At 66.7% G+C, this 54,307-nt stretch carries 60 protein-coding genes (1 of these 60 only partly in view); 29 read left to right on the top strand and 31 right to left on the bottom strand.

All coding sequences use genetic code 11. The features are described 5' to 3' along the window. Positions 1 to 96: 96 nt before the first annotated feature. Positions 97 to 3,270, top strand: a complete 3,174-nt coding sequence (locus tag RIB52_RS05330) for a TonB-dependent receptor (protein WP_350173667.1) — start codon at positions 97 to 99, stop codon at positions 3,268 to 3,270. Between the two features lie 92 nt (positions 3,271 to 3,362). Here RIB52_RS05330 and RIB52_RS05325 read toward each other — a convergent pair whose 3' ends face one another. Both RIB52_RS05325 and RIB52_RS05320 read right to left on the bottom strand, forming a co-directional pair. Continuing rightward, positions 3,363 to 4,553, bottom strand: coding sequence for a BaiN/RdsA family NAD(P)/FAD-dependent oxidoreductase (locus tag RIB52_RS05325; protein ID WP_350173665.1), 1,191 nt, complete (start codon positions 4,551 to 4,553; stop codon positions 3,363 to 3,365). Positions 4,554 to 4,700: 147 nt separating this feature from the next. Further along, on the bottom strand, positions 4,701 to 6,122 hold the full coding sequence (locus tag RIB52_RS05320) for a peroxidase family protein (RefSeq protein ID WP_350173663.1): 1,422 nt from the start codon (positions 6,120 to 6,122) through the stop codon (positions 4,701 to 4,703). A 260-nt stretch (positions 6,123 to 6,382) separates the two neighbouring features. Here RIB52_RS05320 and uvrC point away from each other — a divergent pair, with 260 nt between their 5' ends. From uvrC to RIB52_RS05305, 3 genes are all read left to right on the top strand, one after another. Further along, positions 6,383 to 8,347: an excinuclease ABC subunit UvrC gene (gene uvrC, locus RIB52_RS05315; protein ID WP_350173661.1), complete on the top strand. Its 1,965-nt coding sequence runs from the start codon at positions 6,383 to 6,385 to the stop codon at positions 8,345 to 8,347. Positions 8,348 to 8,565: 218 nt separating this feature from the next. Continuing rightward, entirely contained in the window at positions 8,566 to 9,021 is a 456-nt protein-coding gene (locus tag RIB52_RS05310; RefSeq protein ID WP_350173659.1) for a MarR family winged helix-turn-helix transcriptional regulator, read from the top strand. A gap of 183 nt (positions 9,022 to 9,204) precedes the next feature. Beyond that, entirely contained in the window at positions 9,205 to 9,441 is a 237-nt protein-coding gene (locus tag RIB52_RS05305) for a S24/S26 family peptidase (RefSeq protein WP_350173657.1), read from the top strand. Between the two features lie 4 nt (positions 9,442 to 9,445). Here the strand turns inward: RIB52_RS05305 and RIB52_RS05300 are convergent, their stop codons facing one another. Then, positions 9,446 to 10,954 carry a carotenoid oxygenase family protein gene (locus RIB52_RS05300; RefSeq protein WP_350173655.1) on the bottom strand — a complete coding sequence of 503 codons (1,509 nt, stop codon included), beginning with the start codon at positions 10,952 to 10,954 and terminating at the stop codon, positions 9,446 to 9,448. Positions 10,955 to 11,128: 174 nt separating this feature from the next. On the opposite strand from RIB52_RS05300, the gene RIB52_RS05295 reads away from it, so the two are divergent. Next, complete coding sequence (locus RIB52_RS05295) at positions 11,129 to 11,944, top strand: universal stress protein (RefSeq protein ID WP_350173653.1); 816 nt, start codon at positions 11,129 to 11,131, stop codon at positions 11,942 to 11,944. 66 nt (positions 11,945 to 12,010) lie between these two features. On the opposite strand, the gene RIB52_RS05290 is transcribed toward RIB52_RS05295, so the two are convergent. The 8 genes from RIB52_RS05290 to hisG all read right to left on the bottom strand — a co-directional run bounded on the left by RIB52_RS05290 (position 12,011) and on the right by hisG (position 21,103). Continuing rightward, positions 12,011 to 12,949, bottom strand: coding sequence for an acyl-CoA thioesterase (locus RIB52_RS05290; protein ID WP_350173651.1), 939 nt, complete (start codon positions 12,947 to 12,949; stop codon positions 12,011 to 12,013). 46 nt (positions 12,950 to 12,995) lie between these two features. Next, positions 12,996 to 13,871, bottom strand: a complete 876-nt coding sequence (locus tag RIB52_RS05285) for a transcriptional regulator (RefSeq protein ID WP_350173649.1) — start codon at positions 13,869 to 13,871, stop codon at positions 12,996 to 12,998. Beyond that, positions 13,871 to 15,049 (bottom strand): GNAT family N-acetyltransferase, encoded by a 1,179-nt coding sequence (locus RIB52_RS05280; protein ID WP_350173647.1) that lies wholly within the window; start codon positions 15,047 to 15,049, stop codon positions 13,871 to 13,873. The genes RIB52_RS05285 and RIB52_RS05280 overlap by 1 nt, the downstream gene beginning before the upstream one ends. A 192-nt stretch (positions 15,050 to 15,241) precedes the next feature. After that, positions 15,242 to 17,395, bottom strand: a complete 2,154-nt coding sequence (locus tag RIB52_RS05275; protein ID WP_350173645.1) for a sodium-translocating pyrophosphatase — start codon at positions 17,393 to 17,395, stop codon at positions 15,242 to 15,244. 250 nt (positions 17,396 to 17,645) lie between these two features. Then, entirely contained in the window at positions 17,646 to 18,506 is an 861-nt protein-coding gene (thiL, locus tag RIB52_RS05270; RefSeq protein ID WP_350173643.1) for a thiamine-phosphate kinase, read from the bottom strand. A 157-nt stretch (positions 18,507 to 18,663) separates the two neighbouring features. Next, positions 18,664 to 19,134, bottom strand: a complete 471-nt coding sequence (gene nusB / locus RIB52_RS05265) for a transcription antitermination factor NusB (RefSeq protein WP_350173641.1) — start codon at positions 19,132 to 19,134, stop codon at positions 18,664 to 18,666. Then, complete coding sequence (gene hisD / locus RIB52_RS05260) at positions 19,131 to 20,423, bottom strand: histidinol dehydrogenase (RefSeq protein ID WP_350173639.1); 1,293 nt, start codon at positions 20,421 to 20,423, stop codon at positions 19,131 to 19,133. The genes nusB and hisD overlap by 4 nt, the downstream gene beginning before the upstream one ends. After that, on the bottom strand, positions 20,423 to 21,103 hold the full coding sequence (hisG, locus tag RIB52_RS05255; protein WP_350173637.1) for an ATP phosphoribosyltransferase: 681 nt from the start codon (positions 21,101 to 21,103) through the stop codon (positions 20,423 to 20,425). The genes hisD and hisG overlap by 1 nt, the downstream gene beginning before the upstream one ends. 84 nt (positions 21,104 to 21,187) lie before the next feature. Between hisG and RIB52_RS05250 the strand changes: the two genes are divergently transcribed. Further along, positions 21,188 to 22,273: a DUF2332 domain-containing protein gene (locus RIB52_RS05250; protein WP_350173635.1), complete on the top strand. Its 1,086-nt coding sequence runs from the start codon at positions 21,188 to 21,190 to the stop codon at positions 22,271 to 22,273. Here RIB52_RS05250 and RIB52_RS05245 read toward each other — a convergent pair. The 5 genes from RIB52_RS05245 to RIB52_RS05225 are packed head-to-tail and all read right to left on the bottom strand — an operon-like array spanning position 22,270 to position 25,613. Next, positions 22,270 to 23,160: an alpha/beta fold hydrolase gene (locus RIB52_RS05245; RefSeq protein ID WP_350173633.1), complete on the bottom strand. Its 891-nt coding sequence runs from the start codon at positions 23,158 to 23,160 to the stop codon at positions 22,270 to 22,272. The genes RIB52_RS05250 and RIB52_RS05245 overlap by 4 nt on opposite strands. A gap of 4 nt (positions 23,161 to 23,164) precedes the next feature. Continuing rightward, on the bottom strand, positions 23,165 to 23,977 hold the full coding sequence (locus RIB52_RS05240; protein WP_350173631.1) for an SDR family NAD(P)-dependent oxidoreductase: 813 nt from the start codon (positions 23,975 to 23,977) through the stop codon (positions 23,165 to 23,167). A gap of 24 nt (positions 23,978 to 24,001) precedes the next feature. Continuing rightward, the gene (locus RIB52_RS05235; RefSeq protein ID WP_350173629.1) at positions 24,002 to 24,886 is read right to left on the bottom strand and encodes a pirin family protein; all 885 of its coding nucleotides are present in this window, start codon (positions 24,884 to 24,886) and stop codon (positions 24,002 to 24,004) included. Beyond that, positions 24,883 to 25,344, bottom strand: coding sequence for an NUDIX hydrolase (locus RIB52_RS05230; protein ID WP_350173627.1), 462 nt, complete (start codon positions 25,342 to 25,344; stop codon positions 24,883 to 24,885). The genes RIB52_RS05235 and RIB52_RS05230 overlap by 4 nt, the downstream gene beginning before the upstream one ends. Beyond that, a complete protein-coding gene (locus RIB52_RS05225; protein WP_350173625.1) occupies positions 25,341 to 25,613 on the bottom strand; it encodes a BolA family protein in 273 nt (90 codons plus the stop codon). Before RIB52_RS05225 ends, RIB52_RS05230 begins: the two co-directional genes overlap by 4 nt. Positions 25,614 to 25,679: 66 nt before the next feature. Here RIB52_RS05225 and RIB52_RS05220 point away from each other — a divergent pair, with 66 nt between their 5' ends. Beyond that, positions 25,680 to 26,297 (top strand): DnaJ domain-containing protein, encoded by a 618-nt coding sequence (locus tag RIB52_RS05220; RefSeq protein ID WP_350173623.1) that lies wholly within the window; start codon positions 25,680 to 25,682, stop codon positions 26,295 to 26,297. Here RIB52_RS05220 and RIB52_RS05215 read toward each other — a convergent pair. Genes RIB52_RS05215 through RIB52_RS05205 form a run of 3 tightly spaced genes read right to left on the bottom strand, consistent with a single transcriptional unit; the run spans position 26,294 to position 28,210 of the window. Further along, positions 26,294 to 26,944: a glutathione S-transferase family protein gene (locus RIB52_RS05215; protein ID WP_350173621.1), complete on the bottom strand. Its 651-nt coding sequence runs from the start codon at positions 26,942 to 26,944 to the stop codon at positions 26,294 to 26,296. The genes RIB52_RS05220 and RIB52_RS05215 overlap by 4 nt on opposite strands. Before the next feature lie 3 nt (positions 26,945 to 26,947). Further along, a complete protein-coding gene (locus tag RIB52_RS05210; RefSeq protein WP_350173619.1) occupies positions 26,948 to 27,328 on the bottom strand; it encodes a DUF1428 domain-containing protein in 381 nt (126 codons plus the stop codon). A gap of 48 nt (positions 27,329 to 27,376) precedes the next feature. After that, a complete protein-coding gene (locus RIB52_RS05205) occupies positions 27,377 to 28,210 on the bottom strand; it encodes an oxygenase MpaB family protein (protein WP_350173617.1) in 834 nt (277 codons plus the stop codon). 126 nt (positions 28,211 to 28,336) lie between these two features. On the opposite strand from RIB52_RS05205, the gene cobS reads away from it, so the two are divergent. Both cobS and RIB52_RS05195 read left to right on the top strand, forming a co-directional pair. Continuing rightward, on the top strand, positions 28,337 to 29,341 hold the full coding sequence (gene cobS / locus RIB52_RS05200) for a cobaltochelatase subunit CobS (RefSeq protein ID WP_350173615.1): 1,005 nt from the start codon (positions 28,337 to 28,339) through the stop codon (positions 29,339 to 29,341). A gap of 92 nt (positions 29,342 to 29,433) precedes the next feature. After that, entirely contained in the window at positions 29,434 to 31,623 is a 2,190-nt protein-coding gene (locus RIB52_RS05195) for a transglycosylase domain-containing protein (protein WP_350173613.1), read from the top strand. Here RIB52_RS05195 and RIB52_RS05190 read toward each other — a convergent pair. From RIB52_RS05190 to pyrE, 9 genes are all read right to left on the bottom strand, one after another. Next, positions 31,620 to 32,018 (bottom strand): PaaI family thioesterase, encoded by a 399-nt coding sequence (locus RIB52_RS05190; protein ID WP_350173611.1) that lies wholly within the window; start codon positions 32,016 to 32,018, stop codon positions 31,620 to 31,622. The genes RIB52_RS05195 and RIB52_RS05190 overlap by 4 nt on opposite strands. Further along, positions 32,011 to 32,505, bottom strand: coding sequence for a PaaI family thioesterase (locus RIB52_RS05185; protein ID WP_350173609.1), 495 nt, complete (start codon positions 32,503 to 32,505; stop codon positions 32,011 to 32,013). The genes RIB52_RS05190 and RIB52_RS05185 overlap by 8 nt, the downstream gene beginning before the upstream one ends. 57 nt (positions 32,506 to 32,562) lie before the next feature. Then, positions 32,563 to 33,033: a Holliday junction resolvase RuvX gene (ruvX, locus tag RIB52_RS05180; protein ID WP_350173885.1), complete on the bottom strand. Its 471-nt coding sequence runs from the start codon at positions 33,031 to 33,033 to the stop codon at positions 32,563 to 32,565. Next, positions 33,030 to 34,280 (bottom strand): DUF3089 domain-containing protein, encoded by a 1,251-nt coding sequence (locus RIB52_RS05175; RefSeq protein WP_350173607.1) that lies wholly within the window; start codon positions 34,278 to 34,280, stop codon positions 33,030 to 33,032. Before RIB52_RS05175 ends, ruvX begins: the two co-directional genes overlap by 4 nt. Before the next feature lie 38 nt (positions 34,281 to 34,318). After that, positions 34,319 to 35,242: a signal peptidase I gene (gene lepB, locus RIB52_RS05170; RefSeq protein WP_350173883.1), complete on the bottom strand. Its 924-nt coding sequence runs from the start codon at positions 35,240 to 35,242 to the stop codon at positions 34,319 to 34,321. A 112-nt stretch (positions 35,243 to 35,354) separates the two neighbouring features. Further along, positions 35,355 to 35,771: a holo-ACP synthase gene (gene acpS, locus RIB52_RS05165; protein ID WP_350173605.1), complete on the bottom strand. Its 417-nt coding sequence runs from the start codon at positions 35,769 to 35,771 to the stop codon at positions 35,355 to 35,357. 70 nt (positions 35,772 to 35,841) lie between these two features. Next, entirely contained in the window at positions 35,842 to 36,129 is a 288-nt protein-coding gene (locus RIB52_RS05160; protein WP_350173603.1) for a pyridoxal phosphate biosynthetic protein, read from the bottom strand. A 13-nt stretch (positions 36,130 to 36,142) separates the two neighbouring features. Then, a complete protein-coding gene (locus RIB52_RS05155; RefSeq protein WP_350173601.1) occupies positions 36,143 to 36,898 on the bottom strand; it encodes a pyridoxine 5'-phosphate synthase in 756 nt (251 codons plus the stop codon). 25 nt (positions 36,899 to 36,923) lie between these two features. Further along, entirely contained in the window at positions 36,924 to 37,502 is a 579-nt protein-coding gene (gene pyrE / locus RIB52_RS05150; protein ID WP_350173881.1) for an orotate phosphoribosyltransferase, read from the bottom strand. A 283-nt stretch (positions 37,503 to 37,785) separates the two neighbouring features. Between pyrE and coxB the strand changes: the two genes are divergently transcribed. From coxB to RIB52_RS05065, 17 genes are all read left to right on the top strand, one after another. After that, on the top strand, positions 37,786 to 38,835 hold the full coding sequence (gene coxB, locus RIB52_RS05145) for a cytochrome c oxidase subunit II (RefSeq protein WP_350173599.1): 1,050 nt from the start codon (positions 37,786 to 37,788) through the stop codon (positions 38,833 to 38,835). Positions 38,836 to 38,884: 49 nt separating this feature from the next. Further along, complete coding sequence (gene ctaD / locus RIB52_RS05140) at positions 38,885 to 40,603, top strand: cytochrome c oxidase subunit I (protein ID WP_350173598.1); 1,719 nt, start codon at positions 38,885 to 38,887, stop codon at positions 40,601 to 40,603. Between the two features lie 93 nt (positions 40,604 to 40,696). Then, the gene (locus RIB52_RS05135) at positions 40,697 to 41,638 is read left to right on the top strand and encodes a heme o synthase (RefSeq protein ID WP_350173596.1); all 942 of its coding nucleotides are present in this window, start codon (positions 40,697 to 40,699) and stop codon (positions 41,636 to 41,638) included. Then, positions 41,635 to 41,760 (top strand): cytochrome c oxidase system small membrane protein, encoded by a 126-nt coding sequence (locus RIB52_RS05130; RefSeq protein WP_350173594.1) that lies wholly within the window; start codon positions 41,635 to 41,637, stop codon positions 41,758 to 41,760. Before RIB52_RS05135 ends, RIB52_RS05130 begins: the two co-directional genes overlap by 4 nt. 1 nt (position 41,761) lies before the next feature. After that, on the top strand, positions 41,762 to 42,364 hold the full coding sequence (locus tag RIB52_RS05125) for a cytochrome c oxidase assembly protein (protein WP_350173592.1): 603 nt from the start codon (positions 41,762 to 41,764) through the stop codon (positions 42,362 to 42,364). A gap of 39 nt (positions 42,365 to 42,403) precedes the next feature. Further along, entirely contained in the window at positions 42,404 to 43,234 is an 831-nt protein-coding gene (locus tag RIB52_RS05120) for a cytochrome c oxidase subunit 3 (protein WP_350173590.1), read from the top strand. Next, positions 43,234 to 43,623, top strand: coding sequence for a DUF983 domain-containing protein (locus RIB52_RS05115; protein ID WP_350173588.1), 390 nt, complete (start codon positions 43,234 to 43,236; stop codon positions 43,621 to 43,623). Before RIB52_RS05120 ends, RIB52_RS05115 begins: the two co-directional genes overlap by 1 nt. After that, on the top strand, positions 43,620 to 44,201 hold the full coding sequence (locus RIB52_RS05110) for an SURF1 family cytochrome oxidase biogenesis protein (protein ID WP_350173586.1): 582 nt from the start codon (positions 43,620 to 43,622) through the stop codon (positions 44,199 to 44,201). Before RIB52_RS05115 ends, RIB52_RS05110 begins: the two co-directional genes overlap by 4 nt. A 152-nt stretch (positions 44,202 to 44,353) precedes the next feature. Further along, entirely contained in the window at positions 44,354 to 45,775 is a 1,422-nt protein-coding gene (gene thrC, locus RIB52_RS05105) for a threonine synthase (RefSeq protein ID WP_350173584.1), read from the top strand. Further along, positions 45,775 to 46,689 (top strand): RsmD family RNA methyltransferase, encoded by a 915-nt coding sequence (locus RIB52_RS05100; RefSeq protein WP_350173582.1) that lies wholly within the window; start codon positions 45,775 to 45,777, stop codon positions 46,687 to 46,689. Before thrC ends, RIB52_RS05100 begins: the two co-directional genes overlap by 1 nt. Further along, the gene (locus tag RIB52_RS05095; RefSeq protein WP_350173580.1) at positions 46,686 to 47,105 is read left to right on the top strand and encodes a hypothetical protein; all 420 of its coding nucleotides are present in this window, start codon (positions 46,686 to 46,688) and stop codon (positions 47,103 to 47,105) included. The genes RIB52_RS05100 and RIB52_RS05095 overlap by 4 nt, the downstream gene beginning before the upstream one ends. Continuing rightward, positions 47,102 to 47,485 carry a dihydroneopterin aldolase gene (locus RIB52_RS05090; protein WP_350173579.1) on the top strand — a complete coding sequence of 128 codons (384 nt, stop codon included), beginning with the start codon at positions 47,102 to 47,104 and terminating at the stop codon, positions 47,483 to 47,485. The genes RIB52_RS05095 and RIB52_RS05090 overlap by 4 nt, the downstream gene beginning before the upstream one ends. 3 nt (positions 47,486 to 47,488) lie before the next feature. Then, the gene (locus tag RIB52_RS05085) at positions 47,489 to 47,815 is read left to right on the top strand and encodes a Rossmann fold domain-containing protein (RefSeq protein ID WP_350173577.1); all 327 of its coding nucleotides are present in this window, start codon (positions 47,489 to 47,491) and stop codon (positions 47,813 to 47,815) included. Next, a complete protein-coding gene (gene moaA, locus RIB52_RS05080) occupies positions 47,812 to 48,882 on the top strand; it encodes a GTP 3',8-cyclase MoaA (RefSeq protein ID WP_350173575.1) in 1,071 nt (356 codons plus the stop codon). The genes RIB52_RS05085 and moaA overlap by 4 nt, the downstream gene beginning before the upstream one ends. Position 48,883: 1 nt before the next feature. Then, on the top strand, positions 48,884 to 49,153 hold the full coding sequence (locus RIB52_RS05075; protein WP_350173573.1) for a MoaD/ThiS family protein: 270 nt from the start codon (positions 48,884 to 48,886) through the stop codon (positions 49,151 to 49,153). Between the two features lie 6 nt (positions 49,154 to 49,159). Further along, a complete protein-coding gene (locus RIB52_RS05070; RefSeq protein WP_350173571.1) occupies positions 49,160 to 49,678 on the top strand; it encodes a molybdenum cofactor biosynthesis protein MoaE in 519 nt (172 codons plus the stop codon). Positions 49,679 to 49,739: 61 nt separating this feature from the next. After that, positions 49,740 to 50,162, top strand: coding sequence for a hypothetical protein (locus RIB52_RS05065; protein WP_350173569.1), 423 nt, complete (start codon positions 49,740 to 49,742; stop codon positions 50,160 to 50,162). 69 nt (positions 50,163 to 50,231) lie between these two features. On the opposite strand, the gene RIB52_RS05060 is transcribed toward RIB52_RS05065, so the two are convergent. Both RIB52_RS05060 and RIB52_RS05055 read right to left on the bottom strand, forming a co-directional pair. Then, a complete protein-coding gene (locus RIB52_RS05060; RefSeq protein ID WP_350173567.1) occupies positions 50,232 to 50,921 on the bottom strand; it encodes a Crp/Fnr family transcriptional regulator in 690 nt (229 codons plus the stop codon). Then, the gene (locus RIB52_RS05055; protein ID WP_350173565.1) at positions 50,918 to 51,451 is read right to left on the bottom strand and encodes a hypothetical protein; all 534 of its coding nucleotides are present in this window, start codon (positions 51,449 to 51,451) and stop codon (positions 50,918 to 50,920) included. Before RIB52_RS05055 ends, RIB52_RS05060 begins: the two co-directional genes overlap by 4 nt. Before the next feature lie 235 nt (positions 51,452 to 51,686). Here RIB52_RS05055 and rplU point away from each other — a divergent pair, with 235 nt between their 5' ends. From rplU to RIB52_RS05040, 3 genes are all read left to right on the top strand, one after another. Then, positions 51,687 to 52,346 (top strand): 50S ribosomal protein L21, encoded by a 660-nt coding sequence (gene rplU, locus RIB52_RS14810; protein WP_502879475.1) that lies wholly within the window; start codon positions 51,687 to 51,689, stop codon positions 52,344 to 52,346. A gap of 17 nt (positions 52,347 to 52,363) precedes the next feature. Continuing rightward, positions 52,364 to 52,633: a 50S ribosomal protein L27 gene (rpmA, locus tag RIB52_RS05045; protein ID WP_291132261.1), complete on the top strand. Its 270-nt coding sequence runs from the start codon at positions 52,364 to 52,366 to the stop codon at positions 52,631 to 52,633. 231 nt (positions 52,634 to 52,864) lie between these two features. Further along, positions 52,865 to 53,410: a GNAT family N-acetyltransferase gene (locus RIB52_RS05040; RefSeq protein ID WP_350173563.1), complete on the top strand. Its 546-nt coding sequence runs from the start codon at positions 52,865 to 52,867 to the stop codon at positions 53,408 to 53,410. A 22-nt stretch (positions 53,411 to 53,432) separates the two neighbouring features. On the opposite strand, the gene RIB52_RS05035 is transcribed toward RIB52_RS05040, so the two are convergent. Continuing rightward, positions 53,433 to 54,307, bottom strand: the 3' portion of a protein-coding gene (locus tag RIB52_RS05035; RefSeq protein ID WP_350173561.1) for a metal-dependent hydrolase. 34 nt of this gene lie beyond the right edge of the window; 875 of the gene's 909 nt are visible here — the last part of the coding sequence; the start codon falls outside the window, past its right edge; its stop codon occupies positions 53,433 to 53,435.

Here is a 54,307-nt window from a genome sequence, read left to right as displayed (position 1 = left end):
CTGCATCCCCTCACGCGCACAGTCCGTAGGTCCGGGTGCAAAGCGTTACAAATGAAGCGCTTGTCCGACCCCGTTTTCCGCTCAAGAGAGAGCCGCATGACCCGCTTTGCTTCCTCGCGCCCGCTCGTGCGGGCCGCCCTCAGCTCTTCTGCCGTGTGGCTCTCGCTCGCCGCGATCCCGGTGGGCGCACAGGATGCCGAAGGGGGCAGCGAGAGTGCCGAGGCACCGGCTCCCGCCGGGCAGGGAACCGAAGAGCAGCGGTCCGGCGGCACGACCGGGGCAGGGGGCGACATTGTGGTGCGTGCCCAGCGCCTGCGCGGCCAACTCGATGTCGAACAGGCCCCGTTGCTCGAACTCGACGAAGAAGCGATCGCATCCGAAGGTGTCGCCTCGATCAGCGACCTTATCCAGCAGATCGAGGCGCGCACCGGATCGGCGCGCGGGCGCGGGGGCGGGCGGCCGGTCGTGCTTGTCAACGGGATCCGGGTCGGCTCCTTTCGCGAATTCGCGCAATACCCGCCCGAGGCGCTCGCCAGGGTCGAGGTGTTTCCCGAGGAAGTCGCCCAGCGTTTCGGCTTCCCGCCCGACCGGCGCGTGATCAACCTCATCCTCAAGGACAATTACGACAATGCCGAGGTCGAGCTGGAATTCGAGGGGCCGAGCCGGGGCGGCTATCTCCAGACCGAGCAGGAACTGGGCTACCTGCGCATCGCCGACGGGGGTCGGATCAATGCCAATTTCACCGCCCGCGACCGCTCGCTCCTGACCGAGGCGGAGCGCGGGATCAACCAGACGCCGGGTTCGACGTCGGACCTCGAGGCCGACCCCGACCAGGCCGAATTCCGAAGCCTGCTCGCCGACACGCGCTCGCTTGATGCGAATCTCAGCTATGCCAAGGCCTTCATCGACGAAGGCATTTCGATCTCGGCGAACGTGAATTACCAGCGCAACGACAGCCGCGCTCTGAATGGGCTCAACCTCGTTACGTTGACGAACCCCGGCGGCGACAGCCTGACGCGGACCTTCGGCGAAGAGACCCCGCTCACCCAGACGCGGGCCGAGGATTTCCTCAACGCCTCGGGTTCGCTCAGCAAGCGGATCAATGCCTTCCAGTACACCGGCACATTCGATGCGGGCCTGTCCGAACTCGAGCAGGTGATCGACCGACGCTTCGACACGGCCACGCTGGAAGCGCAGGCCCTGGCCGGGACGCTCGCGCTCGACGCGCCCCTGCCCGCGGCGGTGGACGGCGGTGCCGATATCGCACGCACGCGCGGGATCAACGCGACGACGCTGCACACCTTCAACGGCCCGCTTGCGGACCTACCGGGCGGCGAATTGATAGCGACCTTCGATGTCGGTTACGACTGGAACAATGTCGAGGCCTCGGACACCCGAGGCAGCCTGCCGGTCGACCTGACCCGCGGCGACATTTCGACCGGGGCCAACCTCGTCGTGCCGATCACCAGCCGCAGGCGGGGTTTCGCCGACGCGCTGGGCAGTTTCACGCTCAATCTCAATGCCGGGATCAACGACCTTTCCGATTTCGGCACGCTCGGCGATTATTCGGTCGGATTGAACTGGGATGTGACCGAAAGTCTAGAACTGTCGGCGACCTATATCTACCGCGAAGTCGCTCCGGGGCTGAGGCAGCTCGGCAATCCCGAGGTCGAGCAGCCCAACGTGCCGGTGTTCGATTTCGTTACCGGCGAGACCGTGCTCGCGACCGTCATCACCGGCGGCAATCCGGGCCTTCCGGCAGAGACCCAGACCGACTGGCGCTTCCAGGCGAACTGGCAGCTGCCGTTCTGGGACAGAACACGCTTCACGGTCGAATATATCCGCAACCGTTCGGACAACGTGACCTCGGGCTTTCCGCAGATCACCCCCGCGATCGAGGCCGCCTTCCCCGACCGGATTACGCGCGATGCGGGCGGGCGTCTGGTCGCGGTCGACCGGCGTCCGGTCAGCTTTGCCGAGACCCGGTCGGATCGGCTGCAATTCACGCTCGGCACGCGGGGGCGCTTTGGTCAGGGCGAGCAGCAAGGTGGTCCTCCGGGTGCGCGCGGCGGCGGCGAGAGCGGCGGCAGGAACGGCGGCAGGGCGTCGGGTGGGCCGCCTCCCGGTGCCTCGCGCGGGGGGAGCGAAAACGGCGGCGCGTCCTCGGCCAGCCGGCGGGAGCAATTCATGGCCTTCCGCAACCGGCTGTGCGCCGATGACGGGGTGGAATGGCTCACCGACCTCATCGAGCGGGTCGAAGCGGGCGAGGACCTGTCGGACGAGATCCCCGGTTTCGATGCGGACCGTTTCAAGGCGATGATCGCCCGCGCGCGCGGCGACGACGGGACCATCGACACCGAACGCCTCGCCATGTTCCGCGAGCGGATCTGTGCGATCGATCCGGCGATGATGGGCGGGCGCTCCGGTCCCCCGGCAGGCGCTCCGGCGACTCCGGGCGGGGGCGGCTCGCCCTCCGATAGCGAGGAATACGCTGATAGCGAGGAATACAGGGCCTTCCGCGCCCGCCTGTGCGGGGACGAGGGCATCGCAGCGCTCCGGGAACTGATCGCCAAGATCGAAGCGGGCGAGGACGTGTCCGAGCTTCTCCCCGGCGTTGATCCGGCCTTCGTCAAGATGGGCATCGACCAGTCGCGCGGGCCGGACGGTACCATCCCCGACGAAGTGCTCGAGCGGTTCCGTTCGCGCATCTGCCAGAGAGGCGGGAACGAGGGACAGCGCGGCGGCGGCGGCGGCCCGGCTTTCAACCCGCTCGCAGGCGATGGGCGGCCGGGCGGATTTTTCTACTTCGTCAACCTCACTCATACGATCGAGCTTGCCAACGAGATCCTCATCGCCCCCGGCGTGCCCGTGCTCGACCAGCTCGACGGCGATGCGACCGGCGCTTTCGGCCTGCCGCGCCATTCCTCTCGGCTCGAGGCGGGCGTGTTCGGCGAAGGGCTCGGCGTGCGCCTGTCGGGCCGCTATACCGGCAAGACGCGCCTCGACGGGTCTGGGCTGCCGGGCAGCACCGACCTGTTCTTCGACGACATCGTGACATTCGATCTGCGCATCTTCGCCAATATCGACGAGCTGACCGGCAGCGAGGAGAAATGGCTCGACAATGTCCGCGTGTCGCTGCGCGCCGATAATGTATTCGATGCGCAGCGCCGGGTGACGGACGAGGCTGGCAACGTGCCGATCAATTACCAGCCGCTGCTGATCGACCCCAACGGTTTGTTCCTCGGCATCGACATCCGGAAGTTGTTTTGATTTTTTTGCGCACCCGCATTCGAGGGTGCGATGTCCTCGGCCCGTTCGGGCCTGCGGGCGGGCGGTCGCCCTTGCGGCCCTGCGGGCCGGGGTCAGCAACCTTGATGTCGCTCGGCGATCCCCTCCCCGCAGGCGACGCCGCTTGCCCAGGCCCACTGGAAATTGTAGCCGCCGAGCCAGCCGGTCACGTCCACCGCCTCTCCGATCGCATATAGGCCGGGCACGCGCTTCGCTTCCATCGTGCGCGAGGAGAGTTCGTCCGTGGAAATGCCGCCGATGGTCACCTCGGCCTTGGCGAAGCCCTCGGTCCCGGTCGGGCGAAAGCGCCAGTCGGCGAGCCGCGCACCCGCCTCGCGCAGGGCGACATCGGGGACGTTCCCGAGTTCGCGCTCCACCCCGAGCCGCTCCGCAAGCGCATCGGAGAGCCGGTCGGGCAGGTGTTCGCGCAGCGCGGCGCGCAGGCTTGCCCGGGGCCGGTCGCGCTTCAGTTCCACCAGCCAGTCCTGCCCGGCATCCGGCACGAAGGTCACCGCGACCTCGCCGCCCGGCTGCCAGTAGGAGGAGACCTGCAGGATCGCAGGACCCGACAGACCCTTGTGCGTGAACAGCGCCGCCTCGTCGAAGCTGCCCGTGCCCGCCCGCGCGCGCACCGGAGCGGAGACGCCGGAAAGCTCGCGGAACAGCACGTCCTCGCCGCCCAGCGTCAGCGGCACGAGCGCGGGGCGCGGTTCGACCACTTTCAGCCCGAATTGCCGGGCGAGATCATAGGCGAAGCCGGTCGCGCCCATTTTCGGGATCGAAGGGCCTCCGGTCGCGATGACGAGCGTGGGGGCGGCATAGCTCACGTCCGAAGCGGAGACGGCGAAATCCTCCCCGTCCTTCAAGACCGCCGTGACATCGGCGTTGCAGATCACCTCCACGCTGTCGGGGCACTCGGCGAGCAGCATCGCGACGATCTGCTTGGCCGAGCCGTCGCAGAACAATTGCCCGAGCGTCTTTTCGTGCCACGCGATGCCGTGGCTTTCGACCAGCGCGATGAAATCGGTGGGCGTATAGCGGGCGAGCGCGCTTTTGGCGAAATGCGGGTTGGCCGAGAGGTAATTCTCCGGTGCAGCACCCAGATTGGTGAAATTGCACCGCCCGCCGCCCGAGATGAGGATCTTCTTCCCTGGCTTCTCCGCCCGTTCGAGCACGGCGACGCGAAGGCCCCTCTGGCCGGCCCGCGCAGCGCACATCAGGCCGGCCGCGCCCGCGCCGAGGATGATCGCGTCATATCGTTCCATGAAGCGCGCGATAGGGCCGGGCGCGCCGTCAAGGAAGGGGGCAAAAAGCGCGGGACGGGACGGCCCGGGGTCGCCAATGGCCGTCCCGCCCCGCAAGCTGCACCGCCCCAGCCGGGGCCGTTTGGTGAGGCGGTGCGGATTGCGCGCTCAGGGCTGGGCGGCGGTGACCAGCTTGCCCAGCGTGTCCCATTCCGCGCGCGGGGACCAGTTCCGATTCGCGCCGAGGAAAGAGCGGTCGTCCAGCTCGAGCAGGCCGATGATGACCTCGGCGACGATCGTCGCACCTACGGGTCCGAGACCCTCGCCCTCCTTGTCGCTGCCGTTCGCTTCGGCACGGCCGATGACCTCGGCTTCGGCAAGCAGGTAGAGCCACAGCGGGATGCCGTCGCGTCCGAGATCGCCGTTCACCTGTTCGACCAGGTCGAGCACCGTGTCGATCTGCGCCTGCGGGCAGCCGACGACCTCTGCGACCTTCTCCCCGCCGGGCAGCAGGAAGGTGTTGCCGCGCAGCAGGTTGCGGGTCGCAAGCGAGCGTTCGTCGGGCGCGGCGATGAAGGGGAGCGCGAGCAGGTCGCCCGCGAGCTTCGTGTCGAGCTTGAGCGCGCGTTCGACCTGCCGGTTTTCGGGCGTGAAAAGCAGTTCGTGCCAGTCCACCACCGCGTCGGGGTCCGACAAGGGGTCGAAACCCGAACCGAGAGTCGAACCGAACAGCTCGAACGTGTTCCCGCCTTTCTGGGTCTGTACTTTCATCGGGATCATCGAATGGCCGAACCGGTAGGCCGCGACCGAGAATTCGACCGGGATGAAGGGAACGTCGCCGCAATAGAATTGCCGCCCGCAGCCCAGAATTCGCTCGACCACCGGCGCCCCGCACATGGCGACCAGGAAATCGTGCACCACCGCCCATTGGTAATGCCATGTCGTCACCCGGCGCGCCTCTTCGTAAAGCGAATGCCCGGTCAGCCCTTCTTCCGAATGGATCGTTTCGGCGACATGGTTGTGAAACCGGATGATGGCGAGCTGGATCTGGCTGATGATCCGGTTCTCGTCATTGCGCGGGTCGCCGATGATCGCGCGGCCATTGGGCGCGCGCAGCAGGTCGTGCTCGGGAAGGCCAGCCTGCCCCGGATTGTCCGCCCCGGTCAGCAGCCGCACCCCGCCGAAATCGCCGCCCTGTTCGAACAGGTAGGGCTGCGCCTCCGGACCGAGCCCGTAGATGCAGTCGAGATCGAGCGTCGGCGTGCGCAGGTTGGGAATCGTGCCGGGATCGTCGACCACGCTGCCGAAAGTGCTCGATGCGTCCAGCGTGATGTCATGGTCGACGAACTGGCCGAAAAAGACCTGCCCGACCGCGACCGTGTCGGTCCGGTCGGCCTGGCTCTTGCCGTCCATCGGTCCGTTCGGCGCTCCGATCGCCTGCAGGATTTCGGGCCGCGTATATGCGGGGGCAAGCTTGCCGAAAAGCCGCCCGAAGCGATCCTCGCGTCGGGGTACGGAATACTGGCTCATCCGGCAGTAGGGCGAAAGGCCCTCCAACGGCTTCATACCATGATGTTCGGTGTTACTCATACCTCTTGTCCCCCAATAAAACCGCTATGAAAAGATAAGTTAACTAAAAGTAAGGCAACCCGATTCGATAGTTGTTGATGTATATTTGAATAATCGTGCCTATTGGGCGAATCCATTGCGTCTTTACGTGTATTTTGAGGGACGAATACATCTGACTGCGATTTCGGCGCACCCCCGGTGGCGGCAAGGCCCCCGCACCTTGTGGCAATCGCCGGGCGCGCATCTTCCATCACGCGCCGATGCGCCCTATCTCGTCAGCCATGTCCCGAACCGAGGCCGGCGCACCGCACGATCCGAGAGGGGCCGAGCGCTTCGACGAAAGCCGCGCGGCCTCTACGGTCGCGCGCGCCCAGCCCGATCTCGATGCAGGCGTCACGGCGATCCGCGAGACGGTGAAGACACTGCGTCCCGTTCCCGGCGTCTATCGCATGGTCGATGCGCGCGGCGACGTGCTCTATGTCGGCAAAGCGCGCAGCCTGAAGGCGCGGGTGGCGAATTACACCCAGTGGAAGGCGTTGTCGGGTCGGCTCCAGCGGATGGTCTCGCAGACCCGCTCCATGGAGATTGTCACCACCAATTCCGAGGCCGAGGCGCTGCTGCTCGAGGCACAGCTGATCAAGCGCTTCCGCCCGCCCTTCAACGTGCTGCTGCGCGACGACAAGAGCTTTCCCTTCATCCTGCTGCGCGCCGACCATGAATTCCCGCGCATCCACAAGCATCGCGGCGCGCGCCGGGCCAAGGGCAATTACTACGGTCCCTTTGCCAGTGCGGGGAGCGTCAACACCACCCTGAACGCGCTGCAGAAACTGTTCCTGCTGCGCTCCTGCACCGACAGCTTCTTCAACAACCGCGACCGGCCCTGCCTGCTCTACCAGATCAAGCGGTGCTCGGCCCCATGCGTCGGGCGCATCTCGGAAGACGACTATGCGGCCCTCGTGCGGCAGGCGAAGGACTTTCTCGCGGGCAAATCGGGCGCGGTGCAGGCCGATCTCGAGCGGCAGATGGCGAAAGCGGCAGAGGATCTCGATTTCGAGACCGCCGCGATCCTGCGCGACCGGCTGCGTGCGGCGACCTTCATCCAGGGGTCGCAGGCTATCAATGCCAAGGCGGTGGGCGATGCGGATGTTTTTGCATTGGCGGCCAAGGCCGGCCAGATCTGCGTGCAGGCCTTCTTCATCCGCGGCGGCCAGAACTGGGGCCACCGCGCCTTCTTCCCGCGCCATGTGAAAGAGGTCGACGAGGCCGAGGTCCTGACCGATGTCATGCTGCAATTCTACGAGGAAGTGCCGCCGCCGCCGACTGTGCTGGTCGATCGCGACCTGCCGGAGCGCGAGCTGATCGAGGCGGCGCTCTCCGAACTTGCGGAGCGCAAGGTCGTGCTCTCGGTCCCCCAGCGCGGCGACCGGCGCAAGCTGATGGCGCAGGCGAGCCGTAATGCGGTGGAGGCGCTCGACCGCCGGCTGGCCGAGACGGGAACCAAGGCCAAGGTCCATCGCGAGCTTGCCGAATTCCTCGAACTGGAAGAGCCGCCGCAACGGATCGAGATCTACGACAACAGCCATATCCAGGGCGCGAAGGCGGTGGGCGCGATGGTCGTCGCCGGTCCCGAGGGCTTCGAGAAGTCCCAATATCGCAAGTTCAACATCCGCGAGGCGCAATCGAACGACGATTTCGGGATGATGCGCGAGGTCATGCGCCGCCGATTCCGCCGTTTCGCCGATGGCGGCGAAGACAATGGCGAGGAGCGGGGCAAGGGCCACCATGCGGTGCTGCCCGACCTTGTCCTGATCGACGGCGGCAAGGGCCAGCTGTCCAGCGTGATGGGCGTGCTCGAGGAATACGGCCTTGCCGAGGACGTGCCCGTGGTCGGCATCGCCAAGGGCCCGCACCACGGACGCGAGGGCCGCGAGGTGTTCCATTTTCCCGACGGCCGGGAAAAAACCCTGCCGACCAATTCGCCGGTCCTGTTCTATGCCCAGCGCCTGCGCGACGAGGTCCACCGCTATGTCATCGGCGCGCACCGGGCGAAGCGGTCGAAAGGCATCACCGCGAGCCCGCTGGACGAAATTCCCGGCATCGGCCCGGCGCGAAAGCGCGCGTTGCTCCTGCATTTCGGGACCGCCAGCAAGGTCCGAGCGGCGGCGCTCGAAGACCTGCGCCGCGCGCCCGGCGTGAGCGACAAGGTCGCGCGCGTGGTCTACGATTTCTACCATGCGAACGGGTGACGTACCGGAGAGTCGCGGACGGATCGCTTGACGGTCAAGCCTTCCGATGATCGAGCCGTTTGGCTATCGGGATGCTTGCCCGGCCGGATACACGCATTTGCGCTGAATTGATTGGCGAGCGTTTCGGGGCGAAGTGGTTGCCCATGTCCAATGATGCAGCCATCCCTGCGCAAGATTCGCGCAATCCGGAGCCGCCCTTCGCGGAGCAACCGCCCTTCGTGGAGCAACCGAATTGTGCGGAGCAGTCCCCCCTGTCCGATGCGATGCGTTCGTTCCAGGGCGCGATCGACCGCTTCGATGTCGAGGCAGCGGGCCGGCTCGGTGTCGGCCGGAACGACTGGCGCGCATTGCGGATACTGGTCGAGAACGGGCCGCAGGCGCCGCGCGCGCTCGGCGCTGCGCTCGGCCTTACCAGCGGCAGCGTGACGACCCTGATCGACCGGCTCGAGGCGCGCGGCCTCGTGCGGCGAGACCGCGATCCGGCCGATCGCCGCGCGCTGATCGTGGCCGCGCTCATGCCAGCGCGCCGCGCCGTGACCGTGGCCTATGCGCCGCTCTTCGCAATTACGGGCCGGCTCGCACAGCGGCTCGGGCAGGAGCGCAGCCATGCCGCAGCAAAGCAATTGGTTGATCTAGCGAAATTGGTCGACTGGGCCCGAGATCATGCCCCGTGATCATTCCCATTATTGCCGAGCGGGTGTTTTCCCCAATCGGGCCCAAAGGGGTTGTTCAGTCCTTTTCGCCGATTTATGCGCCCGCCCAGCGGCGGGTTTCGGCCATGTCGCGTGAGAAAAAACAAGACGCGAGCGGGAAGATGTATGTTCGGCCTTAGACTTGCATGGGTTCCGTGCAAGCGGATGCGACGCATCCTGCCCGGAGGGACCATAGCGCTGTTTGCGCGCAGGCGCGCTTATGTCCGGGGTGACATCGTGATCGTGCGCCATCCGGAGTATGGCACGATCGTGCGGGCTATCTTCGCCGTCTCGCGGGACGGGCGCTATTCGCTCGAACCGCTCAACAGGCAGCAGGCCAGGGGCCTGGGTTTCATGGAACCCGAGTGGGTGCGCGCCCGGATGCTGTTCCGCCTGATCTAGGCCGTCAGGCTGCGCCGGGGATCCTGCGCGCTTCCGCGTCCCGGCCAAGCCGGTCGTTCTCGACCCAGGTCGAATGCACCCCGCTCGATATCTTGTGCGGCAGAGCCATGCGGCAGATCGGGCCCTTCGCGATGTCGCCGGCATCGAGGATCGCGCACTCGGACGCACCGGCGTTTTCGTCGATCAGGAAGGTCACGAGATAGGCGTTCTCTTCGCTGACCGCTTCGCCGATCGAGGCGGGTTTGCGCGGCACCACCGGGGCCTCGCTGGCATAGATGCCTTCGGGCAGGCGGTAGACTTCCTCCTCGCCCGTTTCCGTGTCGTGCCTGACGAAACCGTCGAACAGGAACCAGCCCGGCCGCGTCGTGGTCGACCAGACATAGCGGCTCTTCTTCATCGCAAAGGCCGGGTTGATCATGCCGAATTCGACGATCCTGTCCGAGAGCCGCTCCTCCTTCGTCTCACCGGTGCTAAGGTTGAAGCGCCAACGGTGCAGGCGGCTCTGGAAGCTGTGCTCGTCGACATAGGCCATCATGTGCGCATATTCGCCCGCATCCTCGATCGGGTCGGGCATCGGCTTGTCCTGGAAATAGCCTTCGAGCACGACCTCGTCGCCCTCTTCATAGGCATTGGTCCAGTGCAGGACATAGGTCGGCGCGGCTTCGAACCAGCGGATGTCGTGCGGCTGTCCGCGGCGCGGAATCAGGGCAAAGCGGGACGGCAGGTCTTCGTGCAGTCGCGCGGCGTGGATGCCGCGTTCGAGCAGCTTTTCGTCCCAGAACAGCGGCATGTCGTTGAGGATCGACCAGTTTTTCGTGATCGCCATGTCATGCGGCAGGCGCGGGCCGGGCAGCGGGATCGGCACGTAATGGACAAGCCGTCCCGACCGATCGACCACGCCGTAATGCATGAAGGGGGCGTGCTTGGAGTAATTGAAGAACATCAGCTCGCCCGTATCTTCGTCGACCTTGGGGTGGGCGGAGACGCCGTCCAGCGGCCCCCAGGGCGCCTTGCCGAGCGTTTCAAGCGTGACCGGATCGACCATCCATGCTTCGCCGCACTGGTAGAAGGTGGCATAGGCGGTTCCGGCATGGACGACGATGTCGGTCGAGCCGGTATCCTTCAGCGCGCCATGCGCGCCGAAGCCGGGGCGCCGCGAAGTTCCCGGCGGGTCCATCAGCCCGCCCCACAGGCTGCCGCCGGCGATCTGTTCGGCCTCGAAACAATGGGTGCGCACGAAGCGGTTGCGATAGCTTGCCCGCCCGCGCGAGAAACGCACGGCGTGGATCATCGCATCGCCGTCGAACGGGTGATGCCGGCCGAGCGGCTGGTGGACCGGGTTTTCGGTGTTGCGAAGATAGATCCCGTCGAGATCCGCAGGGATCGCGCCCTCGATCACCTCGAGTTCGGCCATGTCGACCTCTTCATGAAGCGGGGTCCATGGCCCGGACAGATAAGGATGATTCGATGGCTCCAGGCTCGTCCTGACCGGCGGCTGGCGGGTGATCTCCATGCGCTCTCTCTCCTCGCGCGCGAGCCTAACGCGCGGCCGGCCGGTTTCAAGCCCGCCCGGCTTGCAAGTGCACGCCTTACGTGTTGGAAGGACTGGCGCGGCGAATTTTGATCCCGATCAAGGCGGCCTGGCGCCGGTCGGGGCAAACCATCCGCACTTGGAGGGAGACAGGTCATGAAATCGATATTGCTTCACATCGAAGGCGACAGCTGCATGAAAGCGCGCATGCAGGTCGCGCTCGATATCGCGCGCACATGCGACGCGCACATCACCTGCCTGCAGGCGGTCAGCTACGAGGTTTTCGCGCCGGGCGATTTCTACGGTTCCGCGCTCGCCGCCGCGATGCCGAAGATCAAGGAAGCGGCCGACGAGCTGCGCGCCGAAATCGAAAAGGACCTCGAAAACGAAGGCGTCTCGTTCGAATGGCGTTTCATGTATGGCATGGCGGAGACGCGGCTGCTCGAACAATCGGCGCTCCACGATGTCATCCTCGTCGGCCCGAACGATGTCGGCGAGGAGGGGCGCGGTCCCTCGGCCATGGTCGGCGAACTGGTTTTGAAAGCGCCGGTGCCGGTTTTCGTCATTCCCAAGGACACGACCAGTCTCGATCTCGGGCAGGACGTGCTGGTGGCGTGGAACGGCTCGTCGGAAGCCTGCGTCGCGCTGCGCGCCGCAGTGCCGCTGCTGAAGCACGCCGGGAAGGTCTATCTCGCCAGCGTGGCCGAGGAGAACGGGCGCAACCGGTTCGACTTTCCGCCGAGCGAGGGGGCGAAATATCTCAGCCGCCACGGCGTGTCCTCGGAAGTGATCGAGATCCCGCGCGGGCAGGCGAAGATTTCCGACACCCTGTTCTCGGCGGCGCAGATGCGCGAATGCGGCTATATGGTGATGGGTGCCTATGGCCATTCGCGGATCGCGGAAATGCTGCTCGGCGGGGTGACGCGCCGCAGCCTGTCGGACCCGCAATTGCCGATCTTCATGGCGCACTGAGTAACATGGCGGCCCGGTCGGGCCGCCGATCCCACCGCTCGCGCGGTCGGCGAAGTCCGCAAGGGCTCACGCGTCCTTCTTCGCGCGTCGCTTGCGCATCATGCCTTCCTGGGCGACGCTCGCGACCAGCTGCCCTTGACGGTCGAAGATCCGCCCGCGGTTGAAGCCGCGCCCGCCGCCCGACCACGGCGCGTCGGTGGCATAGAGCAGCCATTCGTCGGCGCGCGCTTCGCGGTGGAACCAGATCGCGTGATCGAGACTCGCCCCGACCAGTTCGCCCCGCATCCACGACAGCCCGTGCGGCAGCGCGCTCGTGCCGAGCAGGGTGTAATCGCTGGCATAGGTGATGACCGCGCGGTGGAGCAGCGGGTCGTCGGGCAGCGGTGCGACAGTGCGAAACCATGTATGCGCGCGCGGCTCGCGCGGTTCGCGGCTCATCCAGTGCAGCTGGTCGAGAGTGCGCATCTCGATCGGGCGGGGGCGGAGCATGACCGCGCGCTGCGCTTCGTCGAGCTTGTCGCCCATTGCCTCGGCCAGTTCGCGGCGCGTTTCGATATCGGGCTTGAGCGCGTCCGGTCCCGCGACGCCGGGCATCGGCGCATCGTCATGTTCGAGGCCGTCCTCGGGGGTCTGGAAGCTCGCGGTGAGATTGAGGATCGGAGTGCAGGACCCGTCCTCGTTCTCCTGCGCCGCGACCACGCGGCGGTTGGCGAAGCTCCTCCCGTCGAAATCGCGCGCGATGCGGTATTCGATTGGGCTGCCCTCGCGCCCGCCGCGCAGGAAATAGGCATGAAGCGAATGGGCGACCTTGCCTTGCGGGATCGAACCCTGCGCCGCCATCAGGCCCTGCGCCAGGACCTGCCCGCCGAAAACGCGGCCCACGCCGCCTTTCTGCGGATGGCCGAGCCACACGTCGGCAGCGCGTTTCTCGACCGTTAACAGTCGGACAAGGCCGGCGACGAGCTTTTCGGGGGCAGACGTGTCGGGGCTTGGCGTATCGGTCATGGCGCGCGGCAATGCGGCGCGCCACCGCCAAGGTCAAGCGCGCGCGTCAGCCAGCCACGAACAGCCGCCGCCAGGCCCGCCAGGCCAGCGCCTTGGCGCGGCTTGTCTCGGGCCAGCGTCCGGGGGCCTGCGGCGAAAGACCCAGCCGCCGCACGATCCCGTTGAAACAGCGCGCATCGCTTTCGCCGTGGCTCCATTCCGAACGCCAGGTAATCGACAGCGAGATCGAGCTTTCAGCGCCGTTCTTCACGAAATGTGGGGCCATGACGGGCACGTGGACCGCCTCGCCCGCGTCGAGCGGGAATTCGCGCGCATGATCCATGAAGCCCGCGTCCCAGTGCAGCTCGCGCGGGCCGCCCAGGTGGTATTGTTCGTGGGCTTCGTCCGGGGCGAAACGCGGGTCGCCCGCCGGGAACTGCGTCATGACCTTCGAGCCTGCGACCTGCAGCAGGATGTTGTGCTCGGGATCGAAATGATAGGGTGTCACCGCGTGCGGGCTGGAGATGAAGATGAAGGCCTGCGGGTCCATGATATCGCCCGTTTTCGCCTCGATCGCGCCTTTCATCTCGCCCAGCAGGTCGTGCAGCAGCGCGCCGTAGGAGGGAACCTTTTCGACATTCTTGAGAACGGCCCAACTGTTCGCCTGCCCGATCCTCAATATGGTTTCGGCGATCGAAAGCCCGGTTGCTTCCGGCTTGCCCTCGATGCCGATGGGCACGTCGCCGCGATTGTATTCGACGCTCGCGGCAGGCAGGCGCGCCGCCAGTTCGGCGAGCGCCGGGATCGCGAGCAGGGGTTGTCTCGAAAGTCCATGAGCAAGCTTGTGCGGTTCTACGGGATAATGCGCAGCAAAGGTGCGGCGCGCATCCTCGTCGAAGACATGCTGCACGCTCGGCTCGAAACGGCGGATAGGTGCATTCATCAGGACCTCCTGCGGCGTTGTTTGCCGCCCCGGTTTTCCCACCGCATCAGCGCGGCGAAAAGCGCGCGCCGGACAGGTGAGCCGATGGCGATGTTGTGGCTGGCGAACCCGCGCTTCTCGCGCCAGAGCCGTTCGATCATCGAATGGCCCTCGGCCGCGCAGCTGTCGGCCCATGCGATGCCGGGCCGCTCCAGAAGAGCGAGATTCTCGAGCTGCAGCAGCAGGCCGGGCGAAAAGCGGGCGTGGCTTTCGTCGAACGCGGTCTTGAAGCTGAAGGCACCGGGGGAGCTGAGGAAATTGGCGAGCATGGCGACGGGCGTCCCGTCGAGCCGGAGCGCGAGCCGTTCGAGCCGGCCGGCCGTCGCAGCGCCCGCCAGCGCGTCGGCGAAGAAACCGTGCGTGTCCGCTTGGCTGGCAAGCGCCGAGCCCGCTTCGCCTTTCCAGCCCGCCGCTTCGAGTTCGAGGAACTCCCGGGTCCACTGTTCGAGGCGTTCGCCACCTTCGAGCCGTTCGAAAGCGAGAGCGCCCAATTCGGCCAGGCGGTTGTGCTGGCGGCGTAGTTCCTTGCGTTTCTTGGCGCGCATAGCGGCTTCGAGATAGGCGTCGGGGGAAAGGTCCGAGGCGAGCATGGCGCGGCTTTCGCGGCGTGCCACGCTGCGCGCGCGGCCCTGCCGGGCAAGCACGTTTTCGAGAGCCACGGCGAGCGCACCCTTTTCGGGCAGCACGGGCAGGTGGAGAAACAAGGCGCGCCGGGCCGAACGGTCGAAATGCTCGAATAGGGCGCGCCAGAAGGCTTCCTCCGCTCCGCGCGCGACGAGGGGCGCGCCGCAAAAGGCGTTGGCGTGCAGCCAGCCGGTCGCATGGGCCAGAGGATAGCCATAATAACGCTGCGCGCGGACGACAGGATAAAGCCCGCAAAGCGTATCGCCGCGGAAGAAGGCCTTGACCGTCACCCGGGCCGATGCGCCCCATCGGGCGAGACCGGGCACGAGGAAGAACGGCTCGAAGAAGGGGTTGGGCTCGCTCGCTTCGCGTACAAGGCGCTCCCATTGCGTGCGGAAGGCGGGCTTTTCCAGCGCGGCGAGGTCGAGCAGCGCGATCCGGTCGGCCACCGGTCCGGCCGTGGCAGGGGCGTGGGCTTCTCGCCGGTACAGCTGCGGCGCATTCGCCAGGTCCATCGCGCGTGATCCCCTTTGTTCGGAGCGGAGGGTCGGCCCCCGCGCCCATCGGCCTTATGGCATGTCGGGCGAGCTGGCGCTCGCACGCATATAGGGCCTGTACGCGCGTGGGACGTTAGCTCCCGGTAAAGGTTAAGGTCCCCCGAAAGGGCAGGACCACGCTGGGCGGCGCGGCTGCGGGGGCGTGCGCTCTCAATGCGCCCCGGCGAGCGCGGCGAGCAGCAGCAGGGCGACGATATTGGTGATCTTGATCATGGGGTTCACCGCCGGGCCGGCCGTGTCCTTGTAGGGATCGCCCACCGTGTCGCCCGTCACCGCAGCCTTGTGCGCATCGGAGCCCTTGCCGCCGTGATGGCCGTCCTCGATATATTTCTTGGCATTGTCCCACGCCCCGCCGCCTGCGGTCATGGACAGCGCCACGAACAGCCCGCCCACGATCACGCCGAGCAGTAGCGCGCCAAGGGCGGCAAAGGCGTTCTCCTGCCCCGCGAGCAGGAGAATCGCGAAATAGGTCACGATCGGAGCCAGCACCGGCAGCAGCGAGGGCACGATCATCTCCTTGATCGCCGCCTTGGTGACGAGATCGACCGTCCGGGCATAGTCCGGGCGGCTGGTCCCGGCCATGATCCCGGGATCGGCGGCGAACTGTTCGCGCACATCGGTGACGACATCGCCCGCCGCCCGGCCCACCGCTGTCATGCCCATCGCGCCGAACAGGTAGGGCAGCAGCGCGCCCAGCAGCAGGCCGATGATGACGTAGGGGTTCTCGAGGCTGAAATCGACTTCCGCATCGGGGAAGAACTCGCCCAGATCCGCGGTGTAGGCCGCGAACAGCACCAGCGCGGCAAGACCGGCGGAGCCGATCGCATAGCCTTTCGTCACCGCTTTCGTGGTGTTGCCCACCGCATCGAGCAGGTCGGTTTTCGCGCGCACGCTGTCGTCGAGCCCCGCCATCTCGGCGATGCCGCCTGCATTGTCGGTGACGGGGCCATAGGCATCGAGCGCCACGACCATCCCGGCCAGCGCGAGCATCGCGGTCGCGCCATAAGCAAGCCCGATCAGCCCGGCGAGCTGGTAGGCCGCGATGATCGCCGCGATGATCGCGAGCGTCGGCAGCGCGGTCGATTCGAGGCTGATGGCAAGGCCCTGGATCACGTTGGTGCCGTGGCCCGTTTCCGACGCCTTGGCGATCGAGCGGACCGGGCGATAGGCGGTGCCGGTGTAATATTCCGTGATCCAGATGATAGCGCCGGTCAGCAAAAGGCCGATCAGCGCGCACAGAAAAAGGTCCGTCCCGGTGAATTCGACCATCGGCGCTTCGCCCAGCGCGGCCGCCCCCGCCGGGGAGAGGGCCTGCGGGTTGAGCACCGTGCCCATGCCCACCCCTACGCTGCCGAGCGCGTATTGCGTCACCAGCCAGATGAGCGGCACGGCGAGCACGGCGGTGACGAGGAACCCCTTGTACATCGCTCCCATGACGTTGGTCCCGCCACCCAGACGGACAAAATAGGTCCCGATAATCGAGGTGACGATGCACGCGCCCCCGATCAGCAGGGGCAACGCCATGAGCACCAGCAGCAGGTCGCCGATAGCGGGCAGCAGCAGCGCGGTCAGCACCATGGTCGCGCCGACTGTCACGACATAGGTTTCGAACAGGTCCGCGGCCATCCCGGCGCAGTCGCCGACATTGTCGCCCACATTGTCCGCGATCACGGCGGGATTGCGCGGGTCGTCCTCGGGAATACCCGCCTCGACCTTGCCGACAAGGTCGGCGCCGACATCGGCGGCCTTGGTGAATATCCCGCCGCCCAGCCGCGCGAAGATCGAGATCAGCGAGGCGCCGAAGGCAAGGCCGACCAGCCCGTCGATCACGATCCGGTCGTTCGGTGCAAGGCCGAATGGCCCGATCAGCACCGCGAAGAACACCGCGATGGCAAGCAATGCAAGGCCTGCGACCAGCATGCCGGTGACGGCGCCCGCCCTGAAGGCAAGCGTGAGGCCTTCCTGCAGCCCCGTGCTCGCCGCCTGCGCCGTGCGGACATTGGCGCGCACCGAGATGTTCATCCCCGTATAGCCCGCCCCGCCCGACAGCACCGCGCCGATGGCAAAGCCGAGAGCCGGCACGAATCCCAGAAACGCCCCGACCAGCACCGCGACGACCACGCCGACCATCGCGATCGTCGTGTATTGTCGGCCCAGATATGCCCCTGCGCCTTCCTGGATCGCGCCGGCGATTTCCTGCATTTTCGCGTTACCTGCGCTCGCGCCCAGCACCTGCCTGCCGGTGACGAAGCCGTAGATCACGCCGAGCAGTCCCAGCCCGATCGAAATATGGACAAGTTCCATGACACATCCCCTCCCACAACGCGCACACGGCCCGGTTTGCCCGGTGTCCATGTTCGGGGAGCGAATGCCCCCGTCCTTCCGCGATTCCGCCTGCCGCCAAGGCGCGGCAATGGATCTTTAGTTCGATGCGGGCGCGCGGCAGGCCGTGCTGGCGGCTGCGGCCCGACAAGGGGATGGTGTGAACGATTCGAAAACGGGTTCGATCGGCCGGGAAAGCGATCCCGGAAGCAGTCCGTGGCCGATGCGAGGCCTAACCATGACGATAGCCCAGCGAATCGGGATCGGTGTAGCTCGATGCGCCCAGCACCAGAGGGGCCGCGCCCGATTCCTCGATGCATCCGATCCGCACCGCGTCGATGGGGATCTCCGCATCCCAGCTCGCGGTGAAGAGCAATTCGTAATCGTCGCCCCAGCGCATGCAGTCATCGACCCGGTCGGGGGCCGCGACGGGCACCAGCTGCGGGTCGATCAGGACGGTGACGTCGCTTGCCTCGGCCATGCGATAGGCATCGAGCAGCAGGCCGTCGGAAATGTCCATCATCGCGCCGACGATCGGCGCGAGCGCCATTCCCTCGGCGAGGCGCGGGCGCGGGCGGTTGAACGCATCGAGATGGTCCCTGTCGCCTTCGAAACCGAGCATGGCGCGGCCCAGCGGCCCGGTGACGAACAGCGCCTCACCCGCCTGCGCCCGGGTGCGCGAGGGGATGGGACGACAGGTCGCGCGCCCGATCGCGGTGATCGAAAAAGTGCTCGCACCGGTCGTCGCGATCGTGTCGCCGCCCAGCAGCGGGACATCGTATTCGGTAAGCGCATCGGCCAGCCCGGCAAGGAAACGATTATCCTCGTCCCCGCCCAGCGCATAGCCCAGCAGCACGCCGATCGGTTCGGCCCCCTTGCTGGCGATGTCGGACAGGTTGAGCGCGACCAGTTTCCAGGCCACGTCGGCAAGGTCGGCACTGGGTCGCCAATGGGTGTCCTCGGCCATCGAGTCCATGTTGATGACCAGCACCTCGTCGCCGATCTCGATCAGCGCGCAATCGTCCTTGAGCCCCTGCGCGCCGGGATGCAGCGGCAGGCTGCGCAGCGCCGTGACGAAATCCAGCTCGTTCATGATTGCGATCCCATCCCAATCCTGTCCTCTCCAAACCGCATTCTTAAACCGGATAGGATTTGAGGGGAAGCCGTAAGCGTGCAAGCGCCGGACCGGCGCATGCAAGAGCTTGCGGGGGGCTCCTCAGCCGCGCACTTCGCGGGCGAGTGCGTCGGTCCTACGCGCGCACTTCGCGGGCGAGTGCGTCGAGGATACCGTTGACGAATTTCGCCTCGCGGTCGTCGAAGAAGGCCTTTGCCACATCGACATATTCGTTGATTGCCGCGGCCGCGGGCACGTCGGGCCGGGCGATGAGTTCGTAGGCCCCTGCTCGCAGGACCTGGAGCATGGTCTTGTCGAGCCGCGCGAGCGTCCAGCCGCCCGCAAGCCGCGCTGTAAGGGCCGCGTCGATCTCCGCCCGGCGCGCATCGACCCCGCGCACGACATCGTCGAAGAATGCGACCTCCGCCTCGGCATAGACCGCATCGCCATGCTCGTCATCGTCCACCGTGCGGCCCAGGCGGTGCTGGTGGAATTCGTCCAGCAGGCGGGTGAGCGGGGTCTTTTCCATCTGCTGCTGGTAAAGCGCCTGAACCGCGGCGAGCCGCGCGCTGGAGCGCGCCTTGGAACGGGGATTGGGGCCGGTCATTTGCGTCTCAACTCGACCGAGCGGGCATGGGCGGGCAGGCCCTCGGCATGGGCAAGGGTGGCGGCCGCCGGGCCGATTGCGGCGAAGGCGGCATCGTTCACTTCGAGGAAGCTCGTGCGTTTCATGAAATCGAGCACCGACAGCCCGCTCGAAAAGCGCGCCCGCCGCCCGGTGGGAAGGACATGGTTCGGCCCGCCGACATAATCGCCGATCGCCTCGGGCGTCATCCGGCCGAGAAAAACGCTTCCCGCATGGCGGATCGCGCGCAGCATGGGCTCGGGATCGTCGATGGCGAGTTCGACATGCTCGGCCGCCAGCCTGTCGGCCAGCGCGGGCGCTTCGCTTGCAAGGTCCTCGACCACGATGATGACGCCGTTCGCGTTCCAGCTTTCGCGCGCCACCTGCTCGGTCGAAAGCAGGCTTGTCTGCACCGTCACCGCGTCCTCGACCAGCGCAGCGAAGGCGGCATCGTCGGTGATGAGGATCGATTGCGATGTCGGGTCGTGCTCGGCCTGGGAGAGCAAATCGGCGGCGATCCAGTCGGGGTCGTTGTCGGCATCCGCGATCACCAGGATTTCACTGGGTCCGGCGACCATGTCGATCCCGACCACGCCGTAAAGCTGGCGCTTGGCTTCGGCGACATAGGCATTGCCGGGGCCGGTGATGACATCGACCGCGCCGATCCGGTCCGTCCCGTAGGCGAGTGCGCCGACCGCCTGCGCCCCGCCGACGCGCCAGATTTCATCCACGCCCGCGACGTGCGCGGCGGCAAGGACGAGGTCATTGGTCCTGCCGTGCGGCGTCGGCGTGCAGATCACGAGCCGCTCGACGCCCGCGACGCGCGCGGGGATGGCGTTCATCAGCAGCGAGGAGGGATAGGCCGCCCGCCCACCCGGGACGTAAAGCCCGGCCGCATCGACTGCGCGCCAGATCGCGCCGAGGCGAACGCCGGTCTCGTCCGTATAGTCGCGGTCCTCGGGCAGCTGGGCCTCGTGATAGGCCCGGATGCGCGCGGCGGCGAGATCGAGCGCATCGCGCAATTCACCGTCGAGCGCCCCGTAGGCGCGCTCGCAGGCCTCGGGCGGGATCGACCAGTCGCCGCCGGAGGCGATATCGTGACGGTCGAAGCGCGAGGTATATTCGACCAGCGCCGCGTCGCCCCGGCTTTTTACCGCGGAAAGGATCGAGGTGACGCTGGCGGCGACGTCCTCGGTCGATTCGCGGCGGTCGGCGACGATCCGCGCGAAATGCGTCTCGAATTCGGGATTGCTGGTGGAAAGCATGCGCATCAGGCGGGTATCCTGTCCGCAGCCGTGTCGGTCCGTCGCGCCTCGGCTTCCTGGCGGAAGGCGGCGACCAGCTCGGCGACGCGCGGGTCCGTCTTGAGCGCGGCGCGGTTCACGATGAGGCGCGCGGATATGTCGAGGATGCGGCTCGTTTCGACAAGCCCGTTCTCCTTGAGCGTCCGCCCCGTCGAGACGAGATCGACGATCCGCCGCGCAAGGCCCAGCGACGGGGCGAGTTCCATCGCGCCGTTCAGTTTCACGCATTCGGCCTGCACGCCCGCCGCCTCGAAATGGCGGCGGGTGAGATTGGGATACTTGGTTGCGACGCGCAGGTGGCTCGCGCCGCTGTCCGCATCCGCGTCCCCGGCCAGCCGCGCGACCGAGAGGCGGCAATGGCCGATATCGAGATCGACCGGCGCATACAGGTCGTCATAGTCGAATTCCTCGATCACGTCCGACCCGACGATTCCCGCCTGCGCCGCGCCATGCGCGACGAACGTCGCGACGTCGAAGGCCCGCACGCGGATCAGCGCCATGTCCTCGCGCTCGCAGGAGAAGGACAGCGCGCGGTTGGCCTTGTCGTGAAAGCCGGGCTCGGGCACGATGCCCGTGCGCGCCATTACGGGCAGCGCCTCCTCGAGGATGCGGCCCTTGGGCACGGCGAAAGTCAGCTGGTCGGTCATGGAGCCGCGCACTTAGGCACTCGCCCGCGAAAGGGCAATAACGAGCGCAGCCTGCGCCGGAAACGACGGGAGTGAGGATACGCGATGGCTGGGGCGATCATGGGGCTTGAGCAATTCGCCGAGGCGCTCGAATGGCAGGCCCGCCATGCCGAACGCAACGGCGCTCCCGCAACGGCCCGCGTGATCCGGGCGTTGGCGAAACTGCGCGATAGCGACACGGCGACCGGACGACGGATCGCCAATTGGCAGGGCCTGACGCTCAAGGACGCGCTGCCGCTCAGGGTCACGGGCGGGCTGCACCACCTTGTGCTGACCGGGGCGGACCGGCGGCTGGAGCGGGTCTATGCCGGGCAGGTGACGGCGCAGGAAGAGATCGACGCGCTCGTGTGCGAACTTGCCCAAAGCTTCGACACCCTCCTCCTGCCCTGGCTCGATCGCCCGCCACAGACCAACGAGGCGGGCCGTTCGGCGAGCATCATGGCCGGGCTGCTGTGGCTCGCCCGGCGCGCGCAGCCGCGTTTCGCCCTGTTCGAAACGGGCGCGAGCGCGGGGGTCAACACCATGCTCGATCGGTTCGCCTTCCGCCTCGGCGAGACCGAAGTCGGCCCGGCAGGCTCGATCATGCGGATCGAGCCGGAATGGCGCGGCACCTCGCCGCCCGCTCCGCCCGAGGGATTCGCCATTGACGCCCTGAGCGGCTGCGACCTTGCGCCGATCGACCTCGCCGACCCCGAGGCCGCGCTACGGCTGAAAGCCTATGTCTGGCCCGATGCACCCGGTCGGCTCGCCCGGATCGACGCGGCGATCGCGCTCGCGTCCGAATGCGCGCCCGAAGTGGCGAGGATGGATGCGGATGCCTTTGTCGAGCAGCAGCTCGACCGGCCGCAGACCGTGGGGACGACGTGCGCGCTGTTCCATTCGATCATGTGGCAATATCTTCCCGCCGCAACGCAAGACGCGATCTCCGCGCGGATGGAGGCGGCGGGCGCCGAGGCGAGCGAGGAGCGTCCGCTCGCATGGCTGGCGCTCGAAACCGATCCGGAAACCTTCGCCCACGACCTCACCGTGCGCCTGTGGGACGGCGGCGAGCATCGCGGCCAGCCGGTCAAGCTCGCCCGCGCCCACCCGCATGGCGCATGGGTCGAATGGCTCGGCGGGCAGGGTGCCTAGCCGGAGAGAAATTCCTCCATCGCCCGGTTTACCGCGTCCGGAGCCTCCCACGGCACGAAATGCCCGCAATTGGGCACGCGCACGATGGTGAGCGGGTCGACGATCTCATCCAGCCCGTCGAGATTTTCGGGCGGCAGGGCGAGGTCGTCCAGCGCCCAGATGACCAGCGTGGGGATGGCCAGCTTCGGCAGGTCGGGCGGGGTATAGCCCGCAGGGATTTCGTAGGGCGCGTCCATTTCCGGCACGTCGATGGGCGAGGCGCGGTAGTAATTGAGCATCCCGAAGGCCGCGTCGCGGTTCTGCCAGTCGCGCAGCAGCGCGTCGCGTTCCTCCGCCTCCATGGCGTCGGGGCGGTCCCACTTGACCTCCTTTAGCAGCAGGCCCGTCAGCCCGTGCTCCTTCACCAGCGCGTCATTGGCGGGATCGCGAAAGCCGCGAATATACTGGCTCGCCTCGCGCTGCTGGGGGTTGGTGTAGAGCAGGCGCTGGAAGATCTGCGGGTGCGGCGCATTGGCGATCACGGCGCGCTCGACCCGCATGTGCTGGCCCGACAGCGCCACGCCCCATGCGATCGCGCCGCCCCAGTCGTGACCGACAATGGTAAATTTCGCGATGCCCAGCGCGTCGGCCAGCAGGAAAACGTCGCCGATCAGCTTGTCCGGCGTGTAGGCTTCGACCTCCTGCGGCTTGGAGGAGCCGCGATAGCCGCGCTGGTCGGGCGCGATGCAGCGAAAGCGGTCCGAGAAATGGCGGATCTGGTGACGCCACGTGCGGTGGCTTTCGGGAAAGCCGTGGAGGAAGATCAGCACGGGGGCATCGGTCGGACCTTCATCGACGACATCGAGATGCAGCCCGTTCGCCAGCTCGACCCGTTTTTGCTCCATCATCGTGTCAGCCCTCCGCCTCGAGTTTTTCCATGTAACCGTTCGCCACCATTGCCGCGACCTGGTCGAACAGTTCATCGGGGGTGCGGCGCATTTCGCCCATGCCCGCTTCCATGCCCCGCGCGACGATGATCTCGCGCGTGCCTGCGGCTATTTCGTCGAGCATCGTCTTCGCCGCATCGGGCGCGGGAATGCCCTCGTCGATCACGCGGTCGCTGCGCCCGCGTTTCGACCCGTCGGCGACGAGAGCGTTGCGCGCCACGTCGGTCGCGACCGAGCCGGGGTAGATGACGTGGACGCTCACGCCGGTCTGCGACAATTCGGCGCGCAGCGCGTCGGCATAGCCCGCAAGGCCGAACTTGACCGCGCAATAAGCGGTCCGCATCGGCACGCCGACCTTGCCGGCGATGGAAGAGACGAAGGCGAGCGCGCCGCTGCCGCGCTCGGTCATGTGGCCGATCAGCCCTTGCGAAAAGGCGATCTGGGCGGTGAGGTCGATGTCGATGATGTCGCGGTAGACGTGCATCGAGGTCTTGAGCGCGCGGCTCCGCTGCGACACGCCCGCATTGGCGAAGGCGAGGTCGACGCCGCCCTTCCACCCGATGGCTTTCGCGGTCGCCTCGGCCAAAGCCGCCTCGTCGCGCACGTCGAAGGGGAGGACGAGAGCCTCGCCGCAATCCGCGGCGACCGCCGCCAGCCGCGCCTCGTCCCGGCCCGACAGCACCACGTTCGCGTCGCGCCCCGCAAGGTCGCGCGCGAGCGCCGCGCCGATGCCCGAAGACGCGCCCGTGATCCAGGCGGTCTTGCCGCGATAGTCCATGAAATCCTCCCCGAAATTCGCGTTTTATGGATAGCTGACGGTCTTGGGCCTGTCAGGCAAGGGGATAAATTCCTCTTCGTCGCCGGGGACTGCGGGGAAGCGGCCTTCGCGCCAGTCCTCTTTCGCCTGTTCGATCCGCTCGCGGCTGGAAGAGACGAAATTCCAGAACACGTGGCGCTGCGTGGCGAATGCTTCGCCGCCCAGCAGCATGACCCGCGCGCCGCTTTCGCTCGCGAGCCGCATCGTCTTGCCCGGCGCGAGGACGGCGAGTTCGTAAGGGGCGAGCGCGATGCCGTCGACGCTGGCCGCGCCTTCGACCAGCATGACCGCGCGCTCGTCCGCCTCGGCCTCTATCGGCAGCGCGCCGCCTGCACTCAGCACGATCTCGGCATAGATCGTCGCGGCATGGGTCGTGGTCGGAGCCCGCGCACCCCACAATTCGCCCATGATGACGCAGGCCCGCGCCGCGCCGTCCTCGATCCACGGCAGGTCGGTCTGCGCTTCGAAGGCGGGGTCGATTTCCTCGCGCCCGTCGGGCAGGGCGAGCCAGGTCTGCATCCCGAACAGGCCGGGCTTGGTCGCAAGCTCCGTCTTGGGGCTGCGCTCGGAATGGACGATGCCGCGCCCCGCCGTCATCAGGTTGACCTGTCCCGGGCGGATCGTGGCGAAAGTGCCGAGGCTGTCGCGGTGGTCGATCGCGCCTTCAAACAGCCATGTCACGGTGGCGAGGTTGATATGCGGATGTGGGCGCACATCCATGCCTTCGCCGCCGGTGAGATCGGCGGGGCCGAATTCGTCGACGAAGATGAAGGGGCCGACCATGGTGCGTTCCCGGGCGGGCAGGGCGCGGCGGACCTCGAACTGGCCGAGATCGTGGGTCACGGGTGTGATGGCCTGGGCGATCGTCATGCCGTGTGCTCCTCGATCAGGCTGCGCAGGGTTTCGGGGTAGAGCGCCTCGTGCCAGTCGTCGAGTTCATCGAGGGCGAACCAGCGATGCTCGTTCATCCACGCCTGCTCCAGATCGGTCTGGCGCGACGTGTCGATGTCCGGGCTGTCGACGCGCACGATGAAATAGCGTTCGTCCGCGCGCACCGGCTCGCCTTCGGGGGTGACGAATTCGGGCGTAGTGCGGGCGATCTGTTCGCCGGGTTCGGCGGTGATGCCGGTCTCCTCGAACAATTCGCGCCGCGCCGCCTGCTCGAAGCTCTCGCCCGGCTCGCATTCGCCCCCCGCCGTCACCCAGAAGGGGTCGCGGCCGGGAATGTCATAGCGAAACATCAGGACCCGGGGCCCCGGGGCGAGCACGATCAACCTGGCCGAACGGCGCAGGCGCTTTAGCGCTGTCCCGCTCGCGGCGACATTCATTGGGTGGGCGCGCTGGCCTGGATCGCGACCGCGTGGACCCGCTCGCCCACCATGTCTCCCAGCGCCGCAATGACCGCGCGCTGGCGGGCGAGACGGTTCATCTCGGCGAAGGCGGGGGCCTCGATGACAATCGTGAAATGCGATTCGCCCGACCCGTCATCGCCCGAATGGCCTGCATGCTTCGCGCTGTCGTTTATGATCTCCAGCCGCGTGGGGTCGAATTCCCCGCGCAGCTTGGCTTCCATCTCGTCTGCAACCGTTCCGGCCATCGCTTCACCTCTTTGCAACTCCCGATGCCTTGGAATCTGGCATGCGCCGCGCCATTCTCAAGCCTTATGTCTGCTGCACGATCTCAAGGGCGGTTCCACGGCCGCCACGAAGGCACCCGCTGCACCTGCGAAGCTCCGGGATGCGAAGAGCCGGGCGAATTCCGCGCGCCGGGCGAACGCCCGAGCGGATTCGACGGACCGGGCGAGTGGCGTTGGTTCTGCCTCGAACATGTCCGCGAATTCAATGCCGGTTACGACTGGTTCGAAGGGATGAGCGCGGAGGAAATCTATCGCGCCCAGTCGCCGGCAAGCGGGTGGCGCACCGAAAGCCCCTCTTTCGGGCCCCGGATGCAGGCCGGCGGCGGGATCGACGGTATGCCGCGCTGGGCCGATTACGACGATCCGCTGGATGCGATCTCGGCCCGAGCGAGCGGCATACGCAGCCGCGCCCGGCGCGAGGCGGAAATGGCTGCGAGCGGGCGCTTCTCGAAGGAAGAGGCCGCGGCGCTGGAAACGATGGGCCTCGGCTCCGACACCGACAGGAGGCGGCTGCGGCGGCGCTATTCCGAACTCGTGCGGCGCTACCATCCCGACCGCAATGGCGGCGACCGGACCTATGAGAAACGCCTGAACCGCGTGGTCGAGGCCTACCAGGTCCTGCGCAAGAGCTCGGCGATCGGCTAGGCTCCCGACTCTCCATTGGCTTCGGCAATCAGTTTTGCATCGATCGCGTTGGCGTCGGCGTAGGCGGGGCGCTGGGTGACGCGGTCGACATAGGCGCGGAAAGCGGGTCGCTCGGGGATCGAGCCGAAGCGCAGGCCCCAGACGAACTGGCTGCCGACATAGGTGTCGGCCATGGTGAAGCGGCTTCCGGCGGCGAAATCATGCGCCGAAAGCCAGCCGTCCAGCGCATCGAGCGTCCGCTCGAGCGTGCCGAAGCCCGCGGTCGTGTCCTTCCCCTCGGGCACCTCCCAGCCCATCATCCGCGCCATGATCGCCTGTTCGAGCGGGCCGGCGGCGAAGAACAGCCAGCGGAAATAGGCCGCGCGCTCATGCGCGTCGGGCAGAAGGCCCGCCTGCGGGTGCGTTTCGGCAACGTAGTGATTGATCGCCGCGCATTCGGTGACGACGTGATCGTGGCCGCCGCTGTCATCCCCGTGGTGGTGGACCAACGCGGGAACCTTTCCCATCGGGTTGATGTCGGTGAAATTCGCAGGGAGATTGTCCCAGTCGAACACGACGTGGTCGTAGTCCGCGCCCGCCTCGTGCAGCGCCCAGCGCGAAATCTGCCCCCGGCTCATCGCCACGGTGTAGAAGGTGAATTCGGCCATTGGTCAGGTTCCCGTCGCGGTCCGGTCGAAGACCGGGGTGAAGCTTCCGAAGATCATGCGCGCACCGTCGAAGGGCGGCGGGTTCGCTTCCGGGTCGAGCCTCGGGTCGCTGCCCGCCGCTTCGCCCATGCGCTCCATCGCGGCATCGCGCGTCGCCCTGTCGGGCCATTCGATCCAGCTGAAGCACACCGTCTCGTCCTCGCGCGCGGCGACCGCGCGGTGGAAGTCGGTCGCCTTGCCGCGGGGCACCTCCTCGCCCCACGTCTCGACCACGCGCAGCGCCCCGTTTTCGAGGAACCACGTGTCGACGCTTTCGCAAAAGGCGGTGAATTCGGCCCTGCGCGCGCTGTCCACGGTAAAGGCGTATCCGTCGATATAGGCCATGCTGTCCTCCCGTCCCGCGACGCGGCATAGCACGAAAGCCGCGCCCGGTCAGGTCTGGCGAAAGGCCCAGCGCAGCGTGCGCCCGACACCCCAGGTTGCCGCACGCGCAGGAATCGCGGTGAGCACCGGTCGCTGGATCCGCAGCATCGAGCGCGCCCAGTCCGGCACCATCGCCACCGCCTCGGCCGCGACGACGGCCTGCAGCGCCTGCGGCGTGCCCTCGGGCTTGGAGGTGAGGACCAGCTGGGCGACCTCGCGCGCCTCCGGCGAGGTCTTGAGGTCGGCGCGCAGCTCGCGGAAAATCGCCTCGGCCTCGCGGCGGCTTTCGGGGACGGGATCGGCGCCGAGCGCCCGCGCGATGATCGCGAATTGCCGGTAATATTCGTCCTGCTCCGCAAAGGGCATGTCGGGCCGGACATGGCGCAGATATCCGGCAAGGAAGCTCTGCGCCTCGACCACGTGGACCCAGGCCAGCGTGCGCGGATCGGTCGCGGTATAGGGCTCGCCGCCGGGCAGCGTCCCGCCGACATGGGCGTGGATGCGATTGACCCGCTCGATCGCCTTCATCGCCTCGTCGCGGTGGCCGAACGTCGTCACGGCGATGAAGCGCGCGGTGCGGCGCAGCCGACCGTGCATGTCGGCGCGGAAATTGGAATGGTCGAGCACGCCCTGCAGCGCGGCCGGGTGCAGCATCTGCAACAACAGGCCCCTGATCCCGCCCGTCATCATGCCCACGATATCGGCATGCACCATGCGGATCGGTGTATCGCGCGCGAACAGCGCCTCGTCGGATGGCGGCACCGGCTGCTGGCCGGTCTCGTTGAAGAGGTCGCGCACCTGCCCGACAAGGCGCAGGCGCAGGGTTTCGAGCGGGTCCGACATGGACACAAAGTAATGCCTGCAGGCGTGATTTGCGAGCATCTTCGCGGCCCGCGCCGCGCACTTGCAAAATTAGCAGGCCCGCGCGACTTGCAGCATTGCCTGCGTCCCTCTAACCGGGCTCTTGCGATGAACAGCCATTCCTCAGAAGAATTCGCCGGCCAGAGCGCCATGCCATCCCAGCCCGACACCACGGTCGACGTGAAAGAAACGTTCGGCATCGATGTCGACTGGCAGGTCCCCGCCTTTAGCGGCAATGACGAACACGTCCCCGAACTCGACGAGGATTACGTGTTCGATCCCGACACGACGCTCGCGATCCTCGCAGGTTTTGCGCATAATCGGCGGGTGATGGTGCAGGGCTATCACGGCACCGGCAAGTCGACCCATATCGAACAGGTCGCAGCAAGGCTGAACTGGCCGAGCGTGCGCGTGAACCTCGATGCCCATATCAGCCGGATCGACCTCGTCGGGCGCGATGCGATCGTGCTGAAGGACGGGCTGCAGGTGACCGAATTCAAGGAAGGCATCCTGCCCTGGGCGCTGCAGCACCCGGTCGCGCTGACGTTCGACGAATATGATGCGGGCCGCCCGGACGTGATGTTCGTGATCCAGCGCATCCTCGAATTCGACGGCCGCCTGACCCTGCTCGACCAGAACCGGGTCATAACGCCCAATCCGTGGTTCCGGCTGTTCGCGACCACCAATACGGTCGGCCTCGGCGACACCAGCGGGCTTTATCACGGCACGCAGGCGATCAACCAGGCGCAGATGGACCGCTGGAACATCGTCGTCGCGCTCAATTATCTGCCCGCCGATACCGAGCAGGCCATCGTCAAGTCGAAGACTCCCGATACCGACGACAAGGTCATCGCCGACATGGTCAAGGTCGCCGAGCTCACCCGGCAGGGCTTCATGAACGGCGACATCTCGACCGTGATGAGCCCGCGCACCGTAATGACCTGGGCGCAGAACGCGGCGATTTTCAAGTCGGTCGGCTTCGCCTTCCGCCTGTCGTTCCTTAACAAATGCGACGAGGCCGAACGCACGCTGGTTTCCGAATATTACCAGCGCGTCTTCGGCGAGGACCTGCCCGAAGGCGCGGCGAAGGGGACGGTGACGGTCGGGCGCTGAGGCGCCTGCCGCGCCGATCCGGCTGCCTCGCCCATCCGCATGCGGGCGATCCCGCTTGTATCAGCCCGTATTAGCCTGCTAATACACCGGGCATGGGCCTGTTCGAGCGATTCCGCAAGAATGCGCGCGCGAACGGGCGCGAGGAGGAAGGCGCGGACGCACCCGGTTTCTTCCCGCTTTACGAATCGCAGCTCCCGCCGGCCGATGACGACGCTCCGCCCCCACCGCGCGCTGTGCCCGCGCCCGACTATGCGAACTGGGATCACCGCCTTGCCCGGCTCGACGGCGCGCTGGAGGCCGAGGAACGCCGCCGCCTGCGCCCATGGCAGCGCGATTACTGGCGCGCGCGCGGCAGGCTGTGGTGGGCGCTGCGCGCGCTTGCTGCTGCGGCGCTTGCCGTTATCGCACTGATCGGCTGGCTCGCGGTCACCGCGCCGCTGTCGAAAAGCCTCGAGCCGATCGCCGCGCCGCAGGTCACGCTGCTCGCCAGCGACGGCACGCCGATCGCGCGGCAGGGGGCGATGGTCGATGCGCCGGTCGAGATCGCCAAGCTGCCGCCGCATGTCCCGCAGGCCTTCATGGCGATCGAGGACCGGCGGTTCCATTCCCACTGGGGCATCGATCCGCGCGGCATCGCGCGCGCTCTCTGGACCGGGCGGGGCGGAGGATCGACCATCACCCAGCAGCTTGCCAAGTTCACATTCCTCACCCCCGAACAGACGCTCACCCGCAAGGCGCGCGAGGCGCTCATCGCGCTGTGGCTGGAGGCGTGGCTGACCAAGGACGAAATCCTCGAACGCTATCTTTCCAACGCTTATTTCGGTGACAACCAGTACGGGCTGCGCGCGGCGAGCCTGCATTATTTCTATCGCCAGCCCGAAAATCTCCTGCCGCAGCAGGCCGCGATGCTGGCCGGGCTGTTGCAGGCCCCGTCCGCCTATGCCCCGACCCGGCATTACGAGCGGGCGAAGCGGCGCATGGACCTCGTCGTCGCCGCGATGGTGGAGGAGGGCTATCTCACCCCGGCCGAGGCCGAGGCATTGCCCGCGCCGCGGCTCGACGTGCGTACGCGGAACGACCTTCCCACCGGCACCTATTTCGCCGACTGGGCGCTGCCGATCGCGCGCGAGGGGATGGAGGCAAGCTATTCGCGGCAGGTGCTCGCCACCACGCTGGATGCGCGCCTGCAATCGCTCGCCGGCCGGGTGGTCGCGCGCGCGCCTTTGGGGGAGGCGCAGGTCGCGCTGGTGGCGATGCGGCCCACGGGAGAGGTGGTCGCGATGGTCGGGGGAAAGGACTACCGTGCCTCGCCTTTCAACCGTGCAACCCAGGCCCGCCGCCAGCCCGGATCGACCTTCAAGCTGTTCGTCTATCTCGCCGCGCTCGAAGCAGGGTGGGAGCCGGAAGACACCATTGCGGGCACACCGTTCGAGGACGGGTCCTATCGCCCGGAAAATGCCGGGGGGACCTATTCCGATACGATCACGCTCGAGCACGCGCTCGCCACGTCGAGCAATGTCGCCGCCGTACGGTTGATGAACGAGGTCGGGTCGGAACGGGTCATAGCCATGGCGCGCGCGCTCGGCGTCGCCTCGGACCTGCCCGAAGGCGACCCGAGCCTCGCGCTCGGCACCTCGACCATGACCCTGATCGAACTCACCGCCGCCTATGCGGGCGTGGCGGGCAATGCCTTCCCGGTCACGCCGCGCGCCTTCGAGCGGGAGGAGCGCGGCTGGCTCGACTGGCTGACGACGCGCGAGGACAGCCTTTCGCGCCGCCACCACGAGGCGATCGAGCGGATGCTGCGCGCCGCCGTCAATCGCGGGACGGGGCGCGCGGCGATGCTGCCCGTCGCCAATTACGGCAAGACCGGCACGACGCAGGATTACCGCGACGCGCTGTTCGTCGGCTATGCGGGCGAGGGCGAGGAGCGGCTGGTGGTCGGCGTGTGGGTCGGCAATGACGACAATTCGCCGCTCGACGGCATTACCGGCGGCAGCCTGCCGGCGCGCATCTGGAAGGATTTCATGCGCGGCGCATTGCGCCTCGGCGCGCCCGCCCCGGCACCGAAACCCGCCGCTTCGCCCGATCCCGAAGGTCCGGTGCAGCCCTTCGACGTGCCCGAGGGCGCGGAAATCCCGCTCGACGACAACGGCTCGCGGCTCAGGATCGAAGAAGGCGCGGTCACGGTCACCACCGAGATCGAGGGCGAGCGGCTCGAATTCCGCCTGCGCGAGGACGGCTTCGAAGTCGTGCCCGGCGGCGCGGACCCGCCGAATTAGGCCATCAGGATGTTCATCACCGCGCTCGCGATCGGGCGGGAGCGGTCGTCCTGCCACGCCTCCACGGCGATATTCGCATTGCGCCGCCCCAGCCGCGCGATCCGGGCGAGGGCAAAGGTGCGCTTGGACCGGCCGGCGGAGAGATATTGCACCGTGATGCCGATCGGCTTCAACTGCGGATCGCGCCCCTCGGCCAGCAGCCGGGTACGCAGGGCGGCATAGCCGGCCGTCTCCAGCAGGCCCGCCGTCGCCCCGCCGTGGAAATGGCCGGGGCGCCCTTCGACATTGCGGGTGAAATCGACCGCGAGCACGGGCAGGCCGCCTTCCTCGCCTTCCACCTCGATCCCGAGCGAGCGGGCATAGGCGGTCAGTTCGGCTGTGCCGGGATCAGTCATCGTCGCGCCCTTCGGTCTTGGCGTTTTCGGCCTGCGCCTCGAGCCGTTTTTCCGGATCGTAGGAAACCTGCATGAAAACCCCCGCAATATGCGCCACCGGATCGTTTTCCTCGCCGTCATGGGCGATGCCGCGCACGAAGGCTGCCGAGCGTGTGGTGCGATAGCATTCGACCCGCCCCCACACCGCGCTCTTCTCGCGCGCGGGGCGTTGGTAATCGACCCGCAGGTCGAGCGTGGCGACCGGCGTGAACACGCCCGTCGTCTGCCAGATCGACATCCCGCTCGCCATGTCCATAAGGCTGACGATCGGGCCGGAGGCGAGGACATGGCGGTCGCGCTCGCCGATCAGGTCCTCGCGCCAGGGCAATTTCAGTTCCACCCAGTTTTCGCCGTGCGCGACATATTCGAGCCCCAGCCAGCCCGTATGCCCGCCCCGGAAAAAGTACTTGCCCGCCTGCTGCGCGTCGAATTTCGGCTGCTCGCTCATGAGCGATGTCCCTAGGGCGGGCGGGGCGCGCATCCAATCCCCCTTTTGAAGGCGGCCTTACAGCACTCCGCCCGCCAGGCGGTCGATTGCGCCCTGCAGGATGATCGCGGCGGCGTGGCTGTCGATGCTTGCCGCGCGCTTCTTTCGGCTGGTGCCCTGTCCGATCATCGCCGCCTCGGCGCTTTTGGTGGACCAGCGTTCGTCCCACAGCAGCACCGGCAAGGCGAAGGCCTCGGCGCAATTTCTCGCATAGGCGCGGCTCGCCTGCGCGCGCGGGCCTTCGGAGCCGTCCATGTTGCGCGGCAGGCCGATGACGATGCCCTTGATGGCCCTCTGGGCGATGAGGGCGGCGAGAGTCGCGCGGTCGCGGCCCCATTTGCCGCGCGCTATCGTCGTGCCGTTGGTGGCGAAGCGCCAGCCCGCATCGGCCGTCGCAGTCCCGATCGTTTTCGTGCCGAGATCCAGCCCGAGCAGCGCGCCGCCCTCGGCCAGCGCTTCGGCGAAATCGGGGGCGTGCTCGGTAATCAGCTCGATGCGTCCCCGGCCCGGTCCCGTTCGGCGCCTGCATCGCCGCCGCCCTTGGCATCCCCGCCCGCAGGCGCTCCGGCAAAGGCCTCCACCCGCCGCACCACGTCGCGCTTGGTGTTCGCCCAGAACAGCGGGATATCGTAGACGTGGTAATTGTTCCCCGGCAGCACCAGCGCGCCCATCTCGGGCGGCGGGCCGATCATTAAGAGGCCGCGATCCTCGCAGGTCGCCGGCACGGCGCCCGGCACCAATTCGCCGTCGGCGAGGCTTTCGTCGGGCCTCAGCGTGCCGAGATTGCGGCTCGCCGGGGCGGAGCCGCCGACCCGGCCGGTGAGCGGATTGGTGCACAGGATCTCGCTTGACCCGCGCATCTCGCCGTCGAGCCCGGTCGAATTGGCATAGGTCTCCAGCACGGCGGAAGGGTCCGCGGGCTCGGCAAAGCTCGACCATGACAGCACGCAGCCGGTCTGGTTTGCCGTCGCGCAGGCCGGCAGGCCGAGCTCTGGCAGGTCGTGCTCCACCGAGATCGGCCAGCCGATCACATAGGCCGCGACCAGCCTTTCGGAGGCGGGCGACCCCTCCACCTCCTCGGCCAGCAGGCGCATCAGGTGGAGCGCGCCCTGGGAATGCCCGGCCAGCACGATGGGCGTGTCCTCATCCACCGAATCGAGGAAATAGCGAAACGCCTCGCGCACATCGGCATAGGCCGCATCGAGCGCCTGCCGGCCCTCCGGCCCCTCGGTCAGGAAGGCACCCATCGTGGCCTGGCGATAGCGCGGGGCCCAGATCTCGCTCGCCGCGTTGAACGGGCTCGCGAGGCCGCGCAGGAAGATGCGGGCGAATTCCTCCGCCTCGCGCGCGTCGGGGTCGTCGCTTTGCCCCAGCGGTGCGTTCCAGTTGGCGGTGCTGCGATAGCTCGTCGGGTGGACGAAGAAGAGCGCGAAGGGCGGCGCCTCGGTCGACAGGACGCGGGCCTTCGCCTCCTCCCCAACGCCCGAGGGCACGGCGGTTTCGGGGGCATAGGCGGGCTGCCAGCGGGCCGGGTCGGTAACACCGATGCCGGGGCGCGAATACCACAATTCCGGGTCCTCGTAGGCGTTCTCCTCGAGCGGTTCCTGCGGGGAGAATTCGCTCGACGGGACCATCGCAAAGCGGGTCAGTTCGGCGGAAAACAGGTTGAGGGCGATCGCCCCTGCGAGCACGAAAACGATCACGATCGCAACAAGATAGAGGAATTTCTTGGCCATGGCCCTGTCCTTTCAGGCGCGCCGGACTGCCGTCCGCCTTACTCCGCCGTCCGCTGCGCGGCCTTGCCGACGGCGGTGCCTTGCGCGATCGCCGGGCGCAGCGTCGTCCAGGCGCGGTCGCCGCGCAGGCTGGTGAACCAGCTCGCCGGGTTCCAGGAGGTCGACCCGTCGAGGCTGAAGGTGATGAATTCCGCGCGCCCGCCGATATTTTCGAGCGGGACCGGCCCTCCGAGCCCGCTCTGCGCGATGCTCGCGCGGCTGTCGGCGGAATGATCGCGATTGTCGCCCATCACGAAGACATGGCCCTGCGGAACGGTGAGCGGGCCGAAATCGTCGAACAGCACCTCTTCGTGGTCGATCACCAGATAGGTCGCGCCATTGGGCAGGGTCTCGCGGAAGGTCGGCGGTTCGAAGAACACGCCTTCGGGGGTGGTCACGCGGTAATCCTCGAAGGCGTCGAGACAGGGCGTGGCGAGCCCGTCGATGCGGTTGCAGTAAAGCTCGGGCTCGAAGGGCAGCTGGACCGAGGCGACCTGTTCGCGGCGCACCGGCGTGCCGTTGAGGCTGATGCGGCCATCGCGCACTTCGATCGTGTCGCCGGGCAGGGCCACGACGCGCTTGATGTAATCCTCGTTGCGGATCGGGTGGACCGGGATGACGATGTCGCCATATTCGGGTGTTTCGGGCAGGATGCGCCAGTCGCCGCGCGGCAGGAGATGGAAACTGGCCGAGGCCCAGGACCAACCATAGGGATACTTGCTGACGATCAGCCGGTCGCCCACCCACAGGGTCGGCATCATCGAGGCCGAAGGGATGTAGAACGGCTTTGCCACGAGGCTGTGGAAGGCGAGCACCGCCAGCAGCATGAGGGCAAGGCCGCGGATCTCGGCGAACCAGTTGACCTTTTCCGGCTCCTTCCCGTCGCCGCCTTTTCCGCCGTCCTTTCCGGCCCGTGTCTGCATGGGCGGCGGCGCATCCGCACCTGCCGTGTCGCCAGCGGGCGCGCTGCTGGCGGAAGTGTCGGTCGCGGGCTTGGCTTTGTCGTCGGTCACAAGGAGCGTCTCGGATGGCAGGTCAGGGCTGGTCGGTCGGGATCGGCAGGGCCTCGATCAGCACCAGCGCATAGGCCCATGGATGATCGTCGGTCAGGGTCAGGTGAATGCGCGCCTCATGCCCGTGGGGCGTCAATTCTTCAAGCCGCTTTGCCGCGCCGCCCGCCAGCGCGAGGGTCGGTGCGCCCGAGGGAGCGTTCACGACGCCGATATCCTTCATGAACACGCCGCGCCTGAAGCCCGTGCCCACGGCCTTGGAAAACGCCTCCTTGGCGGCGAACCGCTTGGCATAGGTTCCCGCGATGGTGAAGGGGCGGCGGCGGGCCTTGGCGCGCTCGGTTTCGGTGAAGACGCGCTGCTCGAAGCGTTCGCCGAAGCGTTCGAGCGAGCCCGCGATGCGATCGATGTTGCACAGGTCCGAACCGAGACCGATGATCATGTTGGAGATGCCTTTCGTGAACCCTACGCGCGAAATCGCGGGGAGCGTGCCCCCGCGCGTATTTCATCAACTAACTCCCCGGCGGCCCCCTGAGGACCAGCGCGACCAGCAGGCCGAGGACGACGAAATGGATCATCACCTGGCTCTTGAACAGGGGATGGGCGAAATCGCCCTTCGCGCGCGAAAGCGATCCGGCATAGCCGAAAACCTGCAGGACCACCCAGCCGATGGCGAATGCGAGCATGACCCCTTCCGCCACGGCATAGCCGAGAAAGCCGACGGCGGTGAGGAACAGGGTCGAGCCGAAGAAGGCCCAGCGCTTCTGTTCGGCGGTGAGCTCGGGCGCTTCGCCCGCCACTAGTGCGGCCCCTTCATCGCGCGGTGTCCATAAGCTCGCGCATCCGTCGGATCGCCTCTTCGAGCCCGATGAAGACCGCTTCGCCGATCAGGTAATGCCCGATATTGAGCTCGGCGATCTGGGGGATCGCGGCGATCGGGGTGACATTGTCGAAGGTGAGGCCGTGCCCCGCATGCGGCTCGATCCCGTTCTTCGCGGCGAGCGCGGCCATGTCCGAAATGCGCTTCAGCTCCGCCGCAACGCGTGTCGAATCACCGTCGAGAATCGCGTGGGCGTATTCACCGGTGTGGAATTCGACCACCGGCGCGCCGAGGCGCAGCGCGGCGTCCAATTGCCGTTCGGCCGGTTCGATGAACAACGAGACGCGGATGCCGGCACCCTTCAATTCGTCGACGATGGGCACGAGCTGGTTGTCGAGCCCCGCCGCATCGAGCCCGCCTTCGGTGGTGCGTTCCTCGCGCTTTTCCGGCACGATGCAGGCGGCGTGCGGTTTGTGGCGCAGCGCGATTTCCAGCATTTCGCGGGTCGCCGCCATTTCGAGGTTCAAGGGCAGGTCGGTCGCGTCCTGGATGCGGCGCAAGTCTTCGTCGCGGATGTGGCGGCGATCTTCGCGCAGATGGGCGGTGATGCCGTCCCCGCCCACGCGTGCGACGATTTCTGCGGCGCGCACCGGGTCGGGATGGTCGCCGCCGCGCGCATTGCGGATCGTTGCGACGTGATCGATATTCACGCCGAGCCGGAGCGGGTTGGGGTGGAGTGTCCTGGGCATTGCGCGCGCCTCTTAGGGGAAGGGCTTATTTCCGGCTACCCGGCTTGGTCACAGCTACGGCGGCAAGGTCGGGGGGGATGTCCTCGGGCGCGTAAGTCGGGAAATCGAAGGCGGCGAGGGGATAGAAAGGCACGCCGAGATCGACAGCGCCGCACGACCGGTCGATCAGCGCGCATTCGGCGATCACCTCGCCGCCCTCGCGCGCGACTGCGGCGATCGCCTCGCGGCTCGACAGGCCCGTCGTCACCACGTCCTCGACCATGAGCACTTTCGCGCCGGGTTCGAGCGCGAAGCCGCGGCGCAGGTGAAATGTGCCCTCGGGTCGTTCGAGGAACAGCGCGTCCCTGCCCAGCGCCCGGCCGACCTCGTGGCCGATGATGATGCCGCCCATGGCGGGCGAGACGACCACATCCACCGCCTCCACCACATCGCCCGGGATCCCGGCGACCACCGCCTCGGCGAGACGGGCAGCGCGGGCCGGGTTCATCAGCACGCGGGCGCATTGCAGGTAATGGCCGCTATGCTTGCCCGAGGAGAGCCTGAAATGGCCTTCGAGCAGCGCGCCGCTCTCACGGAATTCCTTGAGCACTTCGTCCTCGGTCATGGCGCTGCCTGGGGGTGTGTTCATGTCGCAAAAGCCTGTCGATAGGAGCGGGCGGGGCGCCTCGAAACCCCAGGAATTGCGCGGGCTTGCGCGCGCGGCATGGAAGCTTGCATAAAAATCTCCCTAGTAGCGCTTGAGGGCGCGGGCAAGCGCGGCTAAGGGACCCCGCAAGGCTGGCAAAGGTGTCGGCGCTTCGTTGTTCCCCGCACCCTTTCGCAGGGTCGGTGGTGGGACAGCATGGGATCAGATCTGGAAACGACTTAGGCACATGATGATGGGTCATATGAACGCCCGTATAAAACTTGCTACCCTGTCGCTGTTCGCCGCCTTCGCGGTGCTCCTCGCCCCGCAGGCCGTGCTCGCGCAGGATGCAGCGCCCGGCAGCGGCGAAGCCTTCGGCGAGCCGCCCGTCAGCGCGGCCGAGGGCGAAGTGGTGGCGAGCGAGACCGTCCCGCCGCAGGCCGAGGGGGCCTATACCCCGATGGCGCCGACCAAGAACAAGGGCATGCCGACCGACCCGAACAGCGGCGAGCCGGGTGCGATCGCGAAGTCGCTGACCTTCCAGGACCAGTATTCGAAGGACGGCGAATATGCGCTGTGGATGCACAACTGGTTCCTGCTGCCGGTCATCACCGCGATCTCGCTCTTCGTGCTCGCGCTGCTGCTCTACGTCGTCGTACGCTACAGCCGCCGCGCCAATCCGGAGCCTTCGCGCACCACGCACAACACCTGGATCGAGGTGGTCTGGACGATCGTTCCCGCCGCGATCCTGGTGGTGATCGCGGTGCCTTCGCTCACTCTGCTCGCCCGCCAATACGAGACCCCGCCCGAGGACGCGGTCACGATCAAGGCGACCGGCTATCAGTGGTATTGGGGCTATTCCTATCCCGACCATGGCGAGATCGAGGTGATCTCGAACATGCTCTCCGATGCCGATGCGGTTCGGAACGGCGAGCCGCCGCAGCTTGCGGTCGACAACCGCATGGTCGTGCCCGCCGGCGTGCCGCTGCGTATCCAGACGATCGGCGCGGACGTGATCCACTCCTTCGCTATCCCCTCGCTCTGGTTCAAGCAGGACGCGGTCCCGGGCCGCCTCAACGAAAAGCTGCTCACTATCGACGAGCCGGGTGTCTATTACGGCCAGTGCAGCGAATTGTGCGGCACGCGCCATGCGTACATGCCGATCGCGATCGAGGCCCTTCCGCCCGAGGAATTTGCAGCATGGGTCCGCTCGCAGGGCGGCACGATGCCCGGTGAAGGCGCGGCTGTGGAAGCGCCCGACGGGGAAGAATTGCCGGTCGAGGACGTGACCGAAGTCGCGCTCGCCGACTGAGCCTCGCCTGAACCGATTGATTAGCTACGAAACCTGAGAGACCGAAACGATGGCCACCACCGCTGAAGGCTTCGACATCCACCAGGAAGATCACGCGGATCACGCGGATCACAAGCCGGGTTTCTTTTCCCGCTGGTTCATGTCGACCAACCACAAGGATATCGGGACGCTCTACCTGATCTTCGCGATCATCGCGGGGATCATCGGCGCTGCGATTTCGGGCATCATGCGCCTCGAGCTGGCCGAGCCGGGGATCCAGTACCTCACCTGGTGGGCCGGGTTCATGGGCGGCAGCGCGGATCTCAACACCGCGCTGCACATGTGGAACGTGTTCATCACGGCGCACGGCCTGATCATGGTGTTCTTCATGGTGATGCCGGCGATGATCGGGGGCTTCGGCAACTGGTTCGTGCCGCTGATGATCGGCGCGCCCGACATGGCCTTCCCGCGCATGAACAACGTATCGTTCTGGCTGACGGTGGCGGGCTTCTTCTCGCTGCTTTTCTCGATGTTCGTGCCGGGCGGTGCGGGCAATGGTGCGGGCGTGGGCTGGACGGTCTATGCGCCGCTTTCGACCACCGGTTCGCCGGGCCCCGCGGTCGATTTCGCGATCTTCTCACTCCACCTTGCGGGCGCGGGCTCGATCCTCGGCGCAACGAATTTCATCACCACCATCTTTAACATGCGCGCGCCGGGCATGACGCTCCACAAGATGCCGCTGTTCGTGTGGTCGGTGCTGGTCACGGCCTTCCTGCTGCTGCTGGCGCTGCCGGTTCTGGCCGCAGCGATCACCATGCTGCTGACCGACCGCAATTTCGGCACGACCTTCTTCGATCCGGCGGGCGGCGGCGATCCGGTGCTCTACCAGCACCTGTTCTGGTTCTTCGGTCACCCGGAAGTCTACATCATGATCCTGCCGGGCTTCGGCATGATCTCGCAGATCGTCGCGACCTTCAGCCGCAAGCCGGTCTTCGGCTATCTCGGCATGGCCTACGCCATGGTCGCGATCGGCGTCGTCGGCTTCATCGTGTGGGCGCACCACATGTACACCGTCGGCCTCGACGTGAACACGAAGATGTATTTCACCGCCGCCACGATGGTGATCGCGGTTCCGACCGGCGTGAAGATCTTCAGCTGGGTGGCGACGATGTGGGGCGGCAGCCTCGAGTTCAAGTCGCCGCTCGTCTGGGCGCTCGGCTTCATCTTCCTGTTCACCGTAGGCGGCGTCACCGGCGTCGTGCTGGCGAACGGCGGGATCGACGACAACCTGCACGACACCTATTACGTCGTCGCGCACTTCCACTATGTGCTGTCGATGGGCGCGGTGTTCTCGATGTTCGCCGGCTTCTACTACTGGTTCCCGAAGATGAGCGGGCGGATGCACTCCGAGCTTCTTTCGCACCTTCACTTCTGGTTCTTCTTCATCGGCGTGAACGTGATCTTCTTCCCGCAGCACTTCCTGGGGATGCAGGGGATGCCGCGGCGCTATCCCGACTACACCGAGGCCTTCACGCTGTGGCACCAGGTGAGCACCTACGGCTATTACATCATGGCGTTCTCGATGATCTTCTTCTTCGTGAATATCGCCTACTCGCTCGCCGCCGGGCGTAGGGCCGCAGGCAATCCGTGGGGCGAAGGCGCGACGACGCTCGAATGGACGTTGTCGAGCCCGCCGCCGTTCCACCAGTTCGAGACGCTGCCGGTGATCGAGGACCACCACAATTACCACGATCACCGTCCGCTGGGCGAAACGCCGGCGAATGCCTGACGCGAGAGGCCTCCCTGCGGGGCTGTTTCGAAAGGGAAACATGGGGGAGGGCGCGCCGGTGGGTGCGCCTTCCTTCGAATAGAGAACACGACGATGCAGAACGCAGCAAACCCGATCACGGCTAAGATGCCGGCCGAATGGCGTGACTTCCTCACGCTGACCAAGCCGCGCGTGATGACGCTGGTTATCTTCACCGCGATCTGCGGCCTGCTGGCTGCACCCGGGACGATCCACCCGGTGCTGGGTTTCACCGCGATCCTGGCGATCTCGATGGGCGCGGGCGGATCGGCGGCGCTCAACCACTGGTGGGAAGCCGACCTCGACAGGGGCATGAAGCGCACGGCCAAGCGGCCGCTGCCCTCGGGCCGGATGCGGCGCGAGGACGCGCGCGATTTCGGCGTGTTCCTGTCCGCCATCTCGGTCGTGCTGATGGGTGTCGCCATCGGCTGGCTCGCCGCGGCCACGCTCGCGATCGCGATCGTCTATTACGCGGTCGTCTACACGATGTGGCTGAAGCCCCGCACGCCGCAGAACATCGTCATCGGCGGCGGTGCGGGCGCGTTTCCTCCGCTGATCGGCTGGGTCGCGGTGACGGGCGAGATCACCGCCATGCCGGTGCTTCTGTTCGCGATCATCTTTTTCTGGACCCCGCCGCATTTCTGGGCTCTCGCCCTGTTCGTGAAGTCGGACTATGCCAAGGTCGGTATCCCGATGCTGCCCGTGGTTGCGGGCGAGAAGACGACGCGCCAGCACGTCCTCGTCTACACCCTGGTCCTTGCGCCCATTGCCATCGCGCCTTGGGTAATCGGCGGGACCAGCTGGGTCTACGGCTCGGTCGCGGTGGTCCTGTCCGCGCTCTTCACCCGGCTCGCGGTCCCGGTCGGCCTGCGCGAACGGCGCGGCGAGGATCCGATGCGCGAGGAAAAGGTGCTCTTCAAGTTCTCGATCTATTATCTGTTCGCGCTCTTCGCCGCGCTGGTCGCGGATCGCGTGCTGTTTGCGAACGGCCTGATCGGGCCTGGAATGCTTGCATGACGCCGGAGGAGGAAAAAGAATTCAAGCGTCGTCGCAAGAGCCGTAACCTGGTGGTCGGGGGCACGCTGCTGTTCTTCGCGGTGCTGTTCTACGCGATCACCGTCGTGAGGATGGGAGACTGAGATGAGTGCATCCGCACACCCGGTCCACCGCGCCGAGGAAACCTCGCGCCGCAACCTGCGCACGGGGCTTTACGCGATGCTCTTCGCGCTGTTCATGCTCGGCCTCGGCTATGCGGCGGTGCCGCTCTACGACCTGTTCTGCCGCGTGACCGGCTTTGCCGGGACGACGCAGGTCGCCAGCGAGGACGATGCCGCGCGCGCGGCAGCCGCCGGGGTCAACCGCACCATCTCCGTCCGGTTCGATGCCTCCACCGCGAGCGGGATGCCCTGGACGTTCAAGCCCGACCAGGTGACCGAGACCGTCCGTATCGGCGAACGCGACATCGCAACCTATACCGCAATCAACAATTCCGATGCGCCGATCACCGGCACGGCGACGTTCAATGTCGAACCCGCGCAGGCGGGCCTCTATTTCCAGAAGGTGCAGTGCTTCTGTTTCACCGAGCAGACGCTGCAGCCGGGCCAGGAAGTTCACATGCCGGTGCTGTTCTATGTCGACCCCGCGATCCAGGACGACGAGTTCATGGCCGATGTCGAGCAGATCACGCTGAGCTACACTTTTCACCGCGCAACCGAGCCCGTAACCAGCGGGCTCGCGCGCTGACGATCGCAAGCTGATTCCTAAGGGACGGGAACGAGAACAATGGCAGGCAATGTAAACCACGACTATCACATCCTCGAACCGGACATCTGGCCTTTCGTCGGCTCGATGTCGGCCTTGGCCTTCACCACGGGGATGGTGCTGAGCTGGTATCCCGACCTGTTCGGCAACATGGCAGCCATCGTTATGTGGGCGGGGCTTGCGGGCCTGATCGCGACCTTTTTCATGTGGTTCAAGAACATCGTCGTCGAAGCCCAGCGCGGTGACCATACGCCCGTGGTTCAGCTGCACATGCGCTACGGCATGATCCTGTTCATCGCGTCCGAAGTCATGTTCTTCGTCGGCTGGTTCTGGGCGTGGTTCGATTTCTCGCTTTTCCCCTCGACCCTGACCGAGGTCATCGGCGGCGTGTGGCCGCCCAAGGCGATCGAGGAAGTGCTCGATCCGTTCAGCCTGCCGCTGCTCAACACGCTGATCCTGCTGTGTTCGGGCACCACGGTCACCTGGGCACACCATTCGCTGATCCATGGCGACAGGCAGGGTCTCAAGCAGGGGCTGTGGGCGACGATCGCGCTGGGCGTGCTGTTCAGCTTCATCCAGGCCTATGAATATTCGGTCGCGCCGTTCAGCTTCGGCGGGAACACCTATTCGAGCGCCTTCTACATGGCGACGGGCTTTCACGGCTTCCACGTGCTGGTCGGCACGATCTTCCTCGCCGTGTGCCTCTACCGCGCCTATCTCGGCCACTTCACCCCGCGCCAGCATTTCGGCTTCGAAGCGGCGGCGTGGTACTGGCACTTCGTCGACGTGGTGTGGCTGTTCCTGTTCATCACCGTCTATGTCTGGGGCGGCTGGGGCGCCGAATATCACTGATGCATGAGGGCCCCGGCCCTGATGCGCAAAAGGGGCAGCCGGGCCTTGGCCGGGCTGCCCTTTTCGGTTTGTGCCCCCGCTGCGGGGAGCGCACCCTATTCGAAGCGCCCGCGCGGATCGCGCTGACCTGCGAGGCGTGCGGGCTCGATCTCGGCGCGCTGGAGCGGGGCGGGCGGCTCGCCGGGCTCTTTACGATGGTGCTGGCGGCGGTGCTGATCGCGCTCGCGCTCGGCGTGGATGCGGTGCTGAGGCCGCCGCTGTGGCTCTCGGCGCTGGTATGGGCGCCGCTGACCGTGGGGGGCGTGATATTCGCCCTGCGCTTCTACCGGACCGCTCTGCTCTATCGCCAATACCAGATCGCCCGCGTGCAGGAGCCGTCCCAGCGATGATCCGCCGTCTTCCCGTCCTGCCGACGATCCTCGTCCTCGCAGCGGTCGCGACCATGATCGGTCTCGGCATCTGGCAGCTGGGACGGATGGACGAGAAGGCGGCGCTGATCGCGCGCTATTCCGATATTGCCGATGATGCCGAACCTGTTCCGCTGCGTGCCGAGGGTCCCGAAAGCGATTGGCAAGACGACTATCTCTATCGCCGCGTGAGCTTCATGTGCGATTCGGTCGAGGGAATCCGCAGCACGGCTGGCGCGAATGCGCGGGGTGCAAAGGGTTGGGTCCATGTCGCCGAATGCACTATCCCGGGTGCGGGCACGGTCGAAGTCGCGCTTGGATTCTCGATCGAGCCGGATGCCCCGCAGTGGGCCGGCGGTGCCGTGACCGGCATAATGGGACCGGGCCCGAAGGTGGTTGCAGACCCGGCGCTCGCGGGACTCGCCCAGTCGGCAAAGCCCGACCCGTCCGACCTGCCGAACAACCACCTCGCCTATGCCGGGCAGTGGTTCTTCTTCGCGCTGACCGCGCTTGTCATCTACGGCTTTGCCCTTCGCGCACGCTTGCGCGAGAGAGAATGACGCGCACGCTTGCGCGAGAGAGAATGACGCGCATGCTTGCGCGAGACAGAATGATGCGAATGTCCCATGACCGCCTGGCGAAGACCGAAACGAAACGCCTGCGCATTCGCGGCATTGCCGCACGGCGTACGGGGCGCTAACCGCAAAGCGGCATGGAATACATATCGACACGGGGTAGCGCGCCGACGCTCGATTTCGAAGGCGTGACGCTGGCGGGGCTCGCCGCCGACGGAGGCCTTTACCTGCCGCGCGAATGGCCGCATTTCTCGGCCGAGGAAATCCGCAGCCTGCGCGGGCTTTCCTATGCCGATCTCGCCGCGCGAGTGATGCAGCCCTTCGTCGAGCCCGCGCTTTCGGGCGAGCAGCTGCGCGCGATCTGCCACGAGGCCTATGGCGAATTCGGCCATGCCGCCGTCACGCCGCTGGTCCAGCTCGATGCGCAGAACTGGCTGCTAGAACTGTTTCACGGTCCCACGCTCGCGTTCAAGGACGTGGCGCTGCAATTGCTCGGACGGTTTTTCGAAACCTTTCTCGATCGCCGGGGCGAGCGGCTCACCATTGTCGGGGCGACCAGCGGTGATACCGGTTCGGCGGCGATCCGGGCGGTGGCGGGGCTCGACAGGGTCGAGATTTTCATGCTCCATCCGCAAGGCCGGGTGAGCGATGTCCAGCGCCGCCAGATGACGACGGTGCGCGCGCCCAATGTCCACAATCTCGCCATAGACGGCAGCTTCGACGACGCGCAGGCGCATGTGAAGCGCATGTTCGCCGATGAAGCGATCAACGGGCCGCTGTCGCTCGGCGCGGTCAATTCGATCAACTGGGCGCGGCTGATGGCGCAGGTGGTCTATTATTTCGCCAGCGCGCTGCAGCTGGGCGCGCCCGACCGGGCGGTTGCCTATTCGGTCCCGACCGGCAATTTCGGCGATATCTTTGCGGGCTACGTCGCGCAGAAAATGGGCTTGCCGGTCGAGCGGCTGATCGTCGCCACCAATGTCAACGACATCCTCCACCGCGCGCTCACCAGCGGGGACTACAGCGCCGGCGAGGTGACGCGCACCCATACGCCTTCGATGGATATCCAGGTCAGCTCCAATTTCGAACGCCTGCTGTTCGATTGCGGCGGGCGCGACGGTGTCGCCATGGCCGAGCAGATGCGCGGCTTCGAGCGTGCGCGGGCCATGCAGCTCACCAATGCGCAGCGGGAGGGAGCGGCCGCGCTCTTTGTCTCCCGCCGTGCCGACCAGGACGAGACCGCGCGCGCGTTGCAATGGGCGTGGCGCCATGCCGGGCAGGTGATCGACCCGCACACCGCCGTCGGCCTGCATGCCAGCCTTTCCTGCAGCCTCGAGGAAGCGGTGGAACCGGGCACGCCGCTGGTCACGCTCGCCACCGCGCATCCGGCGAAGTTCCCCGAGGCGGTCGAGCGTGCGATCGGCGTGCGCCCGAGCCTGCCCGGGCGAGTCGGCGACCTGTTCGCGCGCGAGGAAAGCTTCACCGAGCTTCCCGGCGATTACGAGGCATCCCGCGATTTCGTGCTTTCCCGCGCGCTGGCTGACCCGGCGACGGGCTGATGGCGCGGCTCGCGAGAGAACCGCTGGTGATGGAATGCCATGGCTGGGACGCTTACCGCCTGATCGACAGCGGGGCCGGGCGCAAGCTCGAAGCCTTCGGCCCCCACGCCTTCATTCGCCCCGAGCCGCAGGCGCTGTGGCAGCCGCGGCTTACCGGCGAGACCGGGACCGATTGGCGCGCGGCGGGCGAATTCGTCCCCGGCTCGGACGAGGACGGCGGCGGGCGCTGGGATTTCGCCGCCGACCTTCCCGAGGGGGGCTGGGAGCTTGGCTGGAACGAGGTCCGCTTCACCGCCCGCCCGACGCCCTTTCGCCACCTGCAGTTCTTCCCCGACATGGCGGTGGTGTGGGACTGGATGCGCGGATGCCTTGCAGGGATGGAAAAGGCCGAGACGCTCAACCTGTTCGGCTATACCGGGCTCGGCACGCTCGCTTTGTCGCGCCATGGCCGCGTGACCCACGTGGACGCATCGAAGAAATCGGTCGCGCAGGCGCGCGAGAACGCCGCGCTGTCCGGCATGGAAAACAAGCCCATCCGCTGGCTGGTCGATGACGCGGCCAAGTTCACCGCGCGCGAGGTTCGCCGGGGGCGACGCTATGACGGCATCATCCTCGACCCGCCGAAATTCGGGCGCGGGCCGAAGAACGAGACATGGCGGCTCGAGGAAGGCCTGCCCGGCCTCGTGCGCGATTGCGCGAAGCTGCTCGATCAAAACAGCCGTTTCCTGTTCCTCACCGTCTATGCCGTGCGCATGAGCAGCCTCGCATTGGCCGGGCTGATGGAGGAAGCGCTCGCCCACCTGCCCGGCACGATCGAGCACGGCGACCTTGCCGTGCTGGAGGAACCCGCCGGAGACGGGCCCCGGCGCCGCCTGCCGACCGCAATCTTCGCGCGCTGGAGCAATGGCGAATGAAGACGCTCGGCAAATGGATCACCCGCGCACTGCGCTGGGTCCTCGGGGGATGGTTCCTCGTCTTCGGCGCGCTCTTCCTTGCCGCGCGCTTCGGCCTGCCGATCGACCTGCCGAGCGACGGAAACGAGCGCGCCGCGGCCTTCATGGCGGCCCTGCGCGAAAGCGGATTCATGGGCGAGCTCATGTATGCCGGCTTCTTCGCGGGCGGACTTGCCACGCTGTTCGATCGCACCGCGCCGCTCGGGCTTGTCCTGCTCGGTCCGTTCGTGGTGGTGATCTTCTTCCATCATCTCGTCCTCACGGGGAACTGGCCGTTCGGATCGTTCTGGATGGCCCTGTTCCTTGTCCTCTTCTGGCTGTATCGCCGCCGCCTCAGCGCGCTGTGGACCCCGACCCGCGCCCAAGGAATACGATGACCGATTCGCTTACCCTCGAAGTCGCCGATCTCGAAGTGGATGTCCTCACGGGTATCTATTCCGAGGAAACCGGCAAGCCGCAGCCGCTGCGCATCACCGTCCAGGCGCGCTACCGGCCCGCCGAGCGCTACGATCCCGACACGCCGCTCGATGCCAGCAAGAATTACATGGACCTGAAATTCGCTGCCTCCGAAGGGCTGCCCAAGGGCGTGCATTTCAAGCTGATCGAGGCGGTGGCCGACCATATCTGCGAGACGCTGTTCGTGCAGGATGACCGGGTAGAGGCGGTGACGGTCCGAATCGTCAAGCTCGCCATCGCCGAGGCGGGGGAGAGCATCGGCATGACGCTGCATCGCGAACGCCCGCGGGGCGAGGGCTAGGCGTTGCAGGTCGTCCTCACGGTCGAGGCGCTGCCCGGAAAGCCGCTCGCGGCGAGCGCAGCGTTCCACGCCCAGCATCTCGACAGGGCCCGGCGCATGCTGGCGGGTGAAGGAGAGGGCGAGGGGGCGGACGCACTCGCCATCGTGATGCCCGCAGCCGGGACCGACCACGACGACTGGCGGCGCGCGCTCGCCCGGGACCTCGCCCGCGCCGCATCGCCGAAACGCGTGAACGTCGTCGGCGGGGCGCCGGGCAAGGCGCGCGAAGAGGCGCTCGCATATTTGGCAGATGCGCCGGGCATCACGGGGCAGTATATCCCGCTTTCATGAGCGAACAGCGGCCCGATACCACCATCGACCACCTAACGCGGCGGCGCGACGTCATCGCGGTCAATGACGAGCCGCGCCCGCTGGTCGACGGTTTTCGTCGCGCGATCACCTATCTGCGCCTCTCGGTCACGGATCGCTGCGACCTCAGATGCACCTATTGCATGCCCGAGCGCATGACCTTCCTGCCCAAGCGCGAGGTCCTCGGGCTGGAGGAGCTCTACGAACTCGCCTGCGGCTTCATCGAGCGCGGCGTGACCAAAATTCGCATCACCGGGGGCGAGCCGCTGGTGCGGCGCGATATCATGCACCTGTTCGACATGCTGGGGCGGCGGCTCGGACACGGGCTATCGGAACTCACGCTGACCACCAATGCAACACAGCTCGCAGCGCACGCCGAAGGGCTGGCAAGGGCCGGGGTGCGACGGGTCAACGTCTCGCTCGACACGCTCGACCGCGCGCGGTTCGAAGCGCTCACCCGGCGCGACGCGCTGCCGCAGGTGCTCGAAGGCATCGCCGCCGCGCGCGCGGCGGGGCTGCGCGTCAAGCTCAATGCGGTCGCGCTGAAAGGCGTGAACGAGGACGAATTGCCCGATCTCATTGCCTGGGGGCACGCGCAAGGCCACGATGTCACCCTGATCGAGGTCATGCCGCTGGGCGATGTCGAGGAGGAGCGGCTCGACCAGTATCTGCCCCTGTCCGATGTTCGCGCCCGGCTGGAGGAGCGCTGGACGCTGACCGAAAGCGACCACGCGACCGGCGGCCCGGCGCGCTATGTCGATATCGCCGAGACGGGCGGCAGGCTTGGCCTCATCACGCCGCATACCGGCAATTTCTGTTCGGGCTGCAACCGGTTGCGCGTGACCGCGACGGGCCAGCTCTATCCCTGCCTCGGCGGGGCGGAGCGGGTCGACCTGCGCGCCGCGCTCCGCTCCGCGCGGCCCGAGGAAGAGCTTGCCGCCGCGCTGGAGCGCGCGATGGCGATAAAGCCCGAAAAGCATCATTTCCGCATGGACGAGCGCGGGGCGAAACCGCACCTGCCGCGCCACATGTCGCTCACCGGCGGCTGACATGGGGGCTGAACCCGACAGCGAGGGCGGTAGCGTGGAGCTCGTCTTTCTCGGCCCGCTGGCCGAGCTGGCCGGGACCGACCGCCGCATCGTCTCCGCCCCGCTCGACTGGTCGGGCCTGCTCTTGGCGCTCGAACCCGAGCTTGCGCGGGCAATCTCCGCCGAGCGGGTCCATGTCGCCTGCGCGGGCAAGGTCCTCGGCGACAAGACCGCGCTTGCCGCGAAGGCCGGGGACGAGGTCGCGCTGCTGCCGCCGGTTTCGGGCGGCTGATCGATCGTGCCTGCCCGCTTCATCGACGTGCAGCTGGGGGCCGGCGATCTCGACACGAGCGGCTTCGTCAGACGCATTGCGCGCGAGGCGGGGCCGATGGGCGGGCTCGCCAGCTTCATCGGCTGCGTTCGCGGGGACGACGGCGTCGAAGCGCTCGAGCTGATCCACTACGAACCGCTTACCCTCCCCGGGATGCAGGATCTCGCGCGTGAAGCCGAAAGGCGCTTCGACCTGCTTTCGCTGGGCATGATCCATGGCATCGGCGTGATGCTGCCGGGGCAGGAAATCGTCTGCGTCGCCGCCGCCGCGCGCCACCGCCGCGACGCGATCGCGGCGGTCGATTTCTGCATGGACCACCTCAAGAGCGCGGCATGGTTCTGGAAGCGCGAAAGGCGCGTCGGCACGAACGGGCAAAGCGAATGGCGCTGGATCGAACCGCGCGATCAGGACCATGCCGATCTTGCCCGCTGGCAGAGCGGGGCCGGTCAAGAAATCGGCGGCGCGCTGAAAAATTCGCCGGTTTGATCCCGATCAACGAAGCCTGGCCGGGACGCGGTAATTTCTCTCCCATCGAAGGAGAGAGATGATGAGCAAACAGGTTCAGGACATCCTTGCCCGCGGCGACGCGCGGATCGTCGATGCACCGGTCGAAGCGCCCGCGCGCGATCGCAGTTTCGGTCTTCCGGCCGCGCTCTATGGCGGCACGGTGGCGTGCTATCTTGGCTTTATCGGCGTGACCGCGCTGGCATTCGCCAATCCGGCGCTGGCGATCCCGATGACGATTTTCGCGCTGTTCATTCTCGCCGGGTTCGGTGTTCCCGCGATCTGGACCCGGATGCGGGGCAATGACAGCAGGCCGCTGACGCTGGGCCAGTTCGAAAGCTTCGGCATCATGACCCACACCGGCAAGCTCGCGCCGCGCGATGCGGCGGTGCAGGTCCTGCTTTTGCCGGTGCTGGTGCTGGTCTGGGGTGTCACTGCGGCGACCATCGCGGCGCTCGTGTCCTGAGGCGGGCGTGTCCACAAGTTTCGGCCGGGAGCGAAAAGCTTGCCGCCGAGGGGCGCCAGACCTCTCCCCCTAGCGCCCCGAAATTTCATGCAGCAGCGCGGGGTCGAGCACTTCGATCCCGCGCTTGCCCTTGCGAATGATCGCCCCGGTATCCTCCAGTTCGCCGAGCTTGCGGCTGACCGTCTCGATCGTCAGGCCGAGCATGTTGGCGATTTCCCCGCGCGTCAGCGGCAGGTCGAATTCGCCCGCGAGATGGCACGAGGACTGGCTGGCGGCGGCGGCGAAATCGTGCAGCAGCGCGGCAAGCCGCGCCTCGGCGCTGGCATGGCCGGTAAGCTCGAGCAGGGCACGGGTGGCGAGCAGGTCTTCCTGGCTGCGCCGCAGCAAGGCGCGGGCGAGCGCGGGGTGATCGTCGATCGCCCGCTCGAAATCGCCGCGCGCAAAGGTGCACAGGCTGCTTTCGGTCAGCGCGACGACGTCGTGATGCGCGAAAGGGGCGAACAATTCGCCGATGAAGCCGGACGGGTGGACGAGGGCGAGGATCTGTTCATTGCCGTCGGCATCGATCGCCGAAACCTTGAGCGCACCCGTTACGAGAGTCGCGCAGGCCGCGTCTTCGTCACCCGCGGCGAACAGCATTTCGCCGCGTTTCAGGGTGCGCATGCGTCCGGCGGCAGCCATGGCGTCGCGTTCCTCGGGGGAGAGCACTGCACAGGCCGCGGTTTCCCGAACGGGGCAGGTTGTGCATTGCAGGTTCATGGATCCATCTCCGCCCAGAGTTCGGCCAGCACCGCGTCCTGGCGTTCGACCAGCGTCAGCACGCGCGTGCGGGCTTGGTCGATATCGGCCGTCGGTGCGAAAGTGGTGGCGGCCTCGGCCGCAAGCAAGTCGAGATCGCCCAGCGGCATTGCGGTTGCGCTGCGCAGGGCGGACAGGTCGGAAAGGGCGATGAGCGCTTCGGCGCGCGCATCGCTATCGATGGCGCGCCCGGCCGCCGCGGCAACGAGCGCGGAGACCCGGTCCTCGCGCGCGGCGAATGTTCCGAAAGACGCGTCGGCAGCGGCAACCAGCGCCGCGATTCGCTGCGGATCGGCGACCGGGGCGACCGGTGCGGGCGGCGGAGCGGGCGCGGTGGTCGGCGGCGGCGTGCCCTCGCTCGGCACGAAGCGGCCATATTGCCGCTCGACATCGCGGATCGCGAGGGAAGGATAGTCGCCGCTCCCGCCGGCGCAGGCCGACAACAGCAGGGCCGCGAGGGGGGCTGCAAGAAGGGGCGGGGAAAGTGTCATATTGCAAGTGTCTCGTTAACATGACACTTCGGCCGCGCAAAGCCGCAAGACGCGCAACATGCCTCGCATTTTATGCAGGGCGCAGCGTTGACTTGGCGAGCCCTTTCGCCTAACGGCACGCTTCTTTCCGGCGCTGCATCGTCGCAGCGCCCACTGCCGCTCGGTCGGCGCGAGGCTTTCGACCGTCGAAACCTTGCCATGGCCGGGCACAGCACGAGATTGAGAGTATAAAGCCATGTTCGCGATAGTGCGCACAGGCGGCAAGCAATATCGGGTTGCCGCCGGAGACAAGATTGCCGTTGAAAAGCTCGCGGGCGAGGCCGGCGACACGGTCACGCTGGGCGATGTCCTGCTGGCGGGTGAGGGCGATTCGCTCGCCGATGCCTCCAAGGTCACCGTCTCGGCCGAAATCATCGCCCAGGCGAAGAGCGAGAAGGTCGTCGTTTTCAAGAAGCGTCGCCGCCACAATTACCGTCGCAAGGCCGGTCATCGCCAGCAGATGACCCTGCTGCGCATCACCGATGTCGGAACGGGCGGCGCGAAAAAGGCGGCTGCGACAAAGAAAGCCGCTCCCAAGGCCGAAGCCAAGAAGGACGATGCTCCGAAGGCGGAAACCAAGACCGCGGCCAAGTCCGATCTCGACACCGGCAACCTCTCGCTGATTTCAGGGATTGGTCCGACAATCGAGAAGAAGCTGCGCGCGGCGGGCATCAACAGCTGGGAAGACATTGCCGGCTGGGACGAAGAAACCGCGAACAAGTGGAACGACGAGCTCAAGCTCGGCAATCGTCCGATCAAGGACGAATGGGCCGTACAGGCGCAGGAGCTTCTCGACGGCAAGCCTCCGCGCGCCAAGGTCGACCAGGCCGAAGCCGCATCGGGCAAAGACAAGTAAGCGCAAGGATCTAAGTCATGGCACACAAGAAAGCAGGCGGCTCGTCGCGTAACGGTCGCGATTCGGAAGGCCGGCGCCTTGGCGTCAAGAAGTTCGGCGGTCAGGACGTGATCGGCGGCAACATCATCGTGCGCCAGCGCGGAACCAAGTTCTATCCCGGCAGCAATGTCGGCATGGGCAAGGACCACACCCTTTTCGCGCTCGAAGCGGGCGTGGTGCGATTCCACAAGGGCAAGCTTGGCCGCAAATACGTATCGGTCGACGCGATGGCCGAAGCGGCCGAATAATCGGGCGATTCGACAACGGGATCGTCCAGCGGGACGGTCCCAGCCGGTAAACATCCGGCGACCAGGAGGGAGATGGGGCCGACCCGTCTCCCCCTTGTCGTATGGGCATGCCTTTCACGCCCCCGGTTCTCCCTCTTTTGCAAAGCCGTCGGGATCGCCCGATTTCGCGGCCATTAAAATGTCACGCACTGCGCCTATCGGCGACGGCGCGGGGCGAGGAAGGGAGAACTCGTGTTTCATCGCAGCGAAAGATTGCTCCTGAGGCCGATCTGGCCCGAGGACTGGCATGGCCTTCTGGGCGGCATCGCCGACGAAGGCGTGGTGCGCAACCTCGCCGCGGTTCCGTGGCCCTATGACGAGAGCCATGCGCGCGAATTTGCCGGGCGCGCTTTCGATCCGCTCTATCCGACGTTCCTCGCCGCCCGCGCCGCCGACGCGGAGGTGATCGGCTGCATCGGGCTCGCCCCGGTCCGGCGTGGCAGGGATTGCGGGGTCGAGCTCGGCTACTGGATCGCGCGCCGCTATTGGGGGCAGGGCTTTGCCACCGAAGCGGGTCATGCCGTGCTCGATATCGCGCGCGTGCTCGGCCACGGCACCGTCGAATCATCGCACTTTCTGGACAATCCCGCATCGGGCAAGGTGCTTCGCAAGCTCGGCTTCGAACCGACGGGGCAGGTTGTCCTGCGCCATTCCTGCGCGCGCGGCCAGGAGGTCGAAGCGGCGGAATATCGCCTGCGCCTGGACGAGGCCGATAGTGTGACGCAGCGCGCGGCCTGATCGGTCCGCGCGCGGCTTGGCGTCATTCCGCGGGCATCACCGCATCGGCATAGGGGCTCTGCCACTTGGCGATGAGCGCGCGGTCGTCGTGCTGCCACGGATGGAAACCGGGTTTGAGGATCGCGGCCCATTCGACAAACATCCGCCGCATCATGCCGGGCTTGCCCCACAGGAACCAGGCGAGCTTGAGCCGCCCCTTCCAGCGCGGGATGCCGTCCTGTTCCATCAGGCCGAGCGCGTCGCGCACGCGGTTCTTGAAATATTTGCGCGTGATCAGGATCGCGAGCAAAGTCTTGACCCGCCAGCGCTTCCAGTCGCTCCAGTCTTTCGTCGCGTAGAGCCAGACATCGTAGGTCAGCCCCTTGTGCTCGACCTCCTCGGTGGCGTGCCAGCGCCAGATCTCGGCCGCGACCGGGTCGGCCCCTTCGAGATATTCGGGATGGCTCAAGAGGTGGCGCGAGATGATCGCGGCGAAATGTTCGAGCGCGATAGTAATGGCCAGGTTGAATTCGATCGGCCGGCCTTCGGTCAGGGCGAGCATGACCTGGATGCCCTGGTCGATCGATTCGACATTGTAGCCGTGATCGGAAACGAGCCGGTTGAAAGCGACATGTTCGCGGGTGTGGTTGATCTCCTGCGCGCAGAACGCCTTGATCTCGCTGGACAGTTTCGGCGGCACCTGGTCCCGGAATTCGCGCAATGTGTCGATGAAGAAGGCCTCGCCTCGCGGCAGGCTGGCCGAGACCGAATTGTACCACGCTGTCGCGACCGGATCGCCCGAATGCCAGTGGCGCGGCACCAGCGCCTTGCGGTCGAACCGTTCGTTGCGGACGGTCAGTTCGTGGTCGTCGGGCGTGCCTGTCGCCCCCGCCTGAGCGCTGCCGGGTGCGTCGAAAG

Source organism: Erythrobacter sp., from assembly GCF_040217515.1.
Classification (GTDB): domain Bacteria; phylum Pseudomonadota; class Alphaproteobacteria; order Sphingomonadales; family Sphingomonadaceae; genus Erythrobacter.
Note: the sequence above shows the minus strand (reverse complement) of the source record. Positions and strands in the feature narration are given on the sequence as shown.

Bases quoted from the DNA above. Each gene is read 5' to 3' on its own strand.
- thrC (WP_350173584.1), top strand. From the start codon at position 44,354: ATGGAATACATATCGACACGGGGTAGCGCGCCGACGCTCGATTTCGAA.
- hisG (WP_350173637.1), bottom strand. From the start codon at position 21,103: ATGACCGACCAGCTGACTTTCGCCGTGCCCAAGGGCCGCATCCTCGAG.
- thiL (WP_350173643.1), bottom strand. From the start codon at position 18,506: ATGAACGAGCTGGATTTCGTCACGGCGCTGCGCAGCCTGCCGCTGCAT.
- RIB52_RS05235 (WP_350173629.1), bottom strand. From the start codon at position 24,886: ATGACGATCGCCCAGGCCATCACACCCGTGACCCACGATCTCGGCCAG.
- RIB52_RS05090 (WP_350173579.1), top strand. From the start codon at position 47,102: ATGACCGATTCGCTTACCCTCGAAGTCGCCGATCTCGAAGTGGATGTC.
- RIB52_RS05295 (WP_350173653.1), top strand. From the start codon at position 11,129: ATGAAATCGATATTGCTTCACATCGAAGGCGACAGCTGCATGAAAGCG.
- pyrE (WP_350173881.1), bottom strand. From the start codon at position 37,502: ATGACCGAGGACGAAGTGCTCAAGGAATTCCGTGAGAGCGGCGCGCTG.
- RIB52_RS05325 (WP_350173665.1), bottom strand. From the start codon at position 4,553: ATGGAACGATATGACGCGATCATCCTCGGCGCGGGCGCGGCCGGCCTG.
- RIB52_RS05135 (WP_350173596.1), top strand. From the start codon at position 40,697: ATGCAGAACGCAGCAAACCCGATCACGGCTAAGATGCCGGCCGAATGG.
- RIB52_RS05065 (WP_350173569.1), top strand. From the start codon at position 49,740: ATGAGCAAACAGGTTCAGGACATCCTTGCCCGCGGCGACGCGCGGATC.
- RIB52_RS05240 (WP_350173631.1), bottom strand. From the start codon at position 23,977: ATGGACTATCGCGGCAAGACCGCCTGGATCACGGGCGCGTCTTCGGGC.
- RIB52_RS05195 (WP_350173613.1), top strand. From the start codon at position 29,434: ATGGGCCTGTTCGAGCGATTCCGCAAGAATGCGCGCGCGAACGGGCGC.
- RIB52_RS05115 (WP_350173588.1), top strand. From the start codon at position 43,234: ATGCATGAGGGCCCCGGCCCTGATGCGCAAAAGGGGCAGCCGGGCCTT.
- RIB52_RS05075 (WP_350173573.1), top strand. From the start codon at position 48,884: ATGGGGGCTGAACCCGACAGCGAGGGCGGTAGCGTGGAGCTCGTCTTT.
- RIB52_RS05100 (WP_350173582.1), top strand. From the start codon at position 45,775: ATGGCGCGGCTCGCGAGAGAACCGCTGGTGATGGAATGCCATGGCTGG.
- RIB52_RS05220 (WP_350173623.1), top strand. From the start codon at position 25,680: ATGTCTGCTGCACGATCTCAAGGGCGGTTCCACGGCCGCCACGAAGGC.
- RIB52_RS05190 (WP_350173611.1), bottom strand. From the start codon at position 32,018: ATGACTGATCCCGGCACAGCCGAACTGACCGCCTATGCCCGCTCGCTC.
- RIB52_RS05250 (WP_350173635.1), top strand. From the start codon at position 21,188: ATGGCTGGGGCGATCATGGGGCTTGAGCAATTCGCCGAGGCGCTCGAA.
- RIB52_RS05120 (WP_350173590.1), top strand. From the start codon at position 42,404: ATGGCAGGCAATGTAAACCACGACTATCACATCCTCGAACCGGACATC.
- rpmA (WP_291132261.1), top strand. From the start codon at position 52,364: ATGGCACACAAGAAAGCAGGCGGCTCGTCGCGTAACGGTCGCGATTCG.
- hisD (WP_350173639.1), bottom strand. From the start codon at position 20,423: ATGCGCATGCTTTCCACCAGCAATCCCGAATTCGAGACGCATTTCGCG.
- RIB52_RS05095 (WP_350173580.1), top strand. From the start codon at position 46,686: ATGAAGACGCTCGGCAAATGGATCACCCGCGCACTGCGCTGGGTCCTC.
- RIB52_RS05110 (WP_350173586.1), top strand. From the start codon at position 43,620: ATGATCCGCCGTCTTCCCGTCCTGCCGACGATCCTCGTCCTCGCAGCG.
- RIB52_RS05275 (WP_350173645.1), bottom strand. From the start codon at position 17,395: ATGGAACTTGTCCATATTTCGATCGGGCTGGGACTGCTCGGCGTGATC.
- RIB52_RS05205 (WP_350173617.1), bottom strand. From the start codon at position 28,210: ATGTCGGACCCGCTCGAAACCCTGCGCCTGCGCCTTGTCGGGCAGGTG.
- RIB52_RS05280 (WP_350173647.1), bottom strand. From the start codon at position 15,049: ATGGACCTGGCGAATGCGCCGCAGCTGTACCGGCGAGAAGCCCACGCC.
- ctaD (WP_350173598.1), top strand. From the start codon at position 38,885: ATGGCCACCACCGCTGAAGGCTTCGACATCCACCAGGAAGATCACGCG.
- RIB52_RS05230 (WP_350173627.1), bottom strand. From the start codon at position 25,344: ATGAATGTCGCCGCGAGCGGGACAGCGCTAAAGCGCCTGCGCCGTTCG.
- acpS (WP_350173605.1), bottom strand. From the start codon at position 35,771: ATGATCATCGGTCTCGGTTCGGACCTGTGCAACATCGATCGCATCGCG.
- RIB52_RS05060 (WP_350173567.1), bottom strand. From the start codon at position 50,921: ATGAACCTGCAATGCACAACCTGCCCCGTTCGGGAAACCGCGGCCTGT.
- RIB52_RS05210 (WP_350173619.1), bottom strand. From the start codon at position 27,328: ATGGCCTATATCGACGGATACGCCTTTACCGTGGACAGCGCGCGCAGG.
- RIB52_RS05185 (WP_350173609.1), bottom strand. From the start codon at position 32,505: ATGAGCGAGCAGCCGAAATTCGACGCGCAGCAGGCGGGCAAGTACTTT.
- RIB52_RS05320 (WP_350173663.1), bottom strand. From the start codon at position 6,122: ATGAGTAACACCGAACATCATGGTATGAAGCCGTTGGAGGGCCTTTCG.
- RIB52_RS05155 (WP_350173601.1), bottom strand. From the start codon at position 36,898: ATGCCCAGGACACTCCACCCCAACCCGCTCCGGCTCGGCGTGAATATC.
- RIB52_RS05215 (WP_350173621.1), bottom strand. From the start codon at position 26,944: ATGGCCGAATTCACCTTCTACACCGTGGCGATGAGCCGGGGGCAGATT.
- RIB52_RS05055 (WP_350173565.1), bottom strand. From the start codon at position 51,451: ATGACACTTTCCCCGCCCCTTCTTGCAGCCCCCCTCGCGGCCCTGCTG.
- cobS (WP_350173615.1), top strand. From the start codon at position 28,337: ATGAACAGCCATTCCTCAGAAGAATTCGCCGGCCAGAGCGCCATGCCA.
- coxB (WP_350173599.1), top strand. From the start codon at position 37,786: ATGAACGCCCGTATAAAACTTGCTACCCTGTCGCTGTTCGCCGCCTTC.
- moaA (WP_350173575.1), top strand. From the start codon at position 47,812: ATGAGCGAACAGCGGCCCGATACCACCATCGACCACCTAACGCGGCGG.
- RIB52_RS05285 (WP_350173649.1), bottom strand. From the start codon at position 13,871: ATGAATGCACCTATCCGCCGTTTCGAGCCGAGCGTGCAGCATGTCTTC.
- rplU (WP_502879475.1), top strand. From the start codon at position 51,687: ATGTTCGCGATAGTGCGCACAGGCGGCAAGCAATATCGGGTTGCCGCC.
- RIB52_RS05290 (WP_350173651.1), bottom strand. From the start codon at position 12,949: ATGACCGATACGCCAAGCCCCGACACGTCTGCCCCCGAAAAGCTCGTC.
- RIB52_RS05175 (WP_350173607.1), bottom strand. From the start codon at position 34,280: ATGGCCAAGAAATTCCTCTATCTTGTTGCGATCGTGATCGTTTTCGTG.
- RIB52_RS05245 (WP_350173633.1), bottom strand. From the start codon at position 23,160: ATGATGGAGCAAAAACGGGTCGAGCTGGCGAACGGGCTGCATCTCGAT.
- nusB (WP_350173641.1), bottom strand. From the start codon at position 19,134: ATGACCGGCCCCAATCCCCGTTCCAAGGCGCGCTCCAGCGCGCGGCTC.
- RIB52_RS05330 (WP_350173667.1), top strand. From the start codon at position 97: ATGACCCGCTTTGCTTCCTCGCGCCCGCTCGTGCGGGCCGCCCTCAGC.
- RIB52_RS05125 (WP_350173592.1), top strand. From the start codon at position 41,762: ATGAGTGCATCCGCACACCCGGTCCACCGCGCCGAGGAAACCTCGCGC.
- RIB52_RS05225 (WP_350173625.1), bottom strand. From the start codon at position 25,613: ATGGCCGGAACGGTTGCAGACGAGATGGAAGCCAAGCTGCGCGGGGAA.
- RIB52_RS05130 (WP_350173594.1), top strand. From the start codon at position 41,635: ATGACGCCGGAGGAGGAAAAAGAATTCAAGCGTCGTCGCAAGAGCCGT.
- lepB (WP_350173883.1), bottom strand. From the start codon at position 35,242: ATGCAGACACGGGCCGGAAAGGACGGCGGAAAAGGCGGCGACGGGAAG.
- RIB52_RS05300 (WP_350173655.1), bottom strand. From the start codon at position 10,954: ATGGAGATCACCCGCCAGCCGCCGGTCAGGACGAGCCTGGAGCCATCG.
- RIB52_RS05305 (WP_350173657.1), top strand. From the start codon at position 9,205: ATGCGACGCATCCTGCCCGGAGGGACCATAGCGCTGTTTGCGCGCAGG.
- uvrC (WP_350173661.1), top strand. From the start codon at position 6,383: ATGTCCCGAACCGAGGCCGGCGCACCGCACGATCCGAGAGGGGCCGAG.